The sequence below is a fragment of the Rhodococcus opacus B4 genome, assembly GCF_000010805.1.
GTDB lineage: Bacteria > Actinomycetota > Actinomycetes > Mycobacteriales > Mycobacteriaceae > Rhodococcus_F > Rhodococcus_F opacus_C.
This window is the reverse complement of the sequence record NC_012522.1, coordinates 2,113,155-2,169,400: the sequence shown is the minus strand read 5'-3', so window position 1 is coordinate 2,169,400 and position 56,246 is coordinate 2,113,155. Positions and strand designations below refer to the sequence as shown.

60 protein-coding genes and 1 tRNA gene (2 of these 61 cut by a window edge) are annotated in these 56,246 nt (G+C 68.6%); 36 read left to right on the top strand and 25 right to left on the bottom strand.

The window, feature by feature from the left end; translation table 11 throughout:
* A protein-coding gene (locus ROP_RS10130; RefSeq protein ID WP_012689240.1) for an amino acid adenylation domain-containing protein crosses the window boundary here: on the bottom strand, positions 1-2,344 show its 5' end (the start). 4,727 nt of this gene lie to the left of the window's left edge; the window shows 2,344 of its 7,071 coding nt (coding positions 1-2,344); the start codon lies at positions 2,342-2,344; the stop codon falls past the left edge of the window.
* Between the two features lie 173 nt (positions 2,345-2,517).
* Positions 2,518-3,165, bottom strand: coding sequence for an isochorismatase family protein (locus tag ROP_RS10125; RefSeq protein ID WP_012689239.1), 648 nt, complete (start codon positions 3,163-3,165; stop codon positions 2,518-2,520).
* A gap of 229 nt (positions 3,166-3,394) precedes the next feature.
* Here ROP_RS10125 and ROP_RS10120 point away from each other — a divergent pair, with 229 nt between their 5' ends.
* Genes ROP_RS10120 through ROP_RS10100 form a run of 5 tightly spaced genes read left to right on the top strand, consistent with a single transcriptional unit; the run spans position 3,395 to position 6,997 of the window.
* Positions 3,395-3,991, top strand: coding sequence for a DUF4178 domain-containing protein (locus ROP_RS10120; protein WP_012689238.1), 597 nt, complete (start codon positions 3,395-3,397; stop codon positions 3,989-3,991).
* On the top strand, positions 3,988-4,512 hold the full coding sequence (locus ROP_RS10115) for a DUF2617 family protein (protein WP_012689237.1): 525 nt from the start codon (positions 3,988-3,990) through the stop codon (positions 4,510-4,512). The genes ROP_RS10120 and ROP_RS10115 overlap by 4 nt, the downstream gene beginning before the upstream one ends.
* Positions 4,500-4,922 (top strand): DUF4247 domain-containing protein, encoded by a 423-nt coding sequence (locus ROP_RS10110; protein ID WP_043824528.1) that lies wholly within the window; start codon positions 4,500-4,502, stop codon positions 4,920-4,922. The genes ROP_RS10115 and ROP_RS10110 overlap by 13 nt, the downstream gene beginning before the upstream one ends.
* 28 nt (positions 4,923-4,950) lie before the next feature.
* Positions 4,951-5,421: a DUF350 domain-containing protein gene (locus ROP_RS10105; RefSeq protein ID WP_012689235.1), complete on the top strand. Its 471-nt coding sequence runs from the start codon at positions 4,951-4,953 to the stop codon at positions 5,419-5,421.
* Positions 5,422-5,425: 4 nt separating this feature from the next.
* Positions 5,426-6,997 carry a polyamine aminopropyltransferase gene (locus ROP_RS10100; protein ID WP_012689234.1) on the top strand — a complete coding sequence of 524 codons (1,572 nt, stop codon included), beginning with the start codon at positions 5,426-5,428 and terminating at the stop codon, positions 6,995-6,997.
* 49 nt (positions 6,998-7,046) lie between these two features.
* On the opposite strand, the gene ROP_RS10095 is transcribed toward ROP_RS10100, so the two are convergent.
* Positions 7,047-7,709 (bottom strand): IclR family transcriptional regulator, encoded by a 663-nt coding sequence (locus ROP_RS10095; RefSeq protein WP_012689233.1) that lies wholly within the window; start codon positions 7,707-7,709, stop codon positions 7,047-7,049.
* A gap of 206 nt (positions 7,710-7,915) precedes the next feature.
* Between ROP_RS10095 and ROP_RS10090 the strand changes: the two genes are divergently transcribed.
* From ROP_RS10090 to ROP_RS10035, 12 genes are all read left to right on the top strand, one after another.
* On the top strand, positions 7,916-8,350 hold the full coding sequence (locus ROP_RS10090) for a nuclear transport factor 2 family protein (protein WP_012689232.1): 435 nt from the start codon (positions 7,916-7,918) through the stop codon (positions 8,348-8,350).
* Positions 8,351-8,401: 51 nt separating this feature from the next.
* Entirely contained in the window at positions 8,402-9,238 is an 837-nt protein-coding gene (locus tag ROP_RS10085; protein WP_043826416.1) for an SDR family NAD(P)-dependent oxidoreductase, read from the top strand.
* Positions 9,231-10,016, top strand: a complete 786-nt coding sequence (locus ROP_RS10080; protein ID WP_012689230.1) for an SDR family NAD(P)-dependent oxidoreductase — start codon at positions 9,231-9,233, stop codon at positions 10,014-10,016. The genes ROP_RS10085 and ROP_RS10080 overlap by 8 nt, the downstream gene beginning before the upstream one ends.
* Positions 10,013-11,443: an FAD-dependent oxidoreductase gene (locus ROP_RS10075; protein ID WP_012689229.1), complete on the top strand. Its 1,431-nt coding sequence runs from the start codon at positions 10,013-10,015 to the stop codon at positions 11,441-11,443. The genes ROP_RS10080 and ROP_RS10075 overlap by 4 nt, the downstream gene beginning before the upstream one ends.
* A gap of 9 nt (positions 11,444-11,452) precedes the next feature.
* A complete protein-coding gene (locus tag ROP_RS10070) occupies positions 11,453-12,796 on the top strand; it encodes an MFS transporter (protein WP_012689228.1) in 1,344 nt (447 codons plus the stop codon).
* Between the two features lie 62 nt (positions 12,797-12,858).
* Entirely contained in the window at positions 12,859-13,413 is a 555-nt protein-coding gene (locus tag ROP_RS10065) for a MarR family winged helix-turn-helix transcriptional regulator (protein WP_012689227.1), read from the top strand.
* A gap of 97 nt (positions 13,414-13,510) precedes the next feature.
* Positions 13,511-14,710, top strand: coding sequence for a homogentisate 1,2-dioxygenase (locus tag ROP_RS10060; protein ID WP_012689226.1), 1,200 nt, complete (start codon positions 13,511-13,513; stop codon positions 14,708-14,710).
* A complete protein-coding gene (locus ROP_RS10055; RefSeq protein WP_012689225.1) occupies positions 14,707-15,564 on the top strand; it encodes a hypothetical protein in 858 nt (285 codons plus the stop codon). The genes ROP_RS10060 and ROP_RS10055 overlap by 4 nt, the downstream gene beginning before the upstream one ends.
* Entirely contained in the window at positions 15,561-16,742 is a 1,182-nt protein-coding gene (gene fahA, locus ROP_RS10050; protein WP_012689224.1) for a fumarylacetoacetase, read from the top strand. Before ROP_RS10055 ends, fahA begins: the two co-directional genes overlap by 4 nt.
* Before the next feature lie 43 nt (positions 16,743-16,785).
* Positions 16,786-17,568, top strand: coding sequence for an enoyl-CoA hydratase (locus tag ROP_RS10045; RefSeq protein ID WP_012689223.1), 783 nt, complete (start codon positions 16,786-16,788; stop codon positions 17,566-17,568).
* Between the two features lie 157 nt (positions 17,569-17,725).
* Positions 17,726-18,334, top strand: a complete 609-nt coding sequence (locus ROP_RS10040; protein ID WP_043824524.1) for a hypothetical protein — start codon at positions 17,726-17,728, stop codon at positions 18,332-18,334.
* A 45-nt stretch (positions 18,335-18,379) separates the two neighbouring features.
* Positions 18,380-19,903: an acyl-CoA synthetase gene (locus tag ROP_RS10035; protein WP_012689221.1), complete on the top strand. Its 1,524-nt coding sequence runs from the start codon at positions 18,380-18,382 to the stop codon at positions 19,901-19,903.
* On the opposite strand, the gene ROP_RS10030 is transcribed toward ROP_RS10035, so the two are convergent.
* Complete coding sequence (locus tag ROP_RS10030) at positions 19,904-20,938, bottom strand: LacI family DNA-binding transcriptional regulator (RefSeq protein WP_012689220.1); 1,035 nt, start codon at positions 20,936-20,938, stop codon at positions 19,904-19,906. It abuts the gene before it with no gap.
* 148 nt (positions 20,939-21,086) lie between these two features.
* On the opposite strand from ROP_RS10030, the gene ROP_RS10025 reads away from it, so the two are divergent.
* The 6 genes from ROP_RS10025 (at position 21,087) to ROP_RS10000 (ending at position 27,919) form a co-directional block, all read left to right on the top strand.
* Positions 21,087-22,259 carry an acyl-CoA dehydrogenase family protein gene (locus tag ROP_RS10025; RefSeq protein ID WP_012689219.1) on the top strand — a complete coding sequence of 391 codons (1,173 nt, stop codon included), beginning with the start codon at positions 21,087-21,089 and terminating at the stop codon, positions 22,257-22,259.
* A complete protein-coding gene (locus ROP_RS10020) occupies positions 22,256-23,389 on the top strand; it encodes a CaiB/BaiF CoA transferase family protein (protein WP_012689218.1) in 1,134 nt (377 codons plus the stop codon). Before ROP_RS10025 ends, ROP_RS10020 begins: the two co-directional genes overlap by 4 nt.
* Before the next feature lie 138 nt (positions 23,390-23,527).
* Entirely contained in the window at positions 23,528-24,889 is a 1,362-nt protein-coding gene (locus ROP_RS10015; protein WP_012689217.1) for an MFS transporter, read from the top strand.
* Between the two features lie 15 nt (positions 24,890-24,904).
* Complete coding sequence (locus ROP_RS10010) at positions 24,905-25,564, top strand: response regulator transcription factor (protein WP_012689216.1); 660 nt, start codon at positions 24,905-24,907, stop codon at positions 25,562-25,564.
* 1 nt (position 25,565) lies between these two features.
* Positions 25,566-26,981, top strand: a complete 1,416-nt coding sequence (locus ROP_RS10005) for a sensor histidine kinase (protein ID WP_012689215.1) — start codon at positions 25,566-25,568, stop codon at positions 26,979-26,981.
* On the top strand, positions 26,978-27,919 hold the full coding sequence (locus ROP_RS10000; protein ID WP_012689214.1) for a TAXI family TRAP transporter solute-binding subunit: 942 nt from the start codon (positions 26,978-26,980) through the stop codon (positions 27,917-27,919). The genes ROP_RS10005 and ROP_RS10000 overlap by 4 nt, the downstream gene beginning before the upstream one ends.
* 7 nt (positions 27,920-27,926) lie before the next feature.
* Here the strand turns inward: ROP_RS10000 and ROP_RS09995 are convergent, their stop codons facing one another.
* Entirely contained in the window at positions 27,927-28,691 is a 765-nt protein-coding gene (locus ROP_RS09995) for a trans-aconitate 2-methyltransferase (RefSeq protein ID WP_043826414.1), read from the bottom strand.
* Positions 28,692-28,738: 47 nt separating this feature from the next.
* On the bottom strand, positions 28,739-29,896 hold the full coding sequence (locus ROP_RS09990; protein ID WP_012689212.1) for an acyl-CoA dehydrogenase family protein: 1,158 nt from the start codon (positions 29,894-29,896) through the stop codon (positions 28,739-28,741).
* Positions 29,897-30,195: 299 nt separating this feature from the next.
* On the opposite strand from ROP_RS09990, the gene ROP_RS09985 reads away from it, so the two are divergent.
* From ROP_RS09985 to ROP_RS09960, 6 genes are all read left to right on the top strand, one after another.
* Positions 30,196-31,524 (top strand): MFS transporter, encoded by a 1,329-nt coding sequence (locus ROP_RS09985; protein WP_012689211.1) that lies wholly within the window; start codon positions 30,196-30,198, stop codon positions 31,522-31,524.
* Between the two features lie 84 nt (positions 31,525-31,608).
* On the top strand, positions 31,609-32,742 hold the full coding sequence (locus tag ROP_RS09980) for a thiolase family protein (protein ID WP_012689210.1): 1,134 nt from the start codon (positions 31,609-31,611) through the stop codon (positions 32,740-32,742).
* A gap of 34 nt (positions 32,743-32,776) precedes the next feature.
* On the top strand, positions 32,777-33,541 hold the full coding sequence (locus tag ROP_RS09975; protein ID WP_012689209.1) for an SDR family NAD(P)-dependent oxidoreductase: 765 nt from the start codon (positions 32,777-32,779) through the stop codon (positions 33,539-33,541).
* Between the two features lie 17 nt (positions 33,542-33,558).
* Positions 33,559-35,208, top strand: coding sequence for a class I adenylate-forming enzyme family protein (locus ROP_RS09970; protein WP_012689208.1), 1,650 nt, complete (start codon positions 33,559-33,561; stop codon positions 35,206-35,208).
* 86 nt (positions 35,209-35,294) lie between these two features.
* Positions 35,295-35,648 carry a hypothetical protein gene (locus ROP_RS09965; RefSeq protein ID WP_012689207.1) on the top strand — a complete coding sequence of 118 codons (354 nt, stop codon included), beginning with the start codon at positions 35,295-35,297 and terminating at the stop codon, positions 35,646-35,648.
* The gene (locus ROP_RS09960) at positions 35,641-36,273 is read left to right on the top strand and encodes a Dabb family protein (RefSeq protein WP_012689206.1); all 633 of its coding nucleotides are present in this window, start codon (positions 35,641-35,643) and stop codon (positions 36,271-36,273) included. The genes ROP_RS09965 and ROP_RS09960 overlap by 8 nt, the downstream gene beginning before the upstream one ends.
* Here the strand turns inward: ROP_RS09960 and ROP_RS09955 are convergent, their stop codons facing one another.
* From ROP_RS09955 to ROP_RS09930, 6 genes are all read right to left on the bottom strand, one after another.
* Positions 36,274-37,101: an enoyl-CoA hydratase/isomerase family protein gene (locus tag ROP_RS09955; RefSeq protein ID WP_012689205.1), complete on the bottom strand. Its 828-nt coding sequence runs from the start codon at positions 37,099-37,101 to the stop codon at positions 36,274-36,276.
* A gap of 143 nt (positions 37,102-37,244) precedes the next feature.
* Positions 37,245-38,123, bottom strand: a complete 879-nt coding sequence (locus ROP_RS09950) for a LysR family transcriptional regulator (RefSeq protein ID WP_012689204.1) — start codon at positions 38,121-38,123, stop codon at positions 37,245-37,247.
* Positions 38,124-38,127: 4 nt separating this feature from the next.
* The gene (locus ROP_RS09945; RefSeq protein WP_012689203.1) at positions 38,128-39,015 is read right to left on the bottom strand and encodes a LysR family transcriptional regulator; all 888 of its coding nucleotides are present in this window, start codon (positions 39,013-39,015) and stop codon (positions 38,128-38,130) included.
* 47 nt (positions 39,016-39,062) lie between these two features.
* A complete protein-coding gene (locus ROP_RS09940; RefSeq protein ID WP_012689202.1) occupies positions 39,063-39,824 on the bottom strand; it encodes a crotonase/enoyl-CoA hydratase family protein in 762 nt (253 codons plus the stop codon).
* Positions 39,821-40,882: an MBL fold metallo-hydrolase gene (locus tag ROP_RS09935; RefSeq protein WP_043824521.1), complete on the bottom strand. Its 1,062-nt coding sequence runs from the start codon at positions 40,880-40,882 to the stop codon at positions 39,821-39,823. Before ROP_RS09935 ends, ROP_RS09940 begins: the two co-directional genes overlap by 4 nt.
* Positions 40,879-42,447 (bottom strand): long-chain-fatty-acid--CoA ligase, encoded by a 1,569-nt coding sequence (locus tag ROP_RS09930; RefSeq protein WP_012689200.1) that lies wholly within the window; start codon positions 42,445-42,447, stop codon positions 40,879-40,881. Before ROP_RS09930 ends, ROP_RS09935 begins: the two co-directional genes overlap by 4 nt.
* Before the next feature lie 168 nt (positions 42,448-42,615).
* On the opposite strand from ROP_RS09930, the gene ROP_RS09925 reads away from it, so the two are divergent.
* Together ROP_RS09925 and ROP_RS09920 are read left to right on the top strand one after the other, a co-directional pair.
* Positions 42,616-42,981, top strand: coding sequence for an ArsR/SmtB family transcription factor (locus ROP_RS09925; RefSeq protein ID WP_043824519.1), 366 nt, complete (start codon positions 42,616-42,618; stop codon positions 42,979-42,981).
* A gap of 8 nt (positions 42,982-42,989) precedes the next feature.
* A complete protein-coding gene (locus tag ROP_RS09920) occupies positions 42,990-44,186 on the top strand; it encodes a CaiB/BaiF CoA transferase family protein (protein ID WP_043826412.1) in 1,197 nt (398 codons plus the stop codon).
* A 10-nt stretch (positions 44,187-44,196) separates the two neighbouring features.
* Here the strand turns inward: ROP_RS09920 and ROP_RS09915 are convergent, their stop codons facing one another.
* The 10 genes from ROP_RS09915 to ROP_RS09870 form a co-directional block, all read right to left on the bottom strand.
* Positions 44,197-44,592, bottom strand: a complete 396-nt coding sequence (locus tag ROP_RS09915) for a DUF5313 family protein (RefSeq protein WP_012689197.1) — start codon at positions 44,590-44,592, stop codon at positions 44,197-44,199.
* The gene (locus ROP_RS09910; RefSeq protein ID WP_012689196.1) at positions 44,589-45,056 is read right to left on the bottom strand and encodes a MarR family winged helix-turn-helix transcriptional regulator; all 468 of its coding nucleotides are present in this window, start codon (positions 45,054-45,056) and stop codon (positions 44,589-44,591) included. The genes ROP_RS09915 and ROP_RS09910 overlap by 4 nt, the downstream gene beginning before the upstream one ends.
* A 114-nt stretch (positions 45,057-45,170) precedes the next feature.
* Complete coding sequence (locus ROP_RS09905) at positions 45,171-45,599, bottom strand: hypothetical protein (protein ID WP_043826410.1); 429 nt, start codon at positions 45,597-45,599, stop codon at positions 45,171-45,173.
* 191 nt (positions 45,600-45,790) lie between these two features.
* Positions 45,791-46,393, bottom strand: a complete 603-nt coding sequence (locus ROP_RS09900; protein WP_043826408.1) for a hypothetical protein — start codon at positions 46,391-46,393, stop codon at positions 45,791-45,793.
* Between the two features lie 182 nt (positions 46,394-46,575).
* On the bottom strand, positions 46,576-47,646 hold the full coding sequence (locus ROP_RS09895; RefSeq protein WP_012689193.1) for a class I SAM-dependent methyltransferase: 1,071 nt from the start codon (positions 47,644-47,646) through the stop codon (positions 46,576-46,578).
* A gap of 50 nt (positions 47,647-47,696) precedes the next feature.
* Positions 47,697-48,491 (bottom strand): energy-coupling factor ABC transporter ATP-binding protein, encoded by a 795-nt coding sequence (locus ROP_RS09890; RefSeq protein ID WP_012689192.1) that lies wholly within the window; start codon positions 48,489-48,491, stop codon positions 47,697-47,699.
* Positions 48,488-49,252: a cobalt ECF transporter T component CbiQ gene (cbiQ, locus tag ROP_RS09885; protein ID WP_012689191.1), complete on the bottom strand. Its 765-nt coding sequence runs from the start codon at positions 49,250-49,252 to the stop codon at positions 48,488-48,490. Before cbiQ ends, ROP_RS09890 begins: the two co-directional genes overlap by 4 nt.
* A 2-nt stretch (positions 49,253-49,254) precedes the next feature.
* Complete coding sequence (locus ROP_RS09880; protein WP_012689190.1) at positions 49,255-49,602, bottom strand: PDGLE domain-containing protein; 348 nt, start codon at positions 49,600-49,602, stop codon at positions 49,255-49,257.
* The gene (locus ROP_RS09875; RefSeq protein ID WP_012689189.1) at positions 49,599-50,294 is read right to left on the bottom strand and encodes an energy-coupling factor ABC transporter permease; all 696 of its coding nucleotides are present in this window, start codon (positions 50,292-50,294) and stop codon (positions 49,599-49,601) included. Before ROP_RS09875 ends, ROP_RS09880 begins: the two co-directional genes overlap by 4 nt.
* Positions 50,295-50,421: 127 nt before the next feature.
* Positions 50,422-51,348, bottom strand: a complete 927-nt coding sequence (locus tag ROP_RS09870; RefSeq protein WP_012689188.1) for a DNA-3-methyladenine glycosylase family protein — start codon at positions 51,346-51,348, stop codon at positions 50,422-50,424.
* Positions 51,349-51,421: 73 nt separating this feature from the next.
* On the opposite strand from ROP_RS09870, the gene ROP_RS09865 reads away from it, so the two are divergent.
* Both ROP_RS09865 and ROP_RS09860 read left to right on the top strand, forming a co-directional pair.
* A complete protein-coding gene (locus tag ROP_RS09865) occupies positions 51,422-51,958 on the top strand; it encodes a ribonuclease H family protein (protein WP_012689187.1) in 537 nt (178 codons plus the stop codon).
* A gap of 61 nt (positions 51,959-52,019) precedes the next feature.
* A complete protein-coding gene (locus tag ROP_RS09860; RefSeq protein ID WP_043826406.1) occupies positions 52,020-52,895 on the top strand; it encodes an amidohydrolase family protein in 876 nt (291 codons plus the stop codon).
* 15 nt (positions 52,896-52,910) lie between these two features.
* Here the strand turns inward: ROP_RS09860 and ROP_RS09855 are convergent, their stop codons facing one another.
* Positions 52,911-53,339, bottom strand: coding sequence for a VOC family protein (locus tag ROP_RS09855; protein WP_012689185.1), 429 nt, complete (start codon positions 53,337-53,339; stop codon positions 52,911-52,913).
* 110 nt (positions 53,340-53,449) lie between these two features.
* On the opposite strand from ROP_RS09855, the gene ROP_RS09850 reads away from it, so the two are divergent.
* Complete coding sequence (locus ROP_RS09850; protein ID WP_043824516.1) at positions 53,450-53,869, top strand: hypothetical protein; 420 nt, start codon at positions 53,450-53,452, stop codon at positions 53,867-53,869.
* A 177-nt stretch (positions 53,870-54,046) separates the two neighbouring features.
* Here the strand turns inward: ROP_RS09850 and ROP_RS09845 are convergent.
* Positions 54,047-54,122 (bottom strand) — tRNA-Arg (locus ROP_RS09845).
* Positions 54,123-54,193: 71 nt separating this feature from the next.
* On the opposite strand from ROP_RS09845, the gene ROP_RS09840 reads away from it, so the two are divergent.
* Positions 54,194-54,964: a dienelactone hydrolase family protein gene (locus tag ROP_RS09840; protein ID WP_043824514.1), complete on the top strand. Its 771-nt coding sequence runs from the start codon at positions 54,194-54,196 to the stop codon at positions 54,962-54,964.
* On the opposite strand, the gene ROP_RS09835 is transcribed toward ROP_RS09840, so the two are convergent.
* Positions 54,965-55,222 (bottom strand): hypothetical protein, encoded by a 258-nt coding sequence (locus ROP_RS09835; protein ID WP_012689182.1) that lies wholly within the window; start codon positions 55,220-55,222, stop codon positions 54,965-54,967.
* Between the two features lie 175 nt (positions 55,223-55,397).
* On the opposite strand from ROP_RS09835, the gene cycA reads away from it, so the two are divergent.
* Positions 55,398-56,246 carry the 5' portion of a D-serine/D-alanine/glycine transporter gene (gene cycA, locus ROP_RS09830; RefSeq protein ID WP_012689181.1) on the top strand. It continues 624 nt past the right edge of the window, so 849 of the gene's 1,473 nt are visible here — the first part of the coding sequence; it begins with the start codon at positions 55,398-55,400; the stop codon falls past the right edge of the window.

The following is a 56,246-nucleotide window of genomic DNA, read 5'->3' as shown; positions in this document are numbered from 1 at the left end:
ACACGTAGATCTCGCCGGTGACACCGGGCGGCACCGGACGCAGCCCCGGCCCGAGAACGTAGGTGCGCAGGTCGCCGAGCGGAGCCCCGATGTCCACGACGTCGGCCGCGGTGACCTTCGTCGCGGTGACGTGGACGGTGGTCTCGGTGATGCCGTACATGTTGACCAGAGCGGTTTTCGTGCCCGTTTCGGCGGCGGTGAACCAGGCGCGCAGCACGGCGGGATCGAGGGCTTCACCGCCGAACACGACGTACCGCAGTCGCAGCCGGTCGAACGAGCCCGCGCGGACGAGTGCGTCGACGAGGTGCCCGAATGCGGACGGAGTCTGGTTCAGGACGGTGACACCCTCGTCGACGAGCAGGGCGGCGAGGTCGGCCGGTGACGTGAGGGTGGCCTCGTCGACCGTGACGAGGCGGCCGCCGTGCAGCAGCGCACCCCAGATCTCCCACACGGAGAAATCGAACGCATACGAGTGCAGCAGCGGCCAGCAGTCGTCCTCGGTGAACGTGAACCATTCCCTGGAGACCTCGAACAGGCGGATCACGTTGCGGTGTGGAATCGGAACACCCTTGGGCGCACCTGTGGATCCGGACGTGTAGATGATGTAGGCGATGTCGTCGGCGCGCACCGGGTCGTCGAAGTCGCCGGCGTCAGTCTGCCCGGCGTCTTCTTGGATCCGGGGGAGGTCGCCGAGCAGGTCGGCGGATCCGATTCCCAGCGTCGGCTGCGCGTCGCTCAGGATGAACCGGGCCCGCTCGGCCGGGGAGGACGGATCGATCGGCAGGTAGGTCGCGCCGCTGCGGAGAATCGCGAGGACGGCGACGATCAGATCGGTGCCGCGGGGGAGGCTGACGGCCACGACGGTGCCGCGTCGGGCACCGGCCGACCTCAGCTGCCGGGCCAGGGCGGCGCTGCGATCCGAGAGCTCCCGGTACGTCACGTCGTTCACCGCGACACGGTCCGGATGGGTGCGCGCCTGGGCGAGGAAGGCGGAGACGATGCTGTGGGGCTGTGGCGCTGGGGCCGCGCCGGTCCGGTCGAGGCCCGCCGCCGACCGCCACAGCTGCAGCTCGTCCGGGGCGCAGAGGTCCACCACTGAGACGGGTTCCGTTGCCACGGAAACGCTTCGGAGGTAGTGCGCGAAGCGGTGCGTGTGGTCGCGGATCTCGGCAGCGCAGTACACCTCGGGATTTCCGGCCCATTCGAGCGTCAGTTCGTCGCCGGCGCCGGAGACGGAGATCACCACGTCCTCCACCGGACCGGTGGCCAGTTGGTGCACCGACGCGGACGTGGGGCCGAAAGCGATTCTGGCGGCGAACGGTTTGACGTTCACCACCGCTCCGCCGGTGACGCGGCTCCCGGCGTCCCGGACGCGCTGGAACGGGCGTGTTTCGGACAGTGCTGCGGCCACGCGACCGATCACGTCGGCGAACGTCGGCCGGGAGTCGAGCGGAATGCGGAGCGGCACGATGTTCGTGGCCGTGACAGGTGACGCCAACTCGATTCCGTTGCGGGCCAGCACCGGAACCCGCAGCGTCACTTCCTCGCCTCCGGTGTGGGCGCCGAGGTACGCGGCGGCGGCCGCGTACACCGCCTCCGCCCACGTGGTCGCCTGCCCGGCGGCCGCGGCGCGCAGGCCCTGCGCGACGTCGGGGTCGATCGGAATCGTGCATCGGTGGGGATCGGCGGCCGGCCGGCGCACCGTGTCGCTGAATCCGACCGGACGCGAGAGGGCAGGCGGCGCGCTGCCGGGGGCCGCGGCGTCGAACTCGTGTGCGGCCCGAACGTGTTCGCTCAGCGGCGGGAACTTGGCCGGTCGGGGTTCGGTGCCCGCGAGCCGGGCCGCGTAGAGCGCCGCCACACGGCGGGTGAGCAGCGAATACCCGTAGGCGTCCAGCAATGCGTGTGGGGCGCGGAGGTACCAGATCGCACCGGATTCGGCCGTGATCAGTGCCGTGCGCACGAGGGGAGCGGAGTCGAAGTCGAGCGGTCGGCGCACGTCCTCGCGCATCCATTCGAGGGCCGCTGCCCTGTCGAGATCGAGGCGCTCGAGATCGGGTGCGAGGAGCGGATCGTGTACCTGGATCACGTCGGCCGAATCGGCACCGGGTGCGGCCTCGAAGCGGACCGCGAGCACCTCGGCCTCGCCGATCACCGTGCGTATCGCCGCGGCGAGAGCATCGAGGTCGACGGGGGCCGCGACCTCCACGTATTCGGCTGTCGTGAACGCCGACCGGGTGGGGTCCAGATGGTGCCCGGCCCACAGTTCGCGCTGGGCGGCGGTCAAGCTGACGTCGGTGTCCGCCCCGGTCTGCAGGGTGGACGGCGATATCGAAAGGGACATCTAACAGGCGCTCCTGATGCTTTCGGCTTTCGGGCTTTGGGCTTTCGGGCTTTCAGCTACTCAGCGTGTCAGGTTAGCCTAACCACATGGGCCGTGGTGATCCGACCGCCGACGCACACCGGCGCAGGCTTCGGAGGGAAGCACTGCGCCGGAGTGGGGTCTTGGGGGTCGGCTCAGCCGACTTCGAGCGGGGACAGCGCCGAGACCAGCGCATCCGTGGTGGTCACCGAACCGCAGCGCTTGGCCGCGTAGGTGAGCGCCATGAGGTGCTCGTCACGGCTGAAATCCGCAGTCGCGTCGGAGACCAGGAACGGCTGGACGTCCGACATGAACGCCTCGGCGGCACTGAGCATGCAGCCCATGTGCGTGTACACGCCCGTCACGATCAGCTGGTCGCGGCCGTGGTGGCCGAGCAGTTGCCGGAGGTCGGTGCGCTGGAAGGCCGAATAGCGCCATTTGGTCACCTGGATGTCGCCCTCGCGGGGGGCGAGCGGCTCGACCACCTCGGTGTCGCGGCCCGACGTCAGTCCAGGGCCCCAGAAGTCGGCGAGGATGCCGCGACGGGACGGGTGCTGGTCGCCCGGCTGCATCGTGTAGATCACGGGAATCCCGGCTTCCGAGCAGAGTTCGCGAATCCGGACCATGTTGGCCATCGCCGTCGACATCGGCTCCGCGCGCACGTCGTACGCGTCGATGAAGTAGTTCTGCATGTCGTGGACCAGCAGTGCGGAGCGCCGGGGGTCGAGGCGCCAGGACACCTTCGATTCGGGGACCTCGTGGATCTCCGGGATCGTGTAGGTCGAAATGGGCGGGATGGCCATAGGGTTCGGTTCCTCACTGTCGGTTCTGTCGACTTCTGGGCGTATGCCGCGCGAATCGCGGGAAACGACAGCGCTCCGCCCCACCGCTCGCGCGTTCGGTTAGGCTAGCCTTTGCTACCTGGCTTCTGCAATCGCTACGTGTGCGGGAGTGCGGCGCACAGTAAGGTGACTGACCGGTGGGGGCCGGGCACAGGCCTCCCGCGCCGGAGCCGCTGACCAGGAGAGACCGTTGACCAAGCTGCTGTTACTGCTGCTGATCGTTGTCGTGATCGTGGGCATCGTGCTGATCCTGCGAAATCGGTCCGGGCGGAACAAGGGTCCCGCTGCCCGGGTCGATCCGCTCGCCGACTACCCGGAGGTGTACGACCCGTACAAGATCGGAGTCGGCGACATCATCACGTACGCCGGAATCGATCACGTCGTGCGCGGCACCATCACCCTCGACGAAGAGGGCTACATCTGGCACGAGCACCTCCTCGACGGGTCGACCGGCCAGCGGTGGCTCACCGTCGAGAACGACGAGGGCAACCTCGACATGACGCTGTGGATGCGCCGGGAGGGCACGGGACTCGAACCCGGCGGTGACGTGATCCTCGACGACAGGGTGCACCGGCAGATCGAGCGCGGCACCGCCTCGTTCACGGCGGAAGGCACCACCGGCACCGCACCCCAGGGCATCGTCGACTACGCCGATTACGCGACGGCAGACAAGACCGGCCTGCTGTCCTTCGAGCGCTGGGCGCGGACGCAGTCGTGGGAGGTCTCTACCGGGCGCGCCGTCACCCGGGGTGAACTGACCGTGATCCATTCCGGTCCGCCGCAGTGACCCTGCACGTCCTCGACATCGAATCGCGGGATGTGACGGCCGAGGCGCTCGGTCTCGTCGTGAACGCCGAAACCCCGCTTCCGCTGGCCGAACTCACCATCACCTACGGCGACGACCGGGTGACTCTCGGAGTGCTCGGGGCGTCACACGCGGTAACGGCGACCGTGGCGGGCAGCCGGATCACCGAGCAGGTGTCGTGCGACGCGATCCGGGCCGGCGGCAGACCGCTGCCGGTGTCCGACAGCGCGAACGGGTACCGCTTCGACTCGACCACCGACGTCGTCGACCGCGCCCACCTCGAGCGGACCGCCGATTGGCTGCGACGGCAGGCCACCGAGGTGGAGGGGTGGATCTGTGGGGCGTTCCCCGGAGACCACACCGCTCTGACCGCGCTGACGGCGTCGCGTGAGCATGCCGGCGGATGGGTCTGGCAGACCTGGCATCTGTATCCGGGAGACCATCTGTACGCAGGAGACAAGGGCGGGGTGATCGTGAAGACGCGAAGCAGGTGGCTGCCGTGAGCAGGTTCGGGACACACGTGCGGCTCGCGCCGATGCTGCTCCTGGTGTTGGCCGCGACCGCGTGCGGCGGCGGTGTCCGCGATTACATCGCCGACACGTACGCCCTGCAGAACACCGCGGGCGACGCGAAGACGTACACGTCGAAGGACCCGGTGGGCACCACCGTCTCGACGATCGTCGCCGAGGAGCCGCCTGCGGCCCGGAAGGCCGACGGCGGCAACGAATATTTGCGCTACGACGACGACATCGTCACGGTCAGCGGCGCGCCGGGCGGCGGCAGCCTCGTCCGCGTCGAAGACATCGACGGACGCTACCGAAGCGGCGGGTACGCCTATCTGGGGCCCGGTTTCAATCCGGGCTCACCGGCGGGCGGCGCCGGCGGCAGCGGCGGATCCGGCAGCGCGAAATGACACAGACCACTCGACTCGGGAGAAGCGCGTGAACACCACCTACACGGCGGCAGCAACGGAAATCGGCAGCGTCGACGTCGGACTGCTCGCCGTCGGCATGCTCGGCACCCTGGCCTACTTCGTCGTCGGCATCGCCGTCCTCGGAGTCGGCTTCGCCGTCCTCGACCTCGCCACCCCCGGCAACCTCCGCCACCAGGTGTACGTCGACAAGAACCCCAACGCGGCGATCCTTTTGGCGTCCAACCACCTCGCCCTCGCCATCGTCGTGGTCACCGCGATCCTCACCAGTTCCGACGGATTCGCGCAGGGACTCGCCGACTCCGCGGTCTACGGCCTCTTCGGGGTACTGCTGCAGGTCATCGCGCTGCGCCTGATGAACGTGCTGCTGCCGGGGCAACTCGTCGGACTGGTCGGGAACCCGCAGATGTGCGGTGCGGCCTGGGCGGTCGGTGCGAGCCTCTTCGCCATCGGCCTCGTGAACGCCGCCGCACTCACGTGATCCCGTGAATGCTCCTGCCGTAGAGTCGGATTCCCGTGCCGCACGCCCCCTGGGGCCGCGGGCCCGGGCGTTCCTGCTGGCCGCGGTGGCCGCCTGCGCGGCGTGCGGACTGATCTACGAACTGGCCCTGCTGACACTGTCGGTCAGTCTGACCGGTGGGGGGATCACCCAGACGTCGCTGATCGTGGCGGGTTTCGTGGCCGCGCTCGGGGTCGGTGCCCTCGCCGCCAAACCGCTGCTCTCCACCGCGGCCGCGTCGTTCGTGGTCGTCGAGATCGTCCTCGGACTCGTCGGCGGATTCAGCGCGGTGACGCTGTACGTGACGTTCACGTTCTTCGGTTCCAGCGCACTCGTTCTGGTGCTCGCCACCGCGCTGATCGGTGTGCTCGTCGGTGCCGAGGTGCCGTTGCTGATGACGCTGCTGCAGTCGGACCGCGGCGACACCGACGCCGAGAGCACCGGAAAGGTGCTGGCGAACCTCAACGCGGCCGACTACGCAGGCGCCCTCGTCGGCGGCCTGCTCTGGCCGTTCGTCCTGCTGCCGGTCGCCGGAATGATCCGCGGCGCCGCGATCACCGGCATCATCAACCTCGTCGCCGCCGCCGTCGTGGCGCTGATCCTGCTGCGCTGGCAGCTGAGCCTGCGCACGCGACTCCTCGCCGTCGTGGCGCTGCTCGTCGCCGCCGCCTGCATCGCGGTGCTGCTGGTCCGCGCCGACGGCATCGAGACCACGTCCCGGCAACGCCTCTACACCGATCCCGTCGTCGCCGCGGAAAGGTCGCAGTACCAGGAGATCGTGGTCACCGAGCGAGGCGGAGACGTGCGGCTCTTCCTCGACGGCGACCTCCAGTTCTCCAGCGTCGACGAACACCGGTACACCGAATCGCTGGTGTACCCCGCGATGGCGGACGACCCGAAGCGGGTACTGATCCTCGGCGGCGGCGACGGCCTCGCCGCCCGCGAGGTCCTGCGACTGCCCGGCGTCGAGGACATCGTGCAGGTGGAACTCGACCCGGCCGTCATCGAACTCGCGAACACGCGACTGTCCGGGCTGAACCAGGGAGCGCTGCAGAACCCGCGCGTGCACGTGGTCCTCGACGATGCGTTCCGGTGGCTGCGCGACGCACCGGACTCGGGATTCGACGCCGTCATCGTGGACCTCCCCGACCCCGACACCCCGGCGCTCGGGCGGCTGTACTCCACCGAGTTCTACGGTCTCGCCGCCGCCGCACTGAACCCCGGCGGACTGATGGTGGTGCAGTCGGGAAGCCCCTATTCGACGCCGGACGCATACTGGCGCACCACGTCGACCGTCGCGTCGGCGGGTCTGGCCGTCACGCCGTACCACGTGCTGGTGCCGAGCTTCGGGGACTGGGGTTACGTCCTTGCCCGGCGCGGACCCGAACCGCCGGCCCTGCGCCTGCCCCACGACGCCCCCGAACTGCGCTTCCTCGACGAGCAGACCCTCGCCGCCTCCGCGATCTTCCCGCGCGACCGCCCCCGTCGCGAGCTCGAGCCCTCGACCCTCGACCGCCCGCGCATCGTCGACGACATGCGGAAGGGCTACGAGCGCTGAGCACCCGTGAGTACTTGTCAACCGCCGGGCGTTAATAAGTACTCACAGGTCAGCGCAGCAGGTTGCCGAGCGTGCGGGCGGCGTCCACGACCGCTGAACCCAGCGACTCCTCGTCGGGCATCTCGAAGATCGACACTCCCACGCTCGCGAGTGCATCGCCGCGCCGCCCGGGAATGGCCGCGGAGACACCGAGTACGGACGGGATCACCTCGCCGTCTGTGACGGCGTAGCCCCTAGCTCGGGCCACGGTCACCTCTTCGCGTTCACCCTCGACCGCGGGGAGCGCGGCGAGGATCGCCAGTCCCGCCGAACCTCGGTCGACGGGATCGACCTGGCCGGGACGGAACGCGACGTGAACCTTCGCGCTGCGCGGTTCCACTACCATCAGGGCCCGGACTTCCGTCGCGTTCTCGCGGACGACGAGATGCACGGTGGCCTGGACTGCGTCGGCCAGCTCTTCGAGTACGGGTCGTGCCACTGTGCGCAGATCCTGCTCGACGGGTTCGGCGAGGGTCACCAGTCCCGCACCGAGCGTGACGCGTTTGAATCCGTCCTTCCGGCAGAGTCGATGTGCCTCGAGGGTGCGGATCAGCCGATGCGCGACGGTCCGGTGGACGTCGATCCCGTCGGCTATCTCCGTGACGGACAGTCCGTGCGGATGGGCCGTCAGCAACTCGAGAATCTCGAGTCCGTGGTGGAGGGTTTTCGACATTCCCGAATCGAGCTGAACTGCGCTTTTGCGTGAATGTTCCGGCGGCCGTTCGTCGGTCGTGCCCACTGTCTTGCCCACCCTCCTTGACGTCTGTGAGGTGCGACACCTACTCTTTCATCATATCGCACAGTGCGTGCGATTATCGCACAACACTTCGAGTAGGGCAAGTGCCGCGACTGACGCGGAACGGGTCCAGGGAGCACTCCATGAGCAGTAGTACCGGGTCCGTCGATGCGGTGACCGTCGCTCAGCTGCACCAGCTGTACGGGCGGCAGAGTCACCTCATCGACGGTGGCGACGCCGCCGGGTGGGCGCAGACGTTCACGGACGACGGCGAATTCCATTCCCCCAGTTACCCGGAGCCTGTGGCGGGCACGGACGCGTTGATCGCATTCGCGGAACGGTTCCACACCCGGGCACGGGCCGCGAACGAGGTCCACCGCCACGTGATCACCAACGTCGTGATCGACGAGGTTCGCGACGGCGCCGCCACCGTGCGGGCCTACCTGCAGATCGTTGCCACCTCGATCGGTGGCGACTCGCGACTCGTGCGGATGACCACCCTCACCGATCGCGTGGTGCCGGTCGGTGACCGGTGGCGGATCGCCCGCCGCGACATACGGCGCGACGACGCTGCGTAGTGCCCGTTGGGCCGAGAACACATTTTCGAGATGACAGAGAAAGAGAACACCATGACCGCAAGTGCAGACCAGACCAACCCCGGCCGGACCGTGACCGCGCAGATGACCGCGCGGTACCCGGAGATGGAAGGCAAGGTCGCGGTGGTCACCGGCGCAGCCCAGGGGATGGGTGCGGCGTTCGCATCCGGCCTCGCCACCCGCGGCGTCCACGTGGTCGGCGCCGACATCAACGAAGACCAGATGAAGCTCACCGCCGAGGAGATCACGACTGCTCTCGCGTCGAAGTCCCTGGCCGATCATGCCGGGACCGTCGTCGGCGCGCGGATCGACGTCACCAAAGCGGAGGAGCACGAGGCTCTCGCGCAGGTGGCGCTGAAGGAGTTCGGCCGCATCGACTTCTGGATCAACAACGCGGGAATCTTCCCCTTCGCCCTGGCGGAGGAGATCTCCCCGGAACAGATCGGTGCCACGCTGTCCGTCAATGTCGAGGGTGTCCTCTTCGGCGCTCAGGCCGCGGCCCGCCACATGCAACACGGCGGTGCGATCGTCAACATGTCGTCCGTGTCGGCGCTCCGGGTCCGGAAGGGACGCGGCGCGTACTGCACGTCGAAGGCGGCGGTCGCGCACCTCACCGAATCGCTCGCAGTCGAATTCGGGGACAAGGGTATTCGCGTGAACTCCATCGCACCGGGATACATCGACACGGCGATGACACAGTGGGTGCAGGACGACCCCGCCGCACTGAAGCACGCCCTCGATGTGGTCCCGCTGCACCGTCTCGGCTCGCCGGAAGAGGTATTCGGCCCGCTGCTGTTCCTGTTGTCGGACAGCGCGCGTTACGTGACGGGGCACAGCATCGCCGTCGACGGTGGTTCGCGTCATGTCTGAGTCGGTGAACTACCCCGGCGTCGTCCTGATCACCGGAGCCGCCGGCGGCATGGGTGCGAATCACGCCCGCGCCCTCGCGGCCAGGGGAACACACGTATGTATTGCCGACGTGGCGGATTGCTCGACCGTCGTCGAGGAGATCACGCTGGCAGGGGGATCGGCGTCCGCACACGAACTCGACGTCACCGACACCGTCGCCTGGGCCCGGGTCGTCGACGAGATCCGCAACGCCCGAGGCGAATTGGGTGGACTGGTCAACAACGCCGGTATCTCGCGCCGGCTGGAATTCATGGACACTCCCGACGACGTCTGGGAACTGACCATGAGGATCAACCTCTTCGGGCCCTTCTACGGCATGAAGGCAGTCGCCCCGCTCCTGCGCGACAGCGGCGGCGGCTCCATCGTCAACATCTCGTCGATCTCCGGGCAGATCGGCTACTTCTCGCCCGCGTACTCGTCGAGCAAATGGGGACTGACCGGGCTGTCGAAGTCGGCGGCCGGGAATTTTGCCCAGTGGGGCATCCGGGTCAACTCCGTGCATCCGGGTCTCGTGAGCACGGCATTGCTCGGTGGCGCGGACGACTTCGTCCGGGCCGCGGTCGACAGCATTCCCTTCGGTCGCATGGGCACCCCGGACGAGATCACGGACGCCGTCCTGTTCCTGCTGTCCGACCGCTCCACCTACATGAGCGGAAGCGAGGTCACCATCGACGGCGGCCTCGTGTCGAACGGCCTGTACCACCGCATCATTGCGGAGACGGGAGCAAACCTTTCATGAGCGACGACTTCGACGTCATCGTCGTCGGTGGGGGCGGAGCCGGACTTGCCGCGGCCGTCTCCGCCGCCGAACAGGGTGCCACGGTGCTGCTGTTCGAGTCGGAGACCGCACTCGGCGGTTCGACGCAACTGTCGGCGGGACTGTTCACCGCGGCCGGCACCAGCGTGCAGCGCGGTCTGGGTGTCGAGGACTCCGCCGAGAAGTTCTTCCAGCACTACATGGACCTCAACCAGTGGATGCTGGCGCCCGGATTGATCCGCACATTCTGCGAGAACGCCGGCCCCACCCTCGAATGGCTGATCGAACTCGGCGTCGAGGTTCCGGCGGTGGTCTCCGCCAACGCTCACCAGCCCGGCCTGTGCCAGGCCGGAGTCGAGGACGTCTGGCGGGGCCACGTCCCGAAAGACCAGGGTTACGGTCTCGTGCAGGTGCTCGACAGGGCGCGACGCGAGCACGGCATCGAGGCGATCCTGAACACGCGCGTACAGAAGCTGATCGAGGAGGACGGCCGAGTCGTGGGAGTCGTCGCCGACGACATCGAGGTCCGGGCAGGCGCCGTCGTCGTCGCGTCCGGCGGGTTCGCGCAGGACCCCGAACTCATCGATCGCCACTACCCGGCCGCGAACAACGCCGGCGACTCGCTGTTCGTGGTCGCGGCACCCGGCAGTCGGGGCGACCACCTCCGTTTCGGGCGGGCCGTCGACGCCGCCGTCACGGGCGACGGCTGGGGGCTCATGCTCCCGACCGTCTACTTCCAGCGGTTCCATCACTGGCAGTCCGGGTTCCCGCCCAAGTCGCGGGTGTATGTCAACCGGGACGGCCGGCGGTTCATGGACGAGGACGCGTCCTACGCGGTGTCCACGGGCATCATCGAAGCCCAGGGCGGATACGCCTGGATGATCTTCGACGAGAAGGCGCGCGTGAACCTCGCGCCCGGGTACGCCGACTGGACACCCGAACGGATCGCCGACGAGGTGGCGGCTGGACGCACGTTCAGCGCCAGCAGCCTGACGGACCTCGCGGAGCAGATCGGGGTTCCCGCCGACGTCCTCGACGCCACCGTCGCCCGGTGGAACGACCAGCTACCCGCCGGCGTCGACGCGGACTTCCTGCGGCATCGGACGCTCCGGAACAAGGGTTCGGCCGAGAACCCCGACCCGATCGGCGAGGCCCCGTTCTACGCCGCGCAGATCCTTCCCGCCGAACTCGTGTGCACCCACGCGGGCATGGAAATCGATGGAAACGCCGCCGTCGTCGACGTGCGAGGATGCCCGATTCCGGGCCTCTACGCAGCGGGCGAAGCCGGAGCAGGCATCCTGGGACTCAGGTATGTCGGTGGCGGCAACGCGGTGGCCAACGCTCTGACCATGGGCCGCATCGCGGGCCGAAACGCGGCGAAGGCCGCACAAGGTCCCCATCCCTCATAGGAGAATGTCATGGGAGTTTCCCGCTCCACTGTCCCCGACAGCGAAATCGGTGCGAGAACGTTGAAGAAGGTGTCGTACCGGATCCTTCCGTTCGTCATGTTGCTGTACATCTTCAACTACATGGACCGCACCAACATCAGCTACGCGCAGCTGGGGATGCAGCACGAACTCGGCATCACGGTCGGAACGTTCGGCGCGGTGGCGTCGATCTTCTTCCTGGCCTACGTCGTGTTCGAGATCCCTTCCAACATGGCGCTGAAGAAGTTCGGCGCGCGCATCTGGCTGGCCCGCATCGCGATCACGTGGGGCATCGTCACCGTGATCATGGGATTCGTCAACAGTGTCACCCAGCTCTACGTGGCCCGCGTTGCCCTCGGCATCGCCGAGGCGGGTCTCTTCCCCGGTCTGCTGCTGTATTTGACGTTCTGGTTCCGCTCCGGGGAGCGTGCCCGGGCCATCGCAATGATGGCCATGGCGCAGCCGATCGCCATGATCATCGGGTCCTTCACCGGCGGTCTGATCCTCGACCACATCTCCTGGTTCGACATGAGCGGCTGGCGCTGGGTGTTCATCCTGCAGGGTGCGCCGACGATCGTGCTGGGCCTGATCGTCCTCGTGTACCTGCCCAACCGGCCGCGTGAGGCGAAGTTCTTGACCACTCAGGAATCCGAGTGGCTCGAGGACGAGATCACCGCGGAGTACCAGGAGCCCGAAACCCACGCGGGTGTGAAGGAGCAGCTCGGCGCGATCAAGAACCGGAAGATCCTGCACCTCGCCGTCGCGAACCTGTTCGCCGCCTGCGGGCTGTACGGCTTCACGTTCTTCCTTCCCCAGATCGTCAAGCAGATGGATCCGAGCTACTCGGCCACCAACATCGGATTCCTCGGCGCGGTCCCGTTCGTGGTCGGTGCTGTCGGAATGCTGCTGATCAGCCGTTACTCGGATCGCACGGGGGAACGGAAGCTCTTCGTCATCGGGCTGATGGTTCTTGCCGCTGTCGGGTTGTTCGGCACCATTGTCTTCCGGCACTCGCCGGTGCTGGCGTTGACGTCGCTGTCGATGGTGGCTGTCGGTGTTCTCGGGTACATGGCGCCGTACTGGGCGATGGCGGCGCAGGTGCTCACCCGCGCCGAGACAGCCGTCGGTCTCGCGGCCATCAACACCATTGCCGCGATGGGCGGATTCTTCGGTCCCTACGTCATCGGAAAGAACGCCACCGCCGACAACGTCACCATCGGCCTGTACTTCCCGATCGCGTGCCTGCTGATCTGTGCCGTCATGCTCGCGTTCCTGAAGATCCCGAAGAAGGCCCCGGTCGAACTGGAAGAGGCAACAGCATCAACTAGTTCATAGATATACTAAAAGCGGAGGTGGCGGGCACCGGGCCCGCCACCCGCTCGCGATAGGGTTCCCCCATGACCGATGACGCAGCGCCGGTGCCCGTCGAGGTGCCCGGCAGTCTCGACTTCTGGTCGTTCATCGAACTGGCGAACAGGCGTTTGAGCACCGAATACGGCTCGACGCACGAACTCGCCACCCAGGTCCTCCTGACGTTGAACCGCGCGTCGAACGTGGTGACATACGACCTGGAGTCGTCGATTCACCGGCCGCGCGGGCTGTCGTGGTCGGGGTTCCGGTTGATGTTCGTGACGTGGCTGGCCGGGCCCGTCGAGTCGAAGACGGCGGCCAAGCTCACCGGCATGAGCAGGGCGGCCGTATCGAATCTGACGAAGACGCTGGTCAGTGGCGGTTTGATGGAACGGACCCCGGACGAGCGGGACGGCCGGTCCGTGCAGTTGTCGCTCACCGAGAAGGGCCGGAGCGAGATCGGCGAGATCTACCGCGAGCAGAACGAGCGCGAACACGCCTGGGCGAGTGTCCTCACCGAGCCGGAGCAGCGCATTCTCGTCATGCTGCTCGACAAGCTGATCACCAACCGCAGTCAGTTCGACGTCCGCGGCCGCAACTGACCCTGCCGTGCCTTCCGGAAACCTGTGCTTGCCATCACGCCCGTAAATTAGTTAATGTGTTTACTACTACGGACACGCACTTCTAGGGAGGCCGGTCATGGCGTTCTATCGGCACGTGGGCAACATTCCGCCCAAGCGGCACACGCAGCACCGTGACGACAACGGTCAGCTCTACTTCGAGGAGTTGATGGGAGAAGAAGGGTTCTCCTCGGACTCCTCGCTCCTGTACCACCGCAACATCCCGTCGGCGATCGTCGACGCCACGGTGTGGGAGCTGCCCGACCAGAGCACGACCCCCAACCATCCCCTCAAGCCGCGCCACCTGAAGTTGCACGACCTCTTCCCGGAGACGGTCTGGGCCGACACCGACGTGGTCACCGGACGCCGGCTGATCCTCGGCAACGCGGACGTCCGGATCTCCTACGTGGTCGCCGCCAAGGAGTCGCCGCTGTACCGCAATGCGATCGGCGACGAGATGGTGTACGTCGAATCCGGCGCCGCCACCGTCGAAACCGTGTTCGGTGCGCTGGAAGCGAAGCAGGGCGACTACGTTCTGATTCCGATGTCGACCACCCACCGGTGGATCCCGCAGGGCCCGGAACCGTTGCGCGCCTATGCGATGGAGGCAAACAGTCACATCGTCCCGCCGAAGCGCTACCTGTCGCGGTTCGGTCAGTTGCTGGAGAACGCGCCCTATTGCGAGCGCGACCTGCACGGGCCGTCCGGCACGCTGCAGGCCGAGGGCACGGACGTCGAGGTGCTCGTCAAGCACCGGACGTCGCACGGGATCGTCGGTACGCGAATGGTGTACCCGGAGCATCCCTTCGACGTCGTGGGCTGGGACGGCTGCCTGTACCCGTACACGTTCAACATCTCCGACTACGAGCCCATCACCGGCCGCGTGCATCAGCCGCCGCCGGCGCATCAGGCGTTCGAGGGCAACAACTTCGTGATCTGCAACTTCGTGCCCCGCAAGGTGGATTACCACCCGCTGTCGATTCCGGTGCCGTACTACCACTCCAACGTCGACTCCGACGAGATCATGTTCTATGTCGGCGGAGACTACGAGGCGCGCAAGGGTTCCGGTATCGGGCCGGGGTCGATCTCGATTCACCCCGGCGGTCATGCGCACGGCCCGCAGCCTGGCGCGTACGAAAAAAGCATCGGCGCCGAGTTCTTCGACGAACTGGCCGTCATGGTCGACACGTTCCGCCCGCTCGAACTCGGTGAGGGCGCGCTCGCGTGCGAGGACTCGGGCTATGCCTGGACCTGGGCAGGACGGGGGCCGAAGCAGTGATCTCCCCGCTGTTCACCGGCCTCTGCGACGACGCCGCCCTCTTTCCGCCCGGCAATGCGCCGCTGCCCGACGCCGTGCCCGCGCACGCCCGGCACCGGTCGGCGCGGTACGCAGACCTGGTCGGCCCCTTCGTCTTTCCGGTCGCCCGGCTGAACGAATTGGCATCCGGCGCGCTCGACCTGAGTCTGACACTCCCCGGCGGCCCGGCCACGCTCGAACCCGCACTCGAACGCCTCGCGCAGATCGACGGTGCCGCCGCGGTGGCACTCGAGATCGCGGTGCCGGCCTACCGGTCCGCGGCGGAATTCTTCGCCGCGATGGATGCTGTCGCGGCGCTCACCGCCGGCCTCGACGTGTTCGTGGAGGTTCCGCGCGGCGAACGCCGGGCCGATTTCCTCGCCGGACTCGTCGGCCGACCCTTCGCGGCCAAGTTCCGGACGGGAGGCGTCGCCGCCGAGGCCTACCCGGACGAGACCGAACTCGGGTCCGCGCTCCGCACCGCGGTCACGACGGGTATTCCGTTCAAGGCCACGGCCGGACTGCACCACGCCGTGCGCAACACCGATCCGCACACCGGGTTCGAGCAGCACGGTTTCCTCAACGTGCTGCTCGCCACCCGGTACGCCCTCGACGGCGCCGACGTCGACCGGGTCGCCGCCACCCTCGCCGAGCGCGACGGCGCACGGATCGCCCGCGAACTGAGCGACCTTCCCGCCGACGTCGTCGGCGCCGTCCGCACCGCCTTCCGATCCTTCGGCACGTGCAGCATCCTCGAACCCCTCGACGATCTCGTCGCGCTGCACCTCGTGCCGTCTTCCGTTCTCGCCTCCGCCGATCAAGGAGCCCACGCATGACCGTCCTCGACATCCCCGCCGATTCCCTCTTCGGGTTGGAGAATCTGCCGTACGGCGTGTTCTCGACCCCCGGCTCGGCCCCGCGGGTCGGGGTGCGGGTGGGAGACTCCGTCGTGGATCTCGCCGCCACCCTCGGCGACGACGTCTTCGCCCAGCCCACCCTCAACGCCTTCATGGCGCAGGGCCGGTCGCGGTGGACCGAGGTCCGCGGGCAGATCACCGAACTGGTCCAGGGCGACATCGCCGACACCGCGGTGTTCGCGGTGGCCGACGTGACCATGCACCTGCCCGTGGCCGTCGCCGACTACGTCGACTTCTACGCCTCCGAATTTCACGCCAGCAACCTCGGGCGACTGTTCCGCCCCGACTCCGAACCGCTGATGCCCAATTGGAAGCACCTGCCGGTCGGATACCACGGGCGGTCGAGCACCGTGATCGTGTCGGGCACCGACGTGATCCGGCCGTGCGGGCAGCGCAAGTCCCCGAGTCAGGACGCCCCCGACTTCGGGCCGTCCCGCCGCCTCGACATCGAGGCCGAGATGGGCTTCCTCGTCGGCGTCCCGACCGAATTGGGGGAGACCATCACCCCGGACCAGTTCGCGGAGTATGTGTTCGGCGCGGTCGTCGTGAACGACTGGTCCGCCCGCGACATCCAGGCCTGGGAGTACGTGCCGCTCGGTCCGTTCCTCGGCAAGAGTTTCGCGACGTCCATCTCCCCGTGGGTCGTGCCGCTCGACGCCCTCGAGGCGGCCCGTATCGACACCCCGACCCAGGACCCGCAGCCGCTGCCGTACCTGCGGGGCGAGGAGAAGTGGGGTCTGGACATCGACCTGGCCGTCGAATGGAACGGGCACGTCGTGTCCCGGCCGCCGTACGCGCAGATGTACTGGTCGCCGGCGCAGATGCTCGCCCACACCACGGTCAACGGCGCCGCCGCCAGCACGGGCGATATGTTCGCGTCGGGCACCATCTCCGGACCGGAGAAGGACCAGCGGGGCGCGTTCATCGAACTGACCTGGGGTGGGCAGGAACCCGTCGTCGTGGGGGACGAGAAGCGCACGTTCCTCGAGGACGGCGACGAGATCGCCATCTCCGCCACCGCACCGGGCCCGAACGGCACCCGCATCGGCTTCGGTGAGGTGCGGGCCCGCATTGCTCCACCTGTGAGTACTTCTTAACCGCCCGCGGTTGACAAGTACTCACAGGTGGTAGGCAGTAGTCATGACCGAGAACTTCGTCGAGACCACTGTCGAGCCGGACACCGGCGTCGCGTTCCTCACCCTGAACCGCCCGGAACAGCGCAATCCGCTGTCGTCCGAGGCCATGCGGGACGTCACCGCAGCACTTCGGAAGCTGGGCGACGACGACACCACCCGCGTCGTCGTCATCAGGGCTGCAGGACCGGTGTTCTCCGCGGGCCACGACCTGAAGGAGATGATCGGCCGCACGCTGGAGGACGAGCAGGCCATCTTCGACACCTGCGTCGAGATGATGCAGGCGGTGCAGGACATTCCCCAGCCGGTCATCGCCTCCGTGCAGGGCGCGGCCGTCGCGGCGGGCTGTCAGCTGGCGGCCTCGTGCGACCTGGTGGTTGCGTCGTCGAACGCCGTGTTCGGGACACCGGGGGTGAAGATCGGCCTGTTCTGCTCCACCCCGATGGTGGCGCTCAGCCGCGCGATCGGGCGTAAGCGCGCACTGCAGATGCTGCTCACCGGCGAGACGATCGATGCCGAGACCGCGGCGGACTGGGGCCTGGTGAATCTGGTGGTGGCGCCGGCGGACCTGGACGCGCAGACCCGGGACCTCGCCGCGAAGATCACGAAGGCCAGCCCGCTCACCGTGAAGATCGGCAAGCAGGCGTTCTACCGCCAGATAGACCTGCCCCAGGACGAGGCGTACGAGGCGATGGCCGAGACGATGGCGACCAACGCCGTCACCTGCGACGCCCAGGAGGGTATGCAGGCGTTCGTCGGCAAGCGCACACCGCAGTGGCAGGGAAAGTAGCTCCGGCTGCATTGCGTGGTCCAGCGAACCGGCGAAAAATCAAGGGTGCAGTGGCTGCGGCCGCGGGCCGTCGGTGCCCGCTGACGGTGGACCGCGACGGGTCGGTCACCGAGTTCGTTCTCACTGCGGGGCGATCGTCCCGCGGGAGGTGACATCGATGTTCATCCAGATCATTCAAGGAAAGGTGTCGGACGAGGCCGGTCTCGTCCGGTGCATGGACCGCTGGACCGAGGAGTTGCGTCCGGGCGCGACGGGCTTCCTCGGCTGCACTCAGGGGTTGTGCGACGACGGAACGTTCATCGCACTGGCGCGATTCGAATCCGCCGATGCGGCCCGCCGTAACAGTGAACGCCCCGAGCAGGGTGCGTGGTGGGCCGAGACCGAGCGGTGCTTCGAGGGTCCGGTCTCGTTCATGGACTGCCCAGAAGTGATGGAGTGGATGGGTGGCGGCTCAGACGAGGCCACATTCGTTCAGGTCATGGAGGGGCACACCACCGACTCGCACCGTATGCGGGAGTTGCTGGAACAGGCCGAACCCCGGCTACATCAGCTGCGCCCGGAGATCCTCGGTGGAACACTGTGCACCTACGGCGACGGCGGATACGTCGAGGCGGTGTACTTCACATCCGAGGCGGAGGCCCGTTCCCACGAGAAGCTGGAGATACCGGACGACCTGCGGTCGTTGTTCGAGGAGGAAGGCCGGCTGACCGACGAGGTGACGTACTACGACATGCACTCGCCGATGCTGGTGTCGGCGGGGCGGTAGCCCGAACCTCTGGCGGGGTAGTTGGACGTCCTATAACCTTCGTGCATGAGTCTGGATGCGCGCACCGATACCGTCGACGGAGTGCTGCGGCGCTCGGCCGCCAAGTTCCCCGACCGCAGGGCGCTGACGTTCGAGGACCGCACGTGGACGTACCGGGAACTCGACGACGCGGTCAGCCGCGCCGCCGCCTACCTGCAGTCGCTGGGACTGTCGGCCGGTGAGCGCGTCGCCGCGTACGGCACCAACTCGGACGCGTACGCGATCGGGTTCCTGGCCTGCGCGCGTGCGGGTCTCGTGCACGTCCCCGTCAACTACGCTCTCAAGGGCGAAGAGCTGACCTACCTGGTGTCGCAGTCCGGGAGCGTCGCCGTGCTGGTCGATCCGGCGCTGGGAGACACCCTCGATTCGGTCCGGGACGCGCTCGACCTGCGTCATGTGGTGCCCCTGCGCGACGTCGAAGACTCGCTGCTCGCCCACGCCGGCTCCGGCGACGTTCCCGCGCTCGCCGTGCCGGTCGCGTCCACCGACCTGGCCCAGTTGCTGTACACGTCGGGGACGACGTCGAAGCCGAAGGGCGCCATGATGACTCACGGCGGCCTCGTGCACGAGTACGTGTCCTCCGTGATCGCGCTCGCCCTGAACGAGCGCGACAATCCGCTGATCTGCATGCCGCTGTACCACTCGGCGGGCATGCACGTGTTCATGCTGCCGTACCTGTCCGTGGGCGCCTCGGTGCATCTGATGCAGACCCCGGACATCCCGGAGATCCTGCGGCGCATCGAAGCCGATCGCATCGGCTCGCTGTTCCTGGCACCGACGGTGTGGGTGCCGCTCGCCGGACATCCGGATCTCGAGACCCGCGACCTGTCGTCGTTGACGAAGGCGCAGTACGGCGCGTCGATCATGCCGGTGACGGTGCTGAATCGGCTCCGCGAACGCTACCCCGACCTGGGCTTCTACAACTGCTTCGGGCAGTCCGAGATCGGTCCGCTCGCCACGGTGCTGCAACCGGAGGAACACGAGGAGCGGCCGTCGTCGTGCGGGAAGGCCGTGTTCTTCGTCGAGACGCGGGTGGTGGATCCGGACGGTAACGACGTTCCGGACGGCACGCCGGGCGAGGTGCTCTACCGGTCGCCCCAACTGTGCCTGGGGTACTGGGACAACCCCGACGCCACCGCGGAGGCGTTCCGCGACGGCTGGTTCCACTCGGGCGATCTGGTGACGCGGGACCCCGAGGGGTACATCACCGTCGTCGACCGCATCAAGGACGTCATCAACACCGGCGGCATCCTCGTGGCGTCGCGGGAGGTCGAGGACGCCGTCTACACGCACCCGGACGTGGCCGAGGTGGCCGTCATCGGGACCCCGGACGAGAAGTGGATCGAGGCGATCACCGCGGTGGTGGTGCTGCGGGAGAGCGCGTCCGGTGTGACCCCGGACGGGTTGATCGCCCACGTCAAGGAACGCATCGCGCCGTTCAAGGTGCCCAAGCAGGTGGTGTTCGTGGACGAACTGCCCCGCAACCAGAGCGGTAAGCTGCTCAAACGCGAACTGCGGGAAAAGCTCTGACTACCTCCCGGTCGACGCCCGCTCCACCAGTTCGACCGGGAGCTTCACCGATTCGACGTCGTTGCCCGCGATGAGCGACAGGAGATGACGCACACCCGTCGCGCCGATCAGGCGGGCGGGTGACCGGACCGTGGTCAGCGGCACCGGCAGCTGGGCGACCACGGGAATGTCGTTGTACCCGACCAGTGCGAGGTCTTCGGGGATCCGAAGCCGGAGGTCCCGGGCGACGCCGAGGACGCCGATCGCGATGGTGTCGCTGACGGTGAAGATCGCCTCGGGGCGCGAATCCGATTCCAGGAGCACGGTGGCCGCGGCGACGCCGCCGGACACGTCGAAGTCGGAGCGGACGACGCGATCGGGCCGCAGATCGATGCCGTTCTCGGCCAGCGCGTCCCGGAATCCGGCGAGCCGGTCCCGGGAGGTGCTCGCATGGTCGGGGCCGGCGATGACGGCGATCTCGGTGAACCCGCGGTCGAGGAGATGGCGTCCGGCGAGGTAGCCGCCCCGGTGGTCGTCGCCGGAGACGAACGGCAGACCGACGTCGGCGTGCCGGTTGAGTTGCAGCATCGGCAGCGCGCCCACCGACAGCGAGTCGACGAATTCGCGGCCGGGGCTGTGCAGGCTGCTGAGCAGGAGGCCGTCCACTTGCCTGCTGACGAGGAACTCGATGGCGCGGCGCTGGGCGTCGAGGTCGTCGGGTGGGCTCGACAGCAGCACCGAGTAGCCGGCCTGCGTGGCCGTCTCCTCGATGCCCTGGAACATGGTCGCGACCACTCCGTCGGTGAGTCGCGGCATGACGACGCCGAGGGTGGTGGTCTTGCGGGTCCGCAGGCTCGCGGCCCACAGGTTGGGCTGGTAGCCGAGTTCCACCGCCACCTCGCGCACCCGCAGTGCGGCCTCGGACCAGCCGTCGGCGGGTTCGGGTTGCCGGAGCACCCGGGACGCCGTCGACACGTGGACACCGGCGCGTTCGGCGATCTCGCGGAGGGTCGGCGGACGCCCGGAGGTGCGGGTCGGGCGGTCCGGCAGGTTCACGGGCAATCCTCGTGCTCGGGGATGGGGGCTCGGCGGGCCTCGTGGTTGACGCCCGCCGGAACGCGCCCTAGTCTACGTGACGAAATCGTTCGTGCAATCGTTCTCGCGAACGTTTGCACACCAGCCCCACCGGCCCCGCGGAGGAACAATGTCCGACTCGCAGACCCTGTCCCAGCTGTTCGCCCTCGACTCGTTGCTCGACACCGAGGAGATCGCGATCCGCGACACCGTGCGCCGCTTCGCGGACGAGAAGATCCGGCCCCACATCGGCGAATGGTTCGAGGCGGCGGCGCTGCCCGTGCGCGAGCTGGCGGAAGGTCTGGGCGAACTCGGCGTGCTCGGCATGCACCTCGAGGGATACGGCTGCGCCGGCATGAGCGCCACCGCGTACGGCCTGGCCTGCCTGGAACTCGAGGCCGTCGACTCCGGAATCCGCAGCCTCGTGTCCGTGCAGGGTTCCCTCGCCATGTACGCGATCCACCACTACGGCAGCGAGGACCAGAAGCAGGAATGGCTGCCCCGCATGGCCGCGGGCAAGGCGATCGGCTGCTTCGGTCTCACCGAGCCCGACTTCGGCTCCAACCCCGCCGGCATGCGCACCAACGCCAAGCGGGACGGTGACGACTGGATCCTCAACGGCACCAAGATGTGGATCACCAACGGTTCCGTCGCCGACGTCGCGGTCGTGTGGGCACGCACCGACGACGGCATCCGCGGATTCGTCGTCCCCACCGACACCCCCGGTTTCTCGGCACCCGAGATCAAGCACAAGATGTCGCTGCGGGCGTCCGTCACCTCCGAACTCGTGCTCGAGGACGTCCGACTGCCCGAATCCGCGATGCTGCCGGAGGCCAAGGGGCTGTCCGGACCGCTGGGCTGCCTCAACGAGGCCCGGTTCGGCATCATCTTCGGCGCGATGGGCGCCGCCCGCGACTGCCTCGAGTCCGCCATCTCCTACGCGCAGGACCGTCAGGTGTTCGACAAGTCGCTCGCCGCGTACCAGATCACCCAGGTCAAGATCGCCGACATGGCGCTCGAGGTCGGCAAGGGTCACCTGCTCGCGTACCACCTCGGACGGCTCAAGGACCGCGGCGAGGCACGCTCCGAGCAGGTCAGCACGGGCAAGCTGAACAACGTCCGGGAGGCCATCGCGATCGCCCGCGAATGCCGCACCATTCTCGGCGCCAACGGAATCACGCTGGAATACCCCGTGATCCGGCACGCCAACAACCTCGAGTCGGTGCTCACCTACGAGGGCACGTCCGAGGTGCACCAGCTGGTGATCGGCAAGGCACTGACGGGCGAGGCAGCGTTCCGGTGAGCAGTGCATCCCTGGACGGCCTGCTGATCGCCGATTTCGGACGGGTGCTCGCCGGGCCGTATGCCACGATGCTGCTCGCCGATCTCGGCGCGGAGGTCGTGAAGATCGAACGCGCCGGCGTCGGCGACGACACGAGGCAGTGGGGGCCGCCGTGGGTGGGCGACGAGTCCACCTACTTCCAGTCCGTCAACCGCAACAAGCGGTCCTTCGCCTGGGACCTGCGCGACCCCGCCGACCTGGAACAGGCGCGGGAACTCGCCGCCCGGGCGGACGTGGTGGTGGAGAACTTCCTGCCCGGCACGATGGACCGGCTCGGGCTCGGCTACGACGCCGTGCGGGAGATCAATCCCGACGTCGTCTACTGCTCCGTGACGGGGTTCGGCGGCCAGAACGACCTGCCCGGTTACGACCTCCTGATCCAGGCTGTCGGCGGGTTGATGAGCATCACCGGACCCGCACCCGGTGTTCCGACGAAGGTCGGGGTGGCCGTCGTCGACGTCATCACCGGACTGCACGCCGCGGTCGGGATCCTGGCGGCCCTCCGCCACCGGGACCGGAGCGGGGAGGGGCAGCGGGTCGAGGTGAACCTGCTGTCGTCGCTGCTGTCCGCTCTCGCGAACCAGACGTCGGGGTATGTGGGCGCCGGTGTCGTCCCGCAGGCGATGGGCAACCGGCACCCCAGCATCGCTCCGTACGAAGTGTTCGAGACGGGCGATCGTCCGCTGGTGCTGGCGGTCGGCAACAACCGTCAGTTCGCTTCTCTCGTCCAGGTTCTCGGTGTTCCGGACCTCGCCGACGACGAGCGGTACGCGACCAACACGCAACGGGTGGCGCACCGCGAGCAACTGGTCCGGGACATCACCGACGCGCTGTCCGCGGACTCCGCGGACGCGTGGTTCGACAAGCTGACCGCGCAAGGTGTCCCGTGCGGGCCACTCAACGACATCGCCGACGCGGTGGCGCTGGCGGAGCGGCTCGGGCTGACTCCGGTGGTCGAGATCGACGACCCGCGCCGGGACCGGCCGGTGCGTCAGGTGGCGAACCCGATCCGGCTCAGCGCCACCCCGGCGAGCTATCGCAGCGCCCCGCCGCGGCTCGGCGAGGACACCCCAGCCGTGAGTGCTTGTTAACGTCCCGCGGTTGATAAGTACTCACGGGGGCTCTTTCCTAAGGGAGTGTTAGGAAGCCGCCGGACCCCTTCCGTAGCGATGTGACGTGACCCACTGTGGTGTGAACGCAGAGATCCAGGGCATCGAGAGGAGTCCCGCGTGAGCACCACATCGACGGGTGAACGCCGAGTCATCGGCAATGTGTTGAAGGGTTCGGTCGGTAACCTGATCGAATGGTACGACTGGTACGTCTACGCGGCGTTCAGCGTGTATTTCGCGAAGGAGTTCTTCCCCGAGGGCGACACGACCGCGCAGTTGCTGTCCACGGCAGCTGTTTTCGCGGTCGGCTTCCTCATGCGGCCGATCGGCGGCTGGATCATGGGCCGGTACGCCGACCGCCGCGGCCGTCGCTCGGCGCTCACCCTGTCGGTGACCGTGATGGCGGCGGGTTCGCTCGTCATCGCCGTCACGCCGTCCTACGCGAGCATCGGGCTCGCGGCTCCGGTGCTCCTGGTGATCGCCCGGATGCTGCAGGGACTGTCGGTCGGCGGCGAGTACGCCACCAGCGCCACCTACCTGGCCGAGGTCGCGTCGCCGGGGCGGCGCGGGTTCTACTCGAGCTTCCAGTACGTCACGCTCGTCGCCGGTCAGCTGATCGCGCTGGGTGTGCAGATCGTCCTGCAGCTGACATTGCCTGCGGAGGCCATGCAGTCGTGGGGCTGGCGGATCCCGTTCGTCATCGGCGCCGCCGGTGCCGTCGCGGTGATGTGGCTCCGTCGCACGATGGACGAGTCGGAGGCGTTCACCGACGAGGTGGAGGCGAAGCGTGACGCAGGCACGTCGGGGCCGAAGGAGGGTTCGCTGCGGATGCTGCTGCAGTACCCGCGCGAGTGCCTGCTGGTGTGCGCGCTGACGCTGGGTGGGTGCGTGGCGTTCTACACGTACACCACGTACATGCAGAAGTACATGATCAACACCTCCGGCATCTCCAAGGACACGGTGGCGTGGATCAACTTCGCGGCCCTGCTGGTGTTCATCGTGCTGCAGCCGATCGGCGGCGCACTGTCCGACCGCATCGGGCGCCGGAAGCTGCTCATCTTCTTCGGTGTGGGCGGAACCATCCTGACCGTGCCGCTGATGACGGTGCTCGGGAAGACGACGAACCCCCTGGTCGCGTTCGCGCTGATGATGCTGGGACTGATCGTCGTCACCGGGTACACGTCGGTGAATGCGATCGTGAAGACCGAGTTGTTCCCGACGAAGGTCCGCGCGCTCGGCGTCGGGTTGCCGTACGCCCTCACGCTGGCGATCTTCGGCGGAACCGTCGAGACCGTCGCCCTCGCCCTGAAGCGGGCCGGCCACGAATCGCTATTCTTCTACTACGTGACCGGGTGTATCGCCATCTCGCTCGTCGTCTACTTCTTCATGCGTGAGACTTCGGACGGTTCGCCCCTCGACCGGACGACCAGCCGGGAGGACACCCCGGACGACGACGCCGAGCTGGTCGACTCGCGGAGCTGATCGAAGGGAAGTGACGTGCAGATCGCGGTGGTCGAGGACGACGACGGAGTCGGCGACGCACTCGTGGAGGCGCTGGGAACCCACGGCCACGAGGCGGTGCGCATGCGCCGCGGCTCCGATCTCCTTCTCGGCCATCGCGGTATGGACGCGGTGATCCTCGACCTCGGTCTCCCCGACGCGGACGGCCTGCAGGTGCTCCGGCAGCTGCGGGCCGTCAGCGACGTTCCGGTGGTGATCCTCACCGCCCGCGACGACGAACGGTCGGTGGTGCGGGGACTGCGCGGTGGCGCGGACGACTACCTCGTCAAACCGGCGCGGCTCGCGGAACTGCTGGCCCGGCTCGACGTCGTGACCCAGCGCAGGCGCGCGACCGGACCCTCGGCTGAGCAGACGGTCACCGAGGGTGACGTGGTGGTCGATCTGGCGGCGCGCGAGGTGGAGGTCGGTGGGGCGCCGGTTACGTTGACGGCCAAGGAGTTCGAGCTTCTCGAGGTGCTCGTCACCCGTCCCGGCGCCGCCGTGAGCCGTCAGCAGTTGATGGACGCCGTGTGGGGCGACGCGTACGTGGCCATCTCCCGCACCCTCGACGTGCACATGACGGGGCTGCGCGCGAAACTGGGCCGCCCCGGGCTCATCTCGACCATCCGCGGGTATGGCTACCGCTGGGGTACGTGACGTGCGCCGCCGGGTGCTCGCCGTTCTGCTGGTGTTCGCGGCCGTCGCGGTGGTGGCGTTCGCGGTCCCGCTGGCGCTGGCCACCAGCGCCGGGCGAACCCAGGCACTGCGACTGAGCAGGGAGGCGGACGCGACGCATTTCGCCGGACTCGCCGGGCAGACCCAGGCACCCGGAAGCGCCACGTTGCTGCGTGAGGAGGTGGCCCGCTACCACGAGTTGTACGGCGAGGGCGTCCTCATCGTCGACGCCAGGGGCAACGTCCGCGCGGCGGCGGGACTGACGCCGGACGACTCCGACGTCGCCGCGGCCGTCACGGCGGGACTGCGCAACCAGAAGCAGGGGATCAGCGGTTCGCTGAGTCCGTGGTCGGCGGACCGGGTGCTGTCGGCCGTGCCCGTCGGCACCGGCGCGCAGGTGGACGGCGCCGTCGTCCTGGACGTGTCCACCCGCGCCGCGCGCGAGTCGATCCGGACGTCGTGGCTGGTGATCGCCGCGGGGGCACTCGGCGCGCTGGCGGCGGTCACGGCCGTCGCGATCGCGCTGTCCCGGTGGACCGTTCGTCCGCTCGGCGCGCTCACCGCCAGGGTCGGCGCCCTCACCGAGGCGGTCCCGTCCCCGCGCCCGCGGACGGGACGCAACTCCGGGCGGCCCTCCGGCCGGTACAGCGGACCGCCGGAGGTGCAGGAACTCGCGAAGGCGTTCGACACCATGTCGGGCGCCGTCCAGGCGTCGGGCCAGGCACAGCGTCAGTTGATCGCTGACACCGCCCATCAATTACGGAACCCTCTCGCGGCCCTGCATATCCGGCTCGATTCCCTCGGACCGCACGTCGCCGAGGCCGGCGCCGAAACCTACCGCCGGACAGGCATGGAGGTCGATCGGCTCGGTGGAATCCTCGACGGCCTGCTGGCGCTCGCCGTCGCCGAATCGCCCGACACCGACTCCGGCGACGGGACCGCGCACGTCGGGTGCGACGTCGGCGCCGTCCTGGCTGACCGGGCCGATGCCTGGACGGAAGCTTTCGGGGAGTCGGCAATGGGGATCGTGCTCGGACCCCCGGCGGAGCCGCTGGTCGCCGACTTCCGGGACAGTCACCTCTCCCAGGTCCTGGACGTCCTGCTGAGCAACGCGCACGCGTACGCCGGCCGAGGGGCGACGGTCCGGATCGACACCGGAAAGTCGGCGGCGGGAATCGAGATCCGGGTGAGCGACGACGGGGTCGGGGTGAACGAGGACGAGATCGGCAAACTGTCTTCGCGGTTCTTCCGCGGGTCCGGGGCGGCGCAGCAAGGCACCGGGCTGGGGCTGTCCATCGCGACCGCACTGGTCGAGGGCGGCGGTGGGTCGCTCGCGGTCGCCGCGGAGCGGCCACACGGGCTCCGGGTGACGCTGACACTTCCGGCGGTGGCGCCGTGATCACCCGGCGTGCATTTCTCCGTGGCCTCGTCGCCGCGGGCGCGACCGCGGCGGCCGGTTCGGTGCTCGCCGCGTGCTCGGACAGCGGTGCCGATCCGCTGCGACTCGCCGCGGGTGAGGAGGGCGGATTCTTCTGGGAGTTCGCTCAGCTGACGGCCGCGGCCGCGGACCGTGCCGGAGTGCCGGTGGGCATCGTCCCGGTCCGGACCGCCGGGTCGATGGAGAATCTGGCGGCGCTGGCGTCCGGGGACGCGGAACTGGCCCTGAGCCTCGCCGATGCCGCCGTGTCGGCCATGGAGGCCGGCGCCGCGTTCACCGCCCTCGGCAAGGTGTACGAGAACTACATGCAGCTCGCGGTGCGCGCCGACTCCGGAATCATGGACACCGCGCAGCTGCGGGGCGCGCGAATCAGTCTGGGCGCCACAGGCTCCGGCGCGGAACTGACGGGCGAGCGCATCCTGGACGTGCTGGGCCTGGCGGGTCCGGGCGACGTGACGCGGCTACACCTGTCGATGACCGACGCGGGGGAGGCCCTGCGGGACGGCACCGTCGACGCGGTTCTGTGGGCGGGCGGTGTGCCGACGCCGTCGTTCGCCGATCTCGGAATCCCGCTGCGGCTACTCGACCTGTCCGCCGAACTGGAACTGCTGCGGGAGCGGTTCGGCCCGCGCTACGAGCCGGTGCTGATTCCGCCCGGCACCTACGGACAGCAGACGCCGGTCGCGACGATCGGTCTCGCGAACCTGCTTCTCGCCGATCCGGCCGTGTCCGACAGCGCCGCGGGCGCGATCGTCGAGGTGCTGATCGACCACGCGGCGGAGCTGGTGCCGGATCAGGCGACCGGCAGCCAGTTCCTGGACCGGCAGTCGTTGATCGTCACGGCCGGCGTTCCGCTGCACCCCGGAGCGGCCGCGGCGTACCGCAGGCATCACGGCTGACCGGGGTCTACGGCACCCGGGAGACGACGAAGATGCGCCGGAACGGGAAGAACGTGCTCCCGTCCGGTCGCCGGGGATACGCCTCGTCGAGGAGCGGGACGAGTTCCTGCCGGAAGCGTTCCCAGTCCTGCTCCGGCAGGGCGTCCTTGACCGGGCGGAGCGCCGTCCCGGTGATCCACTCCAGCACCGGGTTCTCGCCGGTCAGCTGCTGGACGTACGTGGTCTCCCAGGCGTCGACGGCGCATCCGGCGTCCGCGAGCAGGCCCGCGTACCCGGCGGGATCGTCGACGACGTCGTCCGCCCGGAACGGTATGTCCGAGAGCGACCCGGACCAGCGCTCACTCCCGGCGAGGTCCCGGACGATCGCGTGCGAGGGCGCGTCGAAGTTGCCGGGGACCTGCACCGCGATCCACGCCCCCGACGGCAGTTGCGCCGGCCAGCGGCGCAGTAATTCCCGGTGCTCGGGCACCCACTGCAGTGCGGCGTTGGAGACGACGACGTCGGTGTCGGGCTGCGGCGTCCAGTCGCGGATGTCCAGCCGGGCGGCGTCGAGGCCGCGGTCACGTGCGGCCCGGACCATCTCGGGGGAGCTGTCGGAGGCCTCCAGGACGGCGTCCGGCCACCGCTGGGCGAGGCTGACGGTCAGGTTTCCCGGACCGCAGCCGAGGTCGACCACGCGGCGGGGTGACCGCGCGTCGACGCGCGAGAGCAACTCGTAGAACGGGCGCCCCCGATGGTCCGCGAAGGCGAGGTACTTGTCCGGATCCCAGATGTCGTCCACGCCTTCAAACGGTACGCCCATACTGTTGGTGTGTGGGGTCAGAGGCCGAGATCCTTGGCGATGATCGTCTTCATGACCTCGCTGGTCCCGCCGTAGATGCGGGACACGCGGGTGTCCGCGTACAGGCGCGCGATGGGGTATTCGAGGATGTAGCCGTAACCGCCGTGCAGTTGCAAGCACTTGTCGATGACCCGGCCCGCCGCCTCGGTGCAGAACAGCTTCGCCTTCGCGGCATCGGCGACCGTCAGCTCGCCGGCATCGTGCAGTTCGAGTGCGCGGTCGGCCATCAGCTGGATCGCCTCCACCTCGGTGGCGCATTCGGCGAGCACGAACTTGGTGTTCTGGAACGCCGCGACGGGCTTGCCGAACACCGTGCGCTCCTTGACGTATGCGATCGCGTGCTGCAGCGCCGCGGCCGCGGTCGCCGACCCGCCGAGTGCGATGGACAGACGTTCCTGCGCGAGGTTGTGGGTGAGGTAGCGGAAGCCGGCCCCCTCCTCGCCGAGGCGGTCCGCCACCGGCACCTTGACATCGGTGAAGGACAGTTCGGCGGTGTCCGAGGCCTTCAATCCGATCTTCTCGATCTTGCGGCCCACCGCGAAACCCTCGGCGGTCGTGTCGACGACGAGGATGGTCAGACCGGCCCGGCGGTCCTCGGGGGTGCTGGGCGCGGTGCGGCACACCACGAGGATCCGGTCGGCGAGCGCGCCGCCGGTGATGAACGTCTTCGCGCCGCTCAGGACGTAATGCGACCCGTCCGCCGACAGCTTCGCCGACGTCGCGATGTTCGCGAGGTCCGAACCGGTGCCCGGCTCGGTCATCGCGATCGCGAACATGATGTCGCCGGACGCGAACCCCGGGAGCCACCGCTGCTTCTGCTCGTCGCTGGCGTACTCGAGCAGGTACGGCAGAATCAGGTTGGTGTGCACCGAGTAGCTGCCGAACGTGACGCCGGCGGCCGCCGTCTCCTCGCCGACCACCGCGGCGAACTTGAAACTCTTCTCACCGCCGCCGCCGAACTCCTCCGGCACCTGGATCCCGAGCACGCCGAGCTCACCGAGACGGCGGTAGAAGTCCCGCGGCGGATGCCCTTCGTCCTCCCACTCGTGGTGGACGGGAGCGACTTCCTTGGCGATGAAGTCGCGGATCGTCTTCCGGAATGCGTCGTGATCCTCGTTGAACACCGTACGCTGCACGATCTTTCTCCTTCGAATTGCAGTGCGTCACTGCGCAGTACGCCCCTGCCGATGGCAGAACTCGGTTCGGCCGACGGCTCGGGCGACGCGGCTCCTGGGTCGAGAATGCCCGATCCGCGGGGGCCCGGCTAGGGGCGTTCGGGCTATCGGTCGAATAGCGGAGTCCAATGCAATCACGACCCATAGGCAGGCGTAGCCGGTGCCTTCGCCGAGTGCGTATTGATCGCGGGCACCCCCGTCCGTTGAATGAACCCAGATACTGTGACCCACGCCACCACGTCTTCCGAAGGGATCACCACGTGACCCGCTCCTCTGCCACCCTCGACCGGGCCGTCGCCATCGGTTCCGAGTCCCGCAGCCGCGCTTGGGGCCTGACCGCGCTCCTCGTGCTGCTCTACGTCGTCAACTACGCCGACAAGGCCGTCCTCGGCATCATCGCCCAGCCCCTCGCCCACGAACTGGGACTGAGTGCCTCGCAGATCGGGCTGGTGGGAAGCCTCTTCTTCCTGACGTTCACCGTCGGCGGCTTCTTCGCCGGTGCGCTGAACCGCTGGATGTCGCTGCGATGGGCGCTGCTGCTGCTCGCGATCGCCTGGTCCGTCGCGATACTTCCGCTCGTGGTCGTCGCGAGTTTCGCGGTGCTGCTGATCAGTCGCCTGCTGCTCGGGCTCGCGGAAGGTCCGAGTTCCGCTCTGCTGCACACGGCGGCGTACTCGTGGCACGCACCCGCCAAGCGCGGACTGCCGAGCGCCCTGCTCGCCGGTGCCGCATCGATCGCGAAGATCGCCGTCGCGCCGGCTCTCGCGTTCGTGACCGTCACGTTCGGGTGGCGCTACGCGCTGGTCGCGCTGGCCGCCATCGGAGTTCTGTGGTGCGTCGTGTGGCTGACCGTCTGGAGCGAAGGCCCGTACATTCGCAGCGGCAAGGGTGCCGATTCCGCGGCCGCCGGTGACGCGGGCGAACCGGCGGTGCCGTGGGGTCGCATCTTCCGGACCCGCACGTTCATCAGCGGCGCGCTTCTCGTCATGAGCGTGTACGCGCTGGTCGCCGTGGTTCTGACGTGGCTGCCGTCGTACTTCGAGGTGGGCCTCGGGTACAGCCGCCTGCAGGCCGGTTCGATGTTCGCGTTCCCGAGCATCGCCGGGCTGATCCTGATGCTGCTGTCGTCCGTGATCGGCGACCGTCTGCTCGCACGCGGCTCGACGTCCCGTGTGGTCCGCGTCGTCGTCCCCGCCGTCGGGGTGCTGATCTGCGGTGCGATCCTGCTCGCCCTCCCGTCCATCACCGCTCCCGCGGTGGCCGTCCTCGTCGTCTCCGTCGGCTACGGCTTCGCCGCGTCGGTGTTTCCGTTGCTCAACGCGGCGATCTCGGAGATCTGCCCGCCCCGCCAGACCGCGGGCACCCTGGGCGTGTTCCTCGCCGTCATGGCGATCGGCGGCCTCGTCGCCCCCTACGCGACGGGTCTGATCGTCGACGCGGCCGCCTCGCCGGCCGCGGGGTACGCCACCGCATTCCAGGCTCTCGGGCTCGTCGCCGCGGTGTGCGCCGTCGGGGCGTTGCTCCTCGCGAACCCCGAGCGCGACAAGAAGCTGGTCCGGGGCGACGCTGCGGCCATAGGCACGAACTAACGCTGCGATCGGCCGAAAGTCGTTGTGCTGACGACAACGCCCGTGATTGATTCGAGTCACCCCCTCAGATCGAAGGAACACACCATGCGCGATGCAGTGATCGTCGACGCCGTCCGCACGCCCATCGGGCGGCGTGGCGGTTCCCTGTCCGGAATCCACCCCGCAAATCTGTCGGCGCACGTTCTCGAGGCCCTCGCGGCGCGCACCGGACTCTCCCCGGATCAGGTCGGCGACGTCGTCTGGGGCTGTGTCAGCCAGGTGGGGGAGCAGGCGGGCAACGTCGCCCGCACCGCCGTGCTCGCCGCGGGCTGGCCCGAATCGGTGCCGGGCACCACCCTCACCCGGGCGTGCGGGTCGAGTCAGCAGGCAGTGAGCTTCGCGGCCGCCACCGTCATCGCAGGCCACGAGGACGTCGTCGTCGCCGGTGGCGTGGAGTCGATGAGCCGGGTTCCCATGGGCAGCGCGAGCACGAACGGCGAGCACTTTCCGGCGGCCGTCCTCGACCGCTACGGCGTCGGTGGGTTCAGCCAGGGCACCGGTGCCGAGATGATGGCCGACAAGTGGGGGCTGTCCCGTCAGACGCTCGACGAGTACGCGCTGCGATCGCACGAACTCGCGGCCGCCGCCGCGGATCGGGGCGCATTCGACGGACAACTCGCACCGCTCTCAGACGTCCTCGCCGGTGACGAGGGTATCCGCCGCGGCGGCACACTCGAGTCGCTCGGCAAGCTGAAGACCGTCTTCAAGGAGGACGGCGTGATCCACGCCGGCAATTCCTCGCAGATCTCCGACGGCGCGGGCGCTCTGCTCGTCACGACGAGCGAGAAGGCCGCCCAACTGGGCCTGACCCCGATGGCCCGCATCCACACGTGCGCCGTCGCGGGCGACGACCCGGTGATCATGCTGACCGGACCCATCGCCGCGACGGAGAAGGCACTGTCGCGCTCGGGGCTGAAGATCGACGACATCGGCGCATTCGAGGTGAACGAGGCGTTCGCCCCTGTTCCGCTGGCGTGGCAGGCGGAGACCGGCGCCGCGACCGATCGGCTCAATCCGCTCGGCGGCGCCATCGCGGTCGGGCACCCGCTCGGCGGTTCCGGGGCGATCCTCATGACCCGCCTCGTCCACCACATGCGAGACAACGGCATTCGGTACGGACTGCAGACCATGTGTGAGGCGGGCGGTCTCGCCAACGCCACCATTCTCGAACTTCTCTGATCCGACAACATCTTTCGAAGGGAACACGCGCACGATGGAACTCAAGGGAATTTCGACAGCCGTCACCGGCGGCGCGTCCGGTCTCGGGCTCGCGACCGCACGCCGCCTCGTCGACGCGGGCGCCCAGGTGACGCTCATCGACCTGCCGAACTCCGACGGCGAGGCGGCGGCGAAGGAACTGGGCGGCGCCGCACAGTTCGCGCCCGCCGACGTGACCGATTCCGAGCAGTTCGCGGCCGCACTCGACGTCGCCGACGAGCGCGGCGGACTGCGCGGCCTCGTGCATTGCGCCGGCGCCGGACGCCGCATGCGCATCCTCGACTCCGACGGCAAGGCGGGTTCGGTCGAGGACTTCGAATTCGTGATCCGGCTCAACCTCGTCGGCTCGTTCAACGCCCTGCGCCTCGGCGCGGAGCGGATGGCGCGCCTCGACGAGGTCGACGGCGAGCGCGGCGCTGTGGTGCTCACGGCGTCCGTCGCCGCATTCGAGGGCCAGATCGGCCAGATCAACTACACCGCATCGAAGGCCGGTATCGTCGGCATGACCGTGACCGCCGCCCGGGACCTCGCCAGCCGCAACATCCGGGTGTGCACCATCGCCCCCGGGATCATGGACACCCCGCTCCTCGCCCGGCTCCGCGAGGACGTGCGCGCGTCGCTGGAGAAGTCGGTGCCGAACCCGTCGCGTCTGGGCAAGCCCAGCGAGTTCGGGCAGCTCGCCTGCCAGATCCTCGAGAACGGTTACCTCAACGGCGAGACCATCCGCCTCGACGGCGCCATCCGCATGGCACCTCGCTGACGAACAGAGGACCGAACGTGAACAACCCTGCACCGGCACTGCACTATCCGGAACTGACGTTGGCGGCGTTCCCGCCCGGCATGGCACGCCTGTACGGCGACCGGCCCGCGGTGGTCGACGGCGACACCGTATGCACCTACCGTGAGCTCGACCAGCGGTCGGGGGCCTTCGCCGGGGCGCTGCGGGACGCGGGGGTGACCGAGCGCGACGTGGTGCTCCTGCACCTCGGCAACTGCATCGAGTTCGTCGTGGCCTACTACGGCGCGCTGCGGGCCGGCGCGACCGTCACCCTGGTGAACCCGCTGCAGCCCGGCCCCGGCCTGCGCTCGCAGATCATCGACACCGGCGCGGTCGCCGCCGTCACCCAGCCCGGGCAACTGGGCACGCTCACCGAGGCCGCGGAGGGCACCACCGTCCGCACGACCGTGGTGGCCGGAATCGTCGCAGGCAGGGGCCGCGGCCAGTTCGGATTCGACGAGTTCGTGTCCGGTTACGCCCCTGGGCCCTTCACCCCGAAGGTGTCCGGCGACGACGTCGCCCACCTCGCCTACACGGGCGGGACCACCGGGATGTCGAAGGGTGTGCGGGTGCTGCACCGCAACGTCGTCGCCAACGTGACGCAGATGATCGCCTGGCGGGCAGGCCACGAGGTGCGCGCCGGCGGCGATGGCGGAATCGAGTTGCGGCCCATCGCCGGTCTCGAGGACCGCGGTGTCGTGCCCGGCGCCGGAGCGACCGTCGTCGTGTCGCCGCTGTTCCACGCCCACGCCCTGATCAACCTGTCGTTCCTGTTGCTGTGCGGGGCGACGCAGGTGCTCGCCGGACGTTTCGAGCCCGGCCGCATGCTGGACCTGATCGAGACGCACCGCGCCACGTACATCACCGGGAGCCCGGCGATGTGGCACGCCGTCGCCACCCATCCCGACGCCGCGACCCGGAACACCGATTCGGTGCGGGTGGTCTCCTCGGGTGCGGCGCCGATCGATCACGTGACCCTCGAGGCACTGGGCCGGGCCTTCCCGTCGGCGAGCGTGGTCGAGGGGTACGGGCTCACGGAGGGAACGTGCCTGGTGGCGTCCGCACCGCTGACCGGGGCCGTCGCCTACAAGCTCGGCAGCGTGGGGTTGCCGGTCTTCGACACCGAGGTGCAGATCCGCGCCCAGGACGACTCCGGTGCCGTGCTGGAGGCCGGCGCGCGCGGCAAGCTGTGGGTCCGCGGACCGCAGGTCACGGACGGCTACCTGAACCATCCGGAGATCACGGCGCAGCAGTTCGTCGACGGCTGGCTCGACACCGGCGACATCGCCTACGCCGACGAGGACGGGTACCTGTTCATCTGCGACCGCACCAAGGACATGCTGATCTACAAGGGCTACAACGTGTATCCGCGTGAGCTGGAGGAGATCCTCGTCTCGCACCCGGATGTGTCTTCCGCCGCCGTCGTCGGCCGGGAGGCCGGCAGCGTCGGCCAGGAGCCGGTGGCGTTCGTGGTGCCGACGCCGGGCGCGACGATCGACGGGGATGCGGTATCCGCGTTCGTCGCCGAGCGCGTACTGCCGTACAAGAAGGTCCGCGACGTCGTGGTGGTCGAGCAGTTGCCGACCTCGGCGGCCGGGAAGATCCTCAAGACGAAGCTGCGCGAGCAACTCGCGACCGCGGCGCACTAGCGTCTCCTCCCGCTGGGCGGACGCCGCTCTGTGACGCGCTCCCTTCTTCGCCCTACCGTCCTGGTAGCGGGAAGAAGGGAGCGCTGATGGTTGCGGCCGAGCCGATCGTGTACGTCGTCGACGAGATGGTGGTGACGCCCGGTCGGGCGCGCGCGTTTCTCGCCGCCTACCTGGAACGCTATGTGCCGGGCGCGATTGCGCGTGGTCTGACACTCGACCGCGTGCTCGTCTCCCCGCCGCTCTGGCTGGATGACCAGTCCAACACCCTGACGGTCAGCTGGACCGTGCGCGGCGCTCACGCCTGGTGGCGCCAGAGCCTCCTCGCGCGCCACGACGCGGAGGTGCTCCGCTGGTGGGAGGACGCCGACGAGCTCCTCGCCACCCGGCGGCGCACCGTCTCCTGCCCGCCCGCGGATATCGAGGCCGCGACCGATGTTTAAGGTGACCACGCTCGTTCACCTCGTCGCCGACGAGGACGGCTCCGCCGCTGCGTCGCTGGCAGGCAGGCTGCACGACGTCGCGGCCCCTCGGGTCCGGCGCGTTCTCGTGACACCGACCCTGCCCGGCGGCATCAACGGCGGCGACGTCATTGCGCACTTTCGCTTCGACGACGAATCCGACTGGCGTGCTGTCGAACCCGAGATCGCCGCACAGCTGTCCGTCCCCGCGGTCGGGCACGTCGACAGCGTCGGCTACGCGGGTGTGCCCACACCCGCCGCGCGGGACTTCGAACCGGCCGTGTACCGGACGCTTCTCGTCTCGGTCGACGACTCGGCCGACCCGGCGTTGGTGGAGCAGTTCGAATCCGAGACGCGGGCGATGCCGGACTACATCCGCACCATCGGGGCCTCACAGCTGAGCCGGGTGCAGGACTCTGCCGGTTCCGCGCGGTGGACCCACGTCTGGGAGCAGGAGTACGCCGACCTCGACGGACTGTCCGGGCCGTACACGACGCATCCCTACCACTGGGCGCAAATCGATCGGTGGTTCGATCCCGAACGCGGGCCGCGAATCGTCGCCCGGCTCTGCCACAGCTTCTGCGCGATCGACGGCGCGATCATCTAGCTACGACGGTTGCGGCACCTGCCATTCCCCGCTGAAGGCGGGGGGACGCTTCTCCACGAAGGCGCGCAACGCCGCGGGTGCGTCGGTCGCGAAGTTGACCGCCTGCGAACGGGCCTCGTTCTCGAGTGCGTCCCGCAGCGACGACGTCGTACCGTCCTCGACCAGTCGAGCCGATTGCATGACGGCCACGGTCGGCGATTCCGCGAGGCTGGTAGCGAACCGGGCGACCGTCGCGTCCAGTTCTTCCGGCTCGGCGAGTTCGCTGATCAGTCCCAGTGCGTCGGCCTGCTCGGCGCCGATCATCTCGGCGAGCATGACCAGCCGTTTCGCGCGGTGCAGCCCCACCATGCGCGGCAGGAGCCAGGAGCCGCCGAAATCCACCGACAGGCCGCGTCTGGCGAAGATCTGGCTGAATTGCGCGTCGCGTGAGGCGATGAGCAGATCGCACAGCAGCGCCAGGTTCCAGCCGGCTCCGACGGCGTAGCCGCGCACCTTCGCGATCAGCGGCTTGGGGAACTCCGCGACCGCGAGCGCCGTCGCGTTGATCTGCCGCATCCGGGTCAGCGGGTGCATGGGGGCGCGCTTGTCGAGGTCAGCGCCGGTGCAGAAGTCGTTCCCCGCGCCGGTGAGGACCACGACGCGGGTGGCGTCGTCGAGTGCGAGTTCGGCGAGCGCCTCGCGCAACGCGATCCACGAGTCGAGGGTCATCGCATTGCGCCGCGTGGGCCGGTTCAGCGTGACCGTCGCGACCGCGCCGTCCCGGCTGATCAGGACGTCGGATTCTGCGGATGCGGCCCCTGCGGTCGAGGGGAGGGATTCGATGCTCATGCGCGGCTCCAGACGTGGGCGCGGTTCTCGGCGCCACCCGGGTGGCCGGCGCCGTGCCGCTCCCAGCCAGTCGATCACCGGAGACGCTCTGCCGCAAAGTCGTTCTGGGACACGCAGGATGAGGCGAAACCTATGAGCTCGGTTCAGATGTTCGACGTGTGCGCCCGCACCAGTTCGACGAATGCGTGCCCGACGGGGGAGAGCATGTCGGGGTCGAACGCGATCCCGAAGGTGCGGGCGATCGTCGGCTCCGCCCGGCGGACCACCGCGCGGTCCCGGGCAGCCTCCGCGATCGACCGTTCCAGGAGGGTTCCGCCGATCCCCGCGAGTACCAGGGGAAGTCGCGCCTCGCGGTGATCGGACAGCGCCGCCAGGTGAGGGCGCGCCCCGGCGTGACGAATCGACTCCTCGATCTCGTTCGCGACGGAGTGGCCGCGGGGAACGAACACCATCGGGACGTCGGGGAGGTCGGCGAGCGGAACGGGGCCCTCCGGCAGGTCGGTGCCCGGCGGGTACACGAGCCAGTACTCCTGTTCGCCGAGTTCGAGGACGTCCAGTCGGGCGTCGTCGAGCGGGAGGTGGGCCACCACGAATTCGCAGTGCCCGTCCTCGATCAGCGACCCGGCCTGGGCCTCGTCTTTCAATTCCCCCAAGCGCACCAGCACATTCGGGTGGGTTCGCCGGAATTCGGTGACGAGGTCGACGAGCGGCCCTATCGCCAGCGCCGGAAACGCCATGACGTCCAGCCGGCCGGCCAGTGCCCCGTCGGTGGTGGCGAGTAGATCTTCGACGGCGGTGACGTCGCGCAGGATCTGCCTGCTCGGCCCGACCAAACTGCGGCCGGCGGCGCTGAGCACCATGCCGCGGCCGATGCGGTGGAACAGTTGCACTCCCAGTTCCCGCTCGAGCCCGCGCAGTGCCTGCGAGATGGTGGGTTGTGCGACGCCGAGCGACGCGGCAGCCCCGTTGATGCCTTCGTGTTCCACGACGGCGAGAAAGTACTCGACCTGACGCAACTCCATGTGCTCAGTTCCCCTCTCGCGTGCCCGCGGCCCGGGTGGCCTGCGCGATCGACACGAACGCCGAGGCCGCCGGCGATCCCGGGCCGGACCGCTGGACGAGACCGACGGGGCGGGTCAGTTTCGGCGTCATCGATCGGATCGCGACCCCGCGCAACTGTTCTTCGGCGACCAGGCGGGGCAGGACGGTGGCCCCCGCGCCGCGCATCACCAGTTCCCACGTGGCGCCCGGGTGGGTGCAGTCGACGACCACGTTCGCGGGATCGCCCACCAGATCCGCGATCAGGGCCGCGTCGCTCTTGTTCCCGAGATCCTGGATCAGCGGAATGTCCCGGACCGCCGAGCGGGGCACCGGATCGGGGAGGGTGTCGGCGAGGGCGCCCGGCAGGGCCAGTACCAGTTCCTGATCGCCGATGGGGACCGAGTGCAGCGCACTGTGGTCGACGGACAGATCGATCACGCCGAGTTCGGCCTCGCCGCGGCGCAGGGCACCGAGAACGCCGGTGGGGCCGTCGGCGTCGATGACGCGGACCGTCACGCGGGGGTACTGCTCGCGGAACCGGCGCACCAGGTCGACGATCGGATCGATCGAGAACGCGGCGTACGTGACGACGTCGACGCGGCCGGACACGAGTTCGCGCACCGCAGCGACCTTGGCTTTGGCCCGCTCGACGTCGGCGAGGATGCGCCGGGCGGCGACGTCGAGCGTGCGTCCGTCCTCGGTCAGTTCGAGACGGCGCCCGGTGCGGTCGAACAGGGTGACACCGAGGCGGCGTTCGAGTGTGCGGATCGCTTGAGAAAGGGACGGTTGCGAGATGTAGAGGGACTGCGCGGCCCTGGTGATCCCGCCGTGATCGACTACCGCGACGAAGTAGGTGACGAGATGCAGGTCCACGCCGTCATCGTACGGAAGCTGTGACGCGGGCTGCGCCGATCATGCGGCTATCGGCCACGCCACACCGGCGGGCGCTTCTCCGCGAACGCGCGCGCACCCTCCTGGGCGTCGTCGGAGGCGAACACCGGATCGAGGAAGCGGCGTTGCCCGGCGAACAGTTCGGGATCGGTGTAGGCGGCCGACATCGCGACGACCTGCTTGGTGGCCCGGACGGCGAGGGGACCGTTGGCGGCGACCCGCGCCGCCAGTTCGCGGGCGGTGTCGAGTGCCTGCCCGGGCTCGGTGAGCCGGTTGACGAGTCCGTGCGCGTGCGCGACCTCGGCGGTGAGGGGATCGCCGGTGATCGCCATCTCCATCGCGATCGGGTACGGCAGCACCTTCGGCAGCCGCAGCAGCCCGCCCGCGGCGGCGGCGAGCCCGCGCTTGACCTCGGGGATCCCGAACTTCGCGTCGCGAGCCGCGACGATCAGGTCGGCCGACAGCGCCAACTCGCAGCCGCCGGCGAGCGCCCATCCCTCGACGGCGGCGATCAGCGGCTTCGTCGGCGGGGCCTCGGTGAGTCCGCCGAATCCGCGGCCGGGCAGCGACGGCCGTTCGCCGCGGCTGAACGCCTTCAGATCCATGCCCGCGCAGAACGTTCCCCCGGCGCCGGTGAGGATCGCGACCGTCAGGTCGGGCCGCGCCTCGAATTCGTCGATCGCGGCGGCGAGCGCCTTGGCGACCTCGAGGTCGACGGCGTTCTTCGCCTCCGGTCGGTTCAGGGTGATGACGGCGACGCCGTCGGCGAATTCGATGAGAACCACACTCATGGGGTGTCTTCCTTACGGGAGGTCGGGATCCAGCGTTCGGGGTGGCCGCCGAGCGAGCGGATGCTTCCGCGGTCGGCCAGGACGAGCAGGTGGGCGTGGGTTTCGCGGACCGCGAGGCGGAGCAGACGGTCCGACATGGAGTCGAACGGCCGCGACCACGAAATGTGTTGCGAGATCTCCCACGCCGTCGATTCGGGGCGCGCGACCAGAGCGGTGACGATCTCGGTGAACCGTTCCTCGTGATGACCCATCAGCTGCCGGGCGCGGTCGGCGATCCCCCGGAACCGGTATTCGTGCGCGGGCAGCACCTCACCGTCGGGCATCGTGGTGGTGGCGTGCAGCGACAGCAGGTACCGGTGCAGCGGATTCTCCAGTTCGCCGGGGACCGTGGAGATGTTGGGACTGATGCGGGGGAGCATGTGGTCGCCGCTGAACATGAGACCGTGGGTGTCGTCGACGAACGTCAGATGGCCGGGTGTGTGCCCCGGTGTCCAGACCGCCCGCAGATCCCAGCCGGGCAGGTCCAGGAGAGTGCCGTCCCCGAGTACGACGTCGATGGACTCGCCCGGGCCGAGCCGGACCAGGTCGACGCGGGCGGCGGCGAGGATGCCGGTGGGTGCCCCCAGTTGGGCGAGTTGGGTGTTCCACGTGTGTTCGTCGGCTGCGGTGTCCGCCGGCGAATGGTGGCCGAGCAGTGCGGCATCGGCGCCGTGCATCGCGAGCGCGGCCCCGCTGACCTCCCGCAGCCGGGGTGCGAGACCGAAATGGTCGGGGTGCAGGTGGGTGACGGCGGCATACCGGACGTCGGTGACGTGGTGCCCGGTCTGCGCGATCCCGTCGACGAGGGCCCGCCACGACTCCTCCGAATTCCAGCCGACGTCGATCAGCGCGAGACCGTCGGGGATCGCGAGCGCGTAGATCAGGACGTACCGCAAGGGGTTTCGCGGCATCGGCACCGGGATCGACCACAATCCGGGGCGCACCTGTTCGACAGGTGGGAGCACGCCGCGGGCCCAGGCCTCCCGCTGGACGGTGCCGACGTCTTCGGTGACGATCACGACGGCACCTCGGTGTCTCGGAGTACCTCGCGCAGAGCGCGTTTGAGGACCTTGCCGCTCGCACCCCGCGGAAGTTCGGCGACGTAGACGATCTCGCGTGGCTTCTTGTACGACGCGAGCCGGGCGCCGGCGAACGCGATCAGGTCCTGCTCGTCCGGTGCGTCACCCGGATCGACGAGCCGCACGACCGCCGTCACGGACTCGCCCCAGGTCCGGTGCGGCACACCGACCACCGCGACTTCGGCCACCGCCGGATGCTCGGCGAGCACCGTCTCGACCTCGACCGGATACACGTTCTCGCCTCCGGTGATGATCATGTCCTTCACCCGGTCGGTGACGAACAGGTAGCCCTCCGCGTCGAGGTGCCCGGCGTCGCCGGTGCGCAGGAAACCGTCGTGGGTGAGAAGGTGCGCCGTCTCCTCCGGTCGGTTCCAGTAGCCCTCGACGTTGTTGCGTGAGCGGCACACGATTTCCCCGGACTCGCCCACCGGGAGCCGGGCCCCGGTCAGCACGTCCCGGATCTCGACCTCCACACCGGGCATGGGCCTGCCCGCCGACCGCAGCAGATGTGCGCGGTCCCCGGACGGGTCGTGGTCCGGGGCGGTGAGCGCGGTGACCGAGCCCGTCGTCTCCGTCATGCCGTAGCGCTGCACGAATCCGCAGCCGAGACGATCGATCGCCCGCCGGAGCAGGGCGGTGGTGATCGGCGCCGAACCGTACGCGATGAGCTCGAGGCTCGACACGTCGAAGCGGTCGAGATCGGGCACGTCGAGGAGCATCTGAATGGTCGACGGAACGAGGAAGGCGTGGGTGATCCGGTGCCGTTCGACGAGTTCGGCGACCTGCCGGGCGTCGAACGCGCCGAGCAGGACGAGGTGGACGCCCGCGGACAGGCAGGTGCTCAGCCAGCCGGCGCCGGCGATGTGGAACAGCGGCATGGCGTCGAGTGCCACCGAGTCGGGTTTCCAGCGGTAGATCAGCAGGCCGTCGGGCTCGTTGTGCAGGTTGCGATGCGTCGCGACCACGCCCTTCGGGAGCCCGGTCGTGCCCGATGTGTAGAGCTGCAGCACCTCGGCGGCGGGGTCGTCCCCGAGCCCCGGGTCGGTGGCGGTGCCCGACGTGACCAGCCGGTCCCACGTCCAGGCGCCCGGCGGAAGGGTGTCGCCGTCGGCCCCATCGACGACCACCACGATCACCTCCGGGAGTGCGTCGCGGACGGCGGCGGCGGTGGCGGCGAATTCGGATTCGACGATCAGCACCTCGAGTCCGGCATCGACCGCGACCGCGGCGGCCTCGGCGGCGGGGAGCCGCCAGTTGAGCGGGACGAATACGAGCCCCGACTTGGCGGTGGCCACGAACGTCTCGGCGCCCTCGGTGCGCATCCGGAGCAGTGCCCCCACCCGGCCTCCCCGGGATGTCAACGCCGACAGCGCTGTTGCGAGCCGGTTGGTCCGCCAGTCGAGCTCCGCGTACGTCAGGGTGGTGTCACCGCACGTCACCGCCGGTGCTCCGGGCCGTTCCGCGGCATGGTGCCGCACGCGCTGGGGAAGATGCAGACCGCTCACATCACGCTCCTCGATGAGTCGTCGACGCCGCCGGGGGACCGGGTGACGCGTCCCGCCAGTCGACCACCGGTGCGAGTGCGGAAACAAAGTCACAGAGCCGAACGGACAGTGAGGAATCGCCTATGGATGCCGGGCCGGGCGGGCTCGTGGCGTTTGTAGACTGGCGTGATGGCCGCCACCCCCGCCCTGAACCCCGAGGATGTTCGGCGTGCGGCGGCGGCCCTGCACACCCCCGACATCGACGGCTGGGCGGGCCGCTTCGAACTGCTGTCGGACGGCAACCGCCTGCGACTGCTGCTGTGCCTGCACCACGCCCCCGACATCTGCGTCGGCGACCTGGCGGCTGCCCTCGACATGACCGGGACCGCCGTCTCGCACGCGCTGCGGCTGCTCCGCAACCAGGGGTGGGTGTCGGCCACGCGGGACGGCCGTTCGATGCGGTACCGGCTCACCGACGACACCGTGCACGAACTGCTGCACACCATCGGTGCCACGCATTATCACAATTCCACGGGAGCCGAAGAGGAAAGGTGAATCCCGACATGGAGAACGACCCCGGACTGCTGCCGCTCGACGGCATCACCGTCGTGGCACTCGAGCAGGCCGTGGCCGCTCCGCTCGCCACCCGTCATCTCGCGGACATGGGCGCGCGGGTCATCAAGATCGAACGCGTCGGCGAGGGTGACTTCGCCCGCAACTACGACGCCGCGGTGTTCGGGCAGGCCTCGCATTTCGTGTGGCTGAACCGGTCGAAGGAATCGATCGGCGTCGACCTGAAGTCCGAGGTCGGGCGGGACACCGTCGCGCGGTTGATCGCGAAGGCCGACGTCTTCGTCCAGAATCTCGCACCCGACGCCGCCGACCGCCTCGGGTTCGGGGCCGACGAACTGCGCGCCGAGCATCCGGAACTGATCGTCGTGAACATGTCGGGGTACGGGTCGGCCGGGCCGCGGCGCGAGCGCAAGGCGTACGACATGCTGGTCCAGGCGGAAGCGGGGATGATCTCGGTGACCGGCACCCCGGACACCGCGACCAAGACCGGTGTGCCGGTGTCCGACATCGCCGCGGGCATGTATGCGATGACGTCGGTCCTCGGTGCCCTGTTCCGGCGCCCGCGGACCGGCGTGGGAGCGCGGATCGACGTGTCGATGTTCGATGCGACCGCGGAGTGGCTGGGCCATCCGATGTACATGAAGATGTACGCCGACAAGCAGATCCCGCGCGTCGGGCTCGGACATGCGGCGATCGTCCCGTACGACTCGTATCCCACCCTGGACGGGCAGATCCTCATCGGCGTCCAGAACGACCGTGGCTGGCGGCAACTGGTGACGGACGTGTTCAAACGCCCCGAACTCGCCGACCATCCCCGGTTCGCGACCAACATGCTGCGGGTGCAGCACCGGGCGGAGGTGGACGCCCTGGTGGCCGAGGAGACGCAACGTTTCACGAGTGCGGCTCTCGACCAGGCGCTCGCGGACTCCGGGATCCCGGCCGCCGAACTCAACGACCTGGGCGGGCTGATCGAGCACCCGCAACTCGAGCAGCGCGACCGCTGGCGTGACGTCGGAACCGAGGCAGGCCCGATTCGGGCGATGCTGCCGCCGATGACGTTCTCCGACGTGGAGATGCGGATGGGGGACGTGCCGGCACTCGGCGCGCACACCGATCTGATTCTCGGTGAACTGGGCTGGTCGGCGGAGGACATCGCGAACCGGCGCGCGGAGGGCGTCGTCGGCTGAGGTCCGGTGTTCAGGGCCGGGCGTGGACCCTGTCGTACGCGGCCCGCTCTTCGTCGTGCCTGCGGCGGACCTTCGGGTTCTCGAGGTCCGGCGGCAGCCCGTGGCGTTCGAGCCGCCGGGACCGGTTCTGCGCCATGTAGGCGACGCTGTAGAACAGGGCGAGAAAGACACCGAGCAGCACCATCGCACCCCGCAGCCACACCGGACCCGGGAACAGGAAGAACGCCGCGAACACCGGCAGGAACGGCACCATGCTGCGGACGAGATGCCGCGGCACGGCCCAGTCGCCGATCAGATCGTTCTTCACCCACTCCCGCATCGAGTCGGGGAGCGTGCGTCCGAACGAGTAGCCCACCCACTGGATCGGGCCGGGCCGGGTACGGGGACGTCGGTCGATTCTGGTCATTGATCGGGCCTTCCCAGAGCCCCCGCCTGCACGGCGGCGGCGTTGATGTGCGTGAGCACCCTGTGCAGTTCCATGAGTTCGGACAGTTCGACGCCGAGCGCGGCGACCACGGCGGGCGGCACCTTCTCGGCCTGTGAGCGCAGGGCCTTGCCCGCGTCGGTCAGTTCGACCACCAGTTGCCGTTCGTCGTCGCGGCTGCGGGTGCGGGTGAGGAGCCCGGAGGTCTCGAGGCGTTTGAGGAGCGGCGAGAGCGTGGGCGAATCGAGTTGCAGTGCGGCCCCGATCTCCTTGACCGACATGGGGGAGGTGCCCCACAGGGCCAGCATCACAAGATACTGCGGATGGGTGAGGCCCATGGGTTCGAGGAGTGGCCGGTAGACGCTCAGAACCGCGCGGTTGGCGACGGCGAGGGCGAAGCACACCTGCCGATCGAGTGCGAGGGGATCGTCGATGTCCGTGGTCACGGCACCAGACTAGCAGATTAGTTAGTGCACTAACTAGTCATGCATGAATTAGTCGTGGGCGAACACGCCGCAGCCCCGGCCCGTGTGAGGCCGGGGCTGCAGCCCGCTCTTCGCTCAGGGTGTAGCGAAGAACCGCTCTACGGCAGGCTGGGCATTGGGGTTACCCACGCCGATACCGATGACGGCGCCGGCGATGGTGCCGACCACTGCGCCGACGATGCAACCTGCGATGAAGTTGGGGAAGATCGACACGCACCCGATGGCCATGCCCACGTTGGAACCGATCGCCATGCCCTGGAGGCCAGCGTTGTTCCAGCCGGTATTGATCTCGTTGGTCATCGTGTCGAAGGCGTCCTGCTTGGTTTCGTTCTCCGGGAAGAACTGCTCGGCCACCTGGCTGCTACCGCCGTCGGCGGCCGGGGTCATGAGCGGCTGCGACCAGTCGATTCCCTGCGGTGCCGGATCGGCGTACGCCGTTCCCGCCCCGACGGCCATCGCGGACACGACGAATATGGACAATGCCAGAGTTCTCAAGAGTTTCATGGAAATTCCCACCATGTCGTAGGACGAACACGGTCCCCACCTGAGTGCACCGAACATCGTTGTGCGTGGACCATATTCGCTGGAAAACCGGAACGGCTACATGCATATGTGGGTGCGCGGTGATGCTCCCCGTGTGCGAACTAACCCATAGTCCTCCCGAAATCGTCGCTCGAGGTCGGACGGAAGCCCCGCTACAGGGTTCCGAGGAATTCGTAAACCGCCGGTGTCGCAGCAGGGTTCGCGTTGCTGATACCGGTGACGGCGCCGATCGCTGCGCCTACCGCGGCACCGGGGAGGCACCCCCCGAGGATGAGGAAGATGCACCCCGCGACGAACCCGATGCCTGCGCCGATCGCGGTCGCGGTGCTGCCGCCGTTGTCCCAGCCGATCTGCAGCTGCGTCATCATGTTGGCGTAGGCCGAGTCCCTGTCGACCGGGGTGAGTGCGAGTGTTCCCGCGACGGGCGTCGTCGTGGGTGTCAGGCTCAGGAACCGGCCGCCGTCGGTGACGATCGGATCGATCGCGAACTGCACACCGGCGATCGAGTAGCGCAATGGGATCGTGCCTACCGGGGTTCCCGCATCGTTGACGATGTCGACGGCCGCAGTCGTCCTCGACAGGGTGAACAGGCCCGTGTCGATCGCCGTACCGACCGACCGGCCGTCGGCGCTCAGGCTGGTGTGCGAGACGACGGCCTGATCGACGGGAGCGGGGGCGGCATACGCGGTACCCACTCCGACACACAGGGTGGCGATCAGCAGCGCGGCAAGCGCTGTCACTCTATGCAGTTTCATGGTGTTTCCCATGCGTAGTAGCGGATGACAAACGACAAATCTGGTTCGACCTGGCGCTCCACAGTTGCCCCGACCGGCGAAAGCGTCCGTAACCTGCCTACTGCAGACATCTTCCCCCCTCGGACGCCCCAGTTTTCGGCCTTTCCGCAAAATACGTGCGTATCGGGCTGTCGGTGCGAGGATTACACCGTCAGCCGGTAGAACCGGAAGAACCCGAAGTCCTCGATCGGCAGCACGTCCATGGTGCCGAAACCGGCGGACTCGGCGTAGCCGCGCAATGTGCTCGGGCGCATGACCGTTCCGGTGCCCACACTCGGCGTGTGGTTCATGCCGTCGGGCAGGCACACGGTGAGACTGAAGCCGTACATCAGTCGCTCGACGTCGCTTCCCGGCGCGGAGAATTCGTCGTCGACCGCCTCGTCCATCACGATCACGGCACCGCCGGGGGCCAGCGCCCTGCGCACCGCCGACAGCACCTCGACCGGCGCGGGCATGTCGTGGATGCACTCGAACGCGAAGGCCGCGGTGCAACTGCCCTCGGGGATTCCCGCGGCATCCGATTCGGTGATCGTGATCCGATCGGCGACATCCGTCTGCCCGCGCACGTTGGACCTCGCGAGTTCGACGGTCGCGGTGTCGATGTCGTAGCCGTGGAGCGTGGCCTCCGGATAGGCGCGCGCGAGTGCGATCGTGGACCAGGCGCCGCCGCATCCGACATCGGCGATGGTGGCACCGGGTGCCCGGAGCAACGCGTCCACCTCGGGGACCGACGCCAGCGCGCCCGGGAGAACCTGCTCGTACCACGGCCGATTCATATCGGCCTGCGACTCACGGGCATCCGCGCCGTACTGGGACCACCCCACGCCGCCGCCGGTGCGATACGCCTCGAGCAGTGCGGGCATCTGCGCGGTCGCGGCGACGAAGATCCGCGCGAGAGGTGCCAGATAGTTGAGACTCTGCTCGTCCGTGAGTACTTCGGCGGCACCTGCCGGAAGCGTGAACTTCGGCGGGTCCGACGTGTCCACCGTGAGAAGTCCCGACACGGCCTGCTGTTCCAGCCACTCGCGCGCATACCGCGGATGAGTGGAGGTGCGTTCCGCCAGTTCGCCCGCGGTCGCCGGGCCCTCCGATGCGAGACTGCGGTACCAGCCGAGGCGGTCTCCCAGATGGACGGCCAGCAGGTCGATGGCCCCGAGCGACGCGTCGAAAATGCGCTGGGACACCGTCGCGGCGTCGGCTTCGGGTGTGGACATCGCTGACCTCCGGTCGGAGTGCGGGCGAAGCTTCGTCACCCCATCGTGAGCTACCCGGACGGCGGTGTCACGGATCGTTCGCCGGGCGAAAGAGGCCCGGTCGCGGGAAGCTGGAAACCCCACGGCAACTCGAGGCGATGCAGGGCGAGCAGGGCGGGGTCGCCGAGCAGGTCCAGGATCGGGCCGTCGGCCACCAGGCGCCCCTCGTCGAGGATCACGGCGCGCGTGCACAGTTGGGCGGCGTACGGGAGGTCGTGCGTGACGAGCAGGTGTGTGGTGTCGATACCCAGGAGAACCTCGGCCAGTTCGCGCCGGGCAACGGGGTCGAGATTGCTCGACGGCTCGTCCAGGACGAGGACGTCCGGCGCGCACGCGAGGACGGTCGCCAGCGCGACCCGGCGGCGCTGGCCCACCGAGAGGTGCGCGGGGTTGCGATCGGACTGCGCCGTCATGTCGACGGCCGCCAGCGCGTCGCGCACACGCTCGTCGAGCGTGGTCCCCGTGACCCCGAAATTGACCGGACCGAACGCGACGTCCTGCGCGACGGTGGGCATGAACAACTGGTCGTCGGGATCCTGGAAGACGATCCCGACCCGCCGTCGGACCTCGCGCAACGTGTCGCGGGACGCACCCCGCGGCAGCGCCAGCCCGCACACCGTGACGCTGCCCTCGGTGGCCGTCAGAATGCCGTTGAGGTGCAACATCAGTGTGGTCTTGCCGGCCCCGTTCGGACCGAGGACGGCCACCCGCTCGCCGGGTTCCACCGTCAGGTCGATCCGGTGCAGCGCGGCCCTGCCGTCCGGATACGTGAACGAGACGCCGTCGAGGTGCACGGCCGCGGTCATCGGAGCACCCACGCCGAGAAGCAGATTCCCACCGCGCACACCGCGGGAACCAGTCCTGCCCGCCACGTCGCAGCGGTCGCCGGGGGCGCCCCGATCGTGGGAACCGAACCCGTGAACCCCCGCGACAACATGGCCAGGTGGACGCGCTCGCCGCGCTCGTAGGAACGCACGAACAATCCGCCGACACCCCGGGCGGTGGCGCCGATCTGCCGCAACGTCCGGGGGTCGTCGCCGCGGGACAGCCGGGCGGTGCGCATCCGCTCGACCTCGGCGGTGAGCAGGTCGAGGTAGCGCAGCATCAGGACCACGATCGTCGTGAGCATCGCGGGCACGCGCAGGCGCGCCAGGCCCAGCGGCAGGTCCCGGGCCGGGGTCGTCGCGGCGAGCGTCAGCGAGGCGAGGACGCCGAGAGTGCCCTTCACGAGAATGCCCCACGCCCCGTAGAGGCCCGCGACCGACAGCGACAGTCCGGCGACGGTGACGCGGTCGCCGCCCTCGGCGAACGGCAGCAGCACCGCGAGCGTCACGAACGGCAACTCGATCAGCATCCTCGGAGCGATCCAGGTGAGCGCGATCCCGGCGATCCGCCAGATCACGACCAGGACGGCGATATACCCCGCGAACGCCCAGAACGCCTCCCGCGGTGTCGCGACCACCGCGAAGACGAAGACGACGGCGCAGACTATCTTGACCTCGGCGGGCAGGCGGTGCAGGGGTGAGGTGCCGTCGAGGTAGAGCGGATGGGTGTGCCCGGCTCCCACGGTCAGGGGCTCGTTCGGTTCCGCCGCGCGCGGGCGAGCACCCAGAACAGACCACCCGCGACGACGAACGTCGCGGTCGCGCCGATGACGCCGGCGACCCCGGTGAGATGCGCCCGGCCGCCCACCGTGTAGTCGGCGAGCGGCGAGTCCGACAGGTGATGCGCGGACGCGTTCTGGGCGATGCAGTCACCGACGAGCGCCTCCCCGGTGTCGGTCTCCACGGTCTCGCATCCGCGGGTCGTCGCGGCATCGAGACCGTCCGGACTGGAGCTCGCGAGGTAGGAGACCGCGCCGGCGACGAGCAGCGCCACCAGCGCGAAGCCGATCAGGAATCGGCGGAGCGAGATCATGCCCGCACCTCCACTCGCCGGGGTGCCGTCCGCAGGAGGTACACGAGGTCGGGGCGGGCCTTCGCGACGGCCGTGACCGTGACGGCGGTGATGAGGCCCTCGCCGATGCCGATGAGCACGTGCGCCCCGAGCATGTAGGCGGCCACCGCGCCCAGCGAGGTCGAATCCCCGGACACGGCGGTTCCGCCGATCGCGTACTCGAGAACGAAGCCCATCGACGCCGCCACCGTTCCGCACAGGGCCGCGGCGAACGACAGTCCGCCGAGAACGCGCAAGCGCAGCCGCTCCCGGCGCACGACGAGCGGACGCAGTGCAACCGCGACGCCGTACCCGACCACCACCCCGATGATCGCCATGTTGGTGATGTTCGCTCCCAGCGCCGTCAGCCCGCCGTCGGCGAACAGCAGCGCCTGCACGATCAGCACGATCGAGACGCAGAGCATGCCGGTGTACGGGCCGACGAGGATGGCGGCGAGTGCGCCACCGAGGAGGTGGCCGCTCACACCGGGAAGGATCGGGAAGTTGACCATCTGGACGGCGAAGATGAACGCCGCGACGAGACCGGCCATCGGCGCGGTGCGTTCGTCGAGTTCGGCGCGCGCCCGCCAGGCGGCGATCGACAGTCCTGCCGCGGCGACGACGACGAACAGCAGTGAGGTCGGCGCGTTGATCAGGCCGTCGCTCATGTGCATTGCCACGGATTCCACGGCGTCTCCTCCGGCAGGCAGCTGATCCTTCGGAGTCTAGTTACTCGTATGAATACTTGAACAGGTGTTCATGGATAGGCGGCTGGAACGATATCGAGGTGCAACCGACGGATCAGTGCCGGCTGTGGTCGACGACCGCCGTGCGAGGGCCGAACTTGGGTTTGACGGCCTGCCCGCTCACCTCCAGCAGTCGCACGGCGCGTTGGCGATGCGGCTGCAGCGGAGCCAGGTACTCCACCATCCCGGCGTCGTCGAGGGGCTTCCCGAGCAGCGACCACCCGACCATCGCAGCCAGGTGATAGTCGCCGACCGACAGGGCATCGGGATCGCCGAGCGCGCGCTGCGACACCTCGGCCGCCGTCCAGATCCCGACGCCGGGAACAGACATCAGCCGGCGATTCGCCTCGTCGCGGGGGAGGTCGACGATCTTCTCCAGCCGGTCGGCCACCTGCGCGCAGCGGACGATCGTGCGGGACCGGGCGGGGTCGACGTTGGCGCGATGGAACTCCCACGACGGCACCCGCCGCCACACGTCCGCGGTCGGCGGCAGCCGCATCCCGTCCGGGGCCGGGCCGGGAGCAGGCGCGCCGAACTTCCACACGAGACGGCGCCACGACGCGAACGCGGCGATGCCGTGCACCCGCTGCTCGAGGATCGCGGGCACGAGGGCCTCCAGCACCCGGTCCGTGCGGCCGAGCCGCAGGTGCGGGAAACGGCGGTGGGCCTCGGCGAGGATCGGATGGTCGGGGGCGAAGTCGGCGCACTCGTCGTGGTCGCCGACGAGGCGGCCCAGCCCCGCGGCCAGCTCGGGAGCACCCGCACCCCACGCCTGGCAGCGCACCGAGTGGCGGTCGATCTGGGTCAGGCGATAGGTGACCGGGCCCGATTTCTGCACCGACGTCCGCCAGATCGCGCCGTCGGCCGTCCGCCGGTGGCAGGGGTCGCCCTTGCCGCGCTGCAGCGGCTGCAACGACATGGCGACGTCCAGGGGACGCCGCGCGGTCAGGGTGGTCTCGACCACCTCCAGCGAAGCCGTCATCGAAAGCAGCGTATCCACTGTGAAGCCGACCGCTACCGGCGGCTGTCGGGGCGCGCACGTAAAGTCCCCAGTCATGATCATCGTGAGTACCGACGGATCCTGCCTCCGCAACCCCGGTGGGGCGATCGGCTGGGCATGGGTCAATCACGAGGGTCCCAGCCAATCGGGTGGCGAACCCTCCGGGACCAACCAGATCGCCGAGCTGCGGGCGCTGCTCGAAGCGATCACCGCGCATCCCGGCGCCGATCCGCTGCTGATCGAATCCGACTCCCAGTACGCCATCAAGTGCGCTTCGGAATGGCTGCCCGGGTGGAAACGCAAGGGCTGGAAGACGGCGGGCGGCGCCCCCGTCAAGAATCTCGCGCTGGTGCAGTCCATCGACCGGGCCATCGCCGAACGCCCCGGGCCGGTCCGCTTCCGCTGGGTTCGCGGCCACGTCGGCAACCACTACAACGAGATGGCCGACGTCCTCGCCGGCGAGGCGGCCCGCGCCGTCGCATCCGGTGCGGTCGCGCCGACGCCGGTCTCCGCCCCCGCACCGGCGCCCGCCGCCGCGCCGGCGCCTGTCGCGCCGACCCCCGAGGCCGAGGACGCGTTCACGCTGTTCTGAGGCGGCCCCTGTTCCGATCCGCCGGGTTCCGTGGTCCGGCACTGCGTCGAGGAGAAGAGTGTTGTCCGAGGATCTGCGGGTGCAGGAGTTCTGGCGTGCGCTGGGGCTGCCCGGCATCATCGACGTCCACACCCACTTCATGCCCGCGAATGTGATGGAGAAGGTGTGGGGTTACTTCGACGCGGTCGGTCCCCTCACCGGACGTGAGTGGCCCATTCACTACCGGCACGAAGAGGATGTCCGCGTCGAGCATCTCCGCGGGTTCGGGGTCCGCCGGTTCACGTCGATGATCTACCCGCACAAGCCGGACATGGCCGCGTGGCTGAACCAGTGGTCGGCCGAATTCGCCGCGCAGACCCCCGACTGCCTGCGGACGTCCACGTTCTACCCTGAGGAGTCCGCGGCCGCGTATGTCGCGGAGGCAGTCGAAACGGGCACGCGCGTGTTCAAGTCCCACATCCAGGTGGGCGACTACTCGCCGAACGATCCGCTTCTCGACCCCGTGTGGGGTGTGCTGCAGGACGCGGGTGTCCCCGTGGTCATCCATTGCGGGTCGGGGCCGGCGCCCGGCACGCACACGGGCCCGGGCCCGATCGCCGAGTTGCTGTCGCGGTACCCGCGGCTGCACCCGATCATCGCCCACATGGGGCTGCCGGAGTACCGGGAATTCCTGGACCTGGCCGATCAGTACGCCAACGTGTACCTCGACACCACGATGACGTTCACGGACTACACCGAAGCGGCCACACCGTTTCCGCGCGACCAGGTGCACCGGCTGTCGGAACTGCAGGAACGAATCCTGTTCGGCAGCGACTTCCCCAACATCCCGTATCCCTACCTCGACGCGCTCGAGGGTCTCACCCGATTCGACCTCGGCGAGCCGTGGCTGCGGGCAGTTGTCCACGACAACGCGGCGCGGCTCTTCGCCATCGACTGACAGTCGGCGTCACCGTCATTCGCCGCTGATCTCGCCCGGGCGTAGGGTGCCGAATGTCCACTCGAAACCCTCGAGATCGAGGATCCGGCAGCGGTAGTTGCCCCATTCGGTGTTCGCGGGTGCCCAGACCGAGGTGGCGCCGGCATCGAGGGCGGTGGCATACACCTCGTCGACTTCGCCGGCGGTGCCGACGCTGAGATAGGTACCGTGCCCGACAGTCTCGCCCCTGAGCGCAGGCCGGTCGTAGTCGCCGTCGTCGCTGAAGACCATGATGGCGGCATCACCTCTGCGCAATTCGGAATGCATGATCCCGCCGTTGTCGTCCGAGAATTCGAGAGTGGTCTCGAAACCGAAGGCTCGTTCCAGCCACCGCAGAGCGGCCGGGGCGTCGCGGTATGCGAAGTACGAGTGCAGGGCGGCGGGGCGGTTCGCTGTGTTGGTCATGCGGCGACGATACGAACTATCCAGGTCAGCCACGGTCCGCAATGTCCGACGCTCCGAGATGTCGGTGGGCGCCTCTACGCTTCGATTCCCACGCGACGAAGGCGGCCCCGATGGATGACTTCCTCAACGACGGCGAAACGTTCGACGACTACATCATCCGGACCGAGCGGGAGATCGAGATCCACAAGCTGAACATGGACTACCACCTCTCCGGGATGGAACACGCCGCCCGGCAGGGCCGGAAGTTCCTGTGGCTCCAGTTGGCGTTGGGTGCTCTCGCCCTGATCTGTCTGGCGCTCGGCCACACGTACGGCGGGCAATGGTGGCTGGCTTCGATTCCCTTCTCGTTCGGCTCCCTCGGCCCTGCTTTCGTGTACCGCACGTACACGAAGGAATTCACAGAGGAATGCCGCGCATTCCGCGCACTCGAGGCGCCGGCAGTTCTGCGGCAGATGCGGTACGACATGGAGGAGACAGAGAAGGCGAAGCGGAAGGGCCGGTGGTGGCGGCGCCGTCGCGGACTCCGCTGACCGGGCTGCCGTGCGCTAGAAGGGGTTCCACCAGTTGATAAATGCAATGTACAGATTGGTCGGGAAGAAGAACTCCCAGTCCAACCCCATGTACGGCAGGTCGGGCAGTATGCCGATCATGGGTGTCTCCTGGTCCTCCCGACCTGCCCGACATATCGCTGAGAGCCTCGGGCGGCATGGTGCCCTCGGCAGGATTCGAACCTGCGACCTACCCTTTAGGAGAGGGTTGCTCTATCCCCTGAGCTACGAAGGCGCGGTGCACGCGCGGGGCGCACACCGAGGTGAGTGTAGCGGGAACGGTGGTGCGCCCGCGATGGGGAGGGCATGGTTGTCGCAGATGTTCTGGAAGTGACGACGGAACGGGAGACGCACATGTCCGAGATCGACCTGACCGACCTCGCTGCGCGGCACGACGGTTCGCTGAACTTGCACGGTTATCTGGCGAGGCCGTCGGGGGAGGGCCCGTGGCCGGGTGTGGTGATGGTGCACGAGGCGTTCGGCTTGGACGACGTGATGCGGCGTCAGGCGGACAGGCTGGCGTCGGCCGGGTTTCTGACCCTGACGCCGGATCTGTTCAGTGCGGGCGGTGCGCGGCGCTGTCTGGTGTCGACGATGCGGGCGATGCTCTCGGGGAAGGGCCGGGCCTATGGGGACATCGAGGCGGCGCGTCAGTGGTTGTCCGGTTCGTCGGACTGTACGGGGAAGATCGGGGTCATCGGGTTCTGCATGGGCGGCGGGTTCGCTCTGATGACCCTGCGCACCGGGTTCGACGCGGCGGCCCCGAACTATGGGGTCCTGCCGCGTGACCTGGAGGCGGCGGTGGCGGGGGCGTGCCCGGTGGTCGCCAGTTACGGCGGGAAGGATTTCGCCCTTCCGAACGCGGCAGCCAAATTGGAGTCGGCACTGACCCGGGCCGGTGTGGTCCACGATGTGAAGGAGTATCCGACTGCCGGCCACACGTTCCTGAACGACGAACTGGCCGGACCGAAGGTGATGCGTCCCCTGATGAAGGTCACGGGGATGGTGCCCGACCCGGAAGCCGCCGCCGATGCGTGGACGAGGATCGACGGTTTCTTCGGTGAGCACCTGGGTTGATCAGTGGATGTACTGGCGGGCGCTGGAGGTGGCGTGCCGGTAGTCGAGTCCGCACGCCCGGACGACCTGGCCGAGGCTGAGGTATCCCTCGACGCTCGTGGCCTTCCCGAATTTGCCGTCGGCCCGCACCGTGACGGTGACGCTGGACGCGACCGAATCGACCCGGGCGAGTTCGTACTCGTCGACGCCGCCGGCAGCCTGAGCCACACAGGTGACAGCGCCCTGGGCGTACGCGATCTCGATCAGGTCCTCGATCATGTGCAGGCTCCTCGCCTCGAAGTAACGGACTGAGGTTAGCCTTAGCTACGCGGTTTCTGTCAAGTACTTCCGCTCGGGATCACCTCCTCGACGGTGGTCGCGAGCCGTCCCGGCGTAACGTGACCCACGCTTTCGGACGGTGACAGCAAGGACTGAGAAGGGTTGCAGGTGTTCCATGGCTGACCGCACTTCCTCGACGGGTTCGATCGGATCGGGCGGCGACCCGGGGACGAGAGCGGAGGGCGAGCCGCATCTCTCGAGGCAGCTCGCCAACCGGCACATCCAGCTGATCGCGATCGGCGGAGCAATCGGCACGGGCCTGTTCATGGGGTCCGGGAAGACGATCTCGCTGGCCGGACCGTCGGTGATCTTCGTCTACATGATCATCGGCTTCATGCTGTTCTTCGTGATGCGGGCGATGGGTGAGCTGCTGCTCTCCAACCTGCACTACAAGTCGTTCTCCGACTTCACGGCCGACCTGCTGGGCCCTTGGGCCGGGTTCTTCACGGGGTGGACGTACTGGTTCTGCTGGATCGTCACCGGTATCGCCGACATCATCGCGATCTCCGGTTACGTGCGGTACTGGTGGCCCGACCTCCAGCTGTGGATCCCGGCGCTGATCGCCATCGCGACGCTCCTGCTGCTGAATCTGCCGACCGTGCGGGCGTTCGGCGAGACCGAGTTCTGGTTCGCGCTGATCAAGATCATCGCCATTCTCAGCCTCATCGTCGTCGGACTCGTGATGGTGTTCACGCACTTCACGTCGCCGGGCGGCTCGGAGGCCGGATTCGACAACCTGTGGAACGACGGCGGCATGTTCCCGACCGGCGCGATGGGCTTCGTGGCCGGATTTCAGATCGCGGTCTTCGCGTTCGTCGGTATCGAGCTCGTCGGAACCACGGCGGCCGAGGCGAAGGATCCGGAGAAGAACCTGCCGAAGGCCATCAACTCCATCCCGATCCGCATCCTGCTGTTCTATGTGGTGTCGCTGATCGTGATCATCTCGGTCACGCCGTGGCGTGAG

Coding starts and splice junctions, on each gene's coding strand:
- ROP_RS10125 (WP_012689239.1), bottom strand. CDS start 3,165: ATGGCCATCCCGCCCATTTCGACCTACACGATCCCGGAGATCCACGAG.
- ROP_RS10095 (WP_012689233.1), bottom strand. CDS start 7,709: ATGTCGAAAACCCTCCACCACGGACTCGAGATTCTCGAGTTGCTGACG.
- ROP_RS10090 (WP_012689232.1), top strand. CDS start 7,916: ATGAGCAGTAGTACCGGGTCCGTCGATGCGGTGACCGTCGCTCAGCTG.
- ROP_RS10085 (WP_043826416.1), top strand. CDS start 8,402: ATGACCGCAAGTGCAGACCAGACCAACCCCGGCCGGACCGTGACCGCG.
- ROP_RS10080 (WP_012689230.1), top strand. CDS start 9,231: ATGTCTGAGTCGGTGAACTACCCCGGCGTCGTCCTGATCACCGGAGCC.
- ROP_RS10075 (WP_012689229.1), top strand. CDS start 10,013: ATGAGCGACGACTTCGACGTCATCGTCGTCGGTGGGGGCGGAGCCGGA.
- ROP_RS10070 (WP_012689228.1), top strand. CDS start 11,453: ATGGGAGTTTCCCGCTCCACTGTCCCCGACAGCGAAATCGGTGCGAGA.
- ROP_RS10065 (WP_012689227.1), top strand. CDS start 12,859: ATGACCGATGACGCAGCGCCGGTGCCCGTCGAGGTGCCCGGCAGTCTC.
- ROP_RS10060 (WP_012689226.1), top strand. CDS start 13,511: ATGGCGTTCTATCGGCACGTGGGCAACATTCCGCCCAAGCGGCACACG.
- fahA (WP_012689224.1), top strand. CDS start 15,561: ATGACCGTCCTCGACATCCCCGCCGATTCCCTCTTCGGGTTGGAGAAT.
- ROP_RS10045 (WP_012689223.1), top strand. CDS start 16,786: ATGACCGAGAACTTCGTCGAGACCACTGTCGAGCCGGACACCGGCGTC.
- ROP_RS10040 (WP_043824524.1), top strand. CDS start 17,726: ATGTTCATCCAGATCATTCAAGGAAAGGTGTCGGACGAGGCCGGTCTC.
- ROP_RS10035 (WP_012689221.1), top strand. CDS start 18,380: ATGAGTCTGGATGCGCGCACCGATACCGTCGACGGAGTGCTGCGGCGC.
- ROP_RS10025 (WP_012689219.1), top strand. CDS start 21,087: ATGTCCGACTCGCAGACCCTGTCCCAGCTGTTCGCCCTCGACTCGTTG.
- ROP_RS09980 (WP_012689210.1), top strand. CDS start 31,609: ATGCGCGATGCAGTGATCGTCGACGCCGTCCGCACGCCCATCGGGCGG.
- ROP_RS09975 (WP_012689209.1), top strand. CDS start 32,777: ATGGAACTCAAGGGAATTTCGACAGCCGTCACCGGCGGCGCGTCCGGT.
- ROP_RS09965 (WP_012689207.1), top strand. CDS start 35,295: ATGGTTGCGGCCGAGCCGATCGTGTACGTCGTCGACGAGATGGTGGTG.
- ROP_RS09960 (WP_012689206.1), top strand. CDS start 35,641: ATGTTTAAGGTGACCACGCTCGTTCACCTCGTCGCCGACGAGGACGGC.
- ROP_RS09955 (WP_012689205.1), bottom strand. CDS start 37,101: ATGAGCATCGAATCCCTCCCCTCGACCGCAGGGGCCGCATCCGCAGAA.
- ROP_RS09950 (WP_012689204.1), bottom strand. CDS start 38,123: ATGGAGTTGCGTCAGGTCGAGTACTTTCTCGCCGTCGTGGAACACGAA.
- ROP_RS09940 (WP_012689202.1), bottom strand. CDS start 39,824: ATGAGTGTGGTTCTCATCGAATTCGCCGACGGCGTCGCCGTCATCACC.
- ROP_RS09925 (WP_043824519.1), top strand. CDS start 42,616: ATGGCCGCCACCCCCGCCCTGAACCCCGAGGATGTTCGGCGTGCGGCG.
- ROP_RS09920 (WP_043826412.1), top strand. CDS start 42,990: ATGGAGAACGACCCCGGACTGCTGCCGCTCGACGGCATCACCGTCGTG.
- ROP_RS09915 (WP_012689197.1), bottom strand. CDS start 44,592: ATGACCAGAATCGACCGACGTCCCCGTACCCGGCCCGGCCCGATCCAG.
- ROP_RS09905 (WP_043826410.1), bottom strand. CDS start 45,599: ATGAAACTCTTGAGAACTCTGGCATTGTCCATATTCGTCGTGTCCGCG.
- ROP_RS09900 (WP_043826408.1), bottom strand. CDS start 46,393: ATGAAACTGCATAGAGTGACAGCGCTTGCCGCGCTGCTGATCGCCACC.
- ROP_RS09895 (WP_012689193.1), bottom strand. CDS start 47,646: ATGTCCACACCCGAAGCCGACGCCGCGACGGTGTCCCAGCGCATTTTC.
- ROP_RS09890 (WP_012689192.1), bottom strand. CDS start 48,491: ATGACCGCGGCCGTGCACCTCGACGGCGTCTCGTTCACGTATCCGGAC.
- ROP_RS09880 (WP_012689190.1), bottom strand. CDS start 49,602: ATGATCTCGCTCCGCCGATTCCTGATCGGCTTCGCGCTGGTGGCGCTG.
- ROP_RS09875 (WP_012689189.1), bottom strand. CDS start 50,294: ATGCACATGAGCGACGGCCTGATCAACGCGCCGACCTCACTGCTGTTC.
- ROP_RS09870 (WP_012689188.1), bottom strand. CDS start 51,348: ATGACGGCTTCGCTGGAGGTGGTCGAGACCACCCTGACCGCGCGGCGT.
- ROP_RS09865 (WP_012689187.1), top strand. CDS start 51,422: ATGATCATCGTGAGTACCGACGGATCCTGCCTCCGCAACCCCGGTGGG.
- ROP_RS09855 (WP_012689185.1), bottom strand. CDS start 53,339: ATGACCAACACAGCGAACCGCCCCGCCGCCCTGCACTCGTACTTCGCA.
- ROP_RS09850 (WP_043824516.1), top strand. CDS start 53,450: ATGGATGACTTCCTCAACGACGGCGAAACGTTCGACGACTACATCATC.
- ROP_RS09840 (WP_043824514.1), top strand. CDS start 54,194: ATGGTTGTCGCAGATGTTCTGGAAGTGACGACGGAACGGGAGACGCAC.
- ROP_RS09835 (WP_012689182.1), bottom strand. CDS start 55,222: ATGATCGAGGACCTGATCGAGATCGCGTACGCCCAGGGCGCTGTCACC.